Raw genomic sequence first — 57,671 nt, forward strand, 5'->3', positions numbered from 1 at the left:
CGCACCGATATGCGTGTTTGTAACCTCAGCTACCTGCAAACCGACTGGTATGTTGACCAAATGAAACGTCAGGCTTACGACTCGGAACCATTGCCAATTAAATTCACCCACGACCAATATGTACAGGGAACCCGCGATGTGATTTATCTGATGAGCGATCCGCGCATTAAAGGGCCGGTTGAACTTTCGAAAGCACTCGACTTTGTGCGCGACGAAGATCCAAGAACGAAACTGGCTCAGGCCGACAACGCCTCGTATATTCCATCGAAAAAGCTGTTTATAAAAGTCGACAAAGAAGCCGTGATCCGCAACAAAGTGGTTCCACCATCATTGTACGACCAAATTGTAGATACCATTTTCATCGACTTCGGCAGCAAAAACTACATTGTAAAAGATGAGTTGATGGTGCTCGACATGCTGGCCAACTCGAACTGGGAACGCCCGCTGTATTTCGCCATCACGGTTGGCCGCGACAAGTACATGGGACTTCAGGATTATTTCCAGCTCGAAGGTTTTGCCTACCGGTTTACACCGGTAAAAACCAACTCGGAAGGCATGCAGCTCGGAACCGTAAACACCGACGAAATGTATCAGAAAATGATGCAGAAATTTAAGTGGGGCAATATGAACGATCCAAAGGTTTATATTGACGAGAACAACCAGCGAATGATGATTAACATCCGGAACAACTTTAACCGCCTGGCCGAAAGCCTTGTAAACGAAGGCAAGAAAGACTCGGCCATTCAGGTTCTGGACAAACAACTGGAATTGATTCCGAATACCATTGTACCTTATAACTATTTCTCGCAACAAACGGCCGACATTTATTTAGCTGCCGGAGCCACCGAAAAGGGCTTAAGCTTGCTGCGGAACATTGTGGATACGTATAGCACCGAGATGGATTATTTCCTGAGCCTCGACTCTGACAAACAAATCATGGTTGATGAGGAAATGCAGCGCATTTTATATTTTATGCGCGAAATGGGAATGATTGCTGCCAAACACCAACAAACGGAATTGGCCGAAGAAATAACCGTTTCATTTAATAATTATCTGACCCAATACGGTAGCCAACGCTAATGCCATTCGTGAATCCACAGATCCGGCTTCCCTATTTGCTCACCCTGTTGTTTCCGGGTGCGGTTTTCAGGGTTGCAACCAATCGGAAGGAAGTTTTTCTGACTTTCGACGATGGGCCGGTTCCGGAAGTTACGCCTTGGGTGCTCGATTATTTGAAGTCGGAAGGACTGAAAGCCGCCTTCTTTTGTGTTGGCGAAAATGTACAACGCCATCCGGAATTATTTCAACGGATTTTGGCTGAAGGACATCAGGTGGGCAACCACACCTTCAACCACATGCAGGGACTGAAAAACGAAGACAGCGCATATTACGAAAATATTGAAAAAGCAGCAGCTCTAATCCCGGGGACCCTGTTTCGTCCACCCCACGGGCTGCTTCGGATTCGGCAATTTAAAAAGCTGAAAACGGCTTACCGGGTTATTATGTGGGATATCATCAGCCGCGATTTCGACAAGCGGTTGAGCCCTGAACAGGTTAGCCAAAACGTTCTGAAACATGCCCGGGAGGGTTCAGTCATTATTTTTCACGACTCCATTAAGGCTCGTGAAAATATGACACTGGCTTTGCCCCTCGTTATTCGCGAACTACGTAAACGGGGTTTTAGCTTTGGCGATCCAAAGGCCTTGTTGCAGAACCATTTGAAACATTAAAAGTTGAACTAGCAAAAACGATTGATATCATGTTGAATATTCTTGTTGTGGGTTCAGGCGGAAGAGAACACGCCATGAGCTGGAAAATCAAACAGTCGGAGAAAGTAAACCAGTTATTCATTGCTCCCGGCAATGCCGGAACTGCCGAATTGGGCGAAAACATCCCGGTTGGCGTGAGCGACTTCGGAGGACTGAAAAAAGTCATTCTCGAGAAAAAGATCGACCTGGTTGTGATTGGCCCGGAAGTGCCGCTGGTTGAAGGTTTGCACGATTTCATTCTGGCCGATCCGGAACTGAAACAAGTAAAGGTTGTTGGTCCGCAACAAGAAGGCGCCAAGCTTGAAGGTAGTAAAGACTACGCCAAAGCGTTTATGCAACGGCATGCCATTCCAACCGCCAAATACCTAACCGTAACTGCCAACAACCTACCCGAAGGAATTGCCTTTTTGGAAACCATGAAAGCGCCTTACGTATTGAAAGCCGATGGATTGGCTGCCGGAAAAGGGGTGCTGATTATTGCTGATTTAGCCGAAGCGCAAGCCTCGCTGAAAGAGATGCTCGATGGTCAGTTTGGCGCTGCCAGCAGTAAAGTGGTGATTGAAGAGTTTTTGGCCGGAGTTGAATTGTCGGTATTTGCCATTACCGATGGGAAAGACTACCAAATACTACCCGAAGCGAAGGACTACAAACGAATTGGCGAAGGCGACACTGGCCTGAACACCGGTGGCATGGGAGCCATCAGTCCGGTTCCGTTTGCCGACAAAGCGTTTATGCAAAAAATTGAAGAGCGTATCGTGAAACCAACTGTTGAAGGGCTGAAGAAAGACAACATTCCTTACAACGGATTCATCTTCTTCGGCTTGATTAATGTTGACGGAGAACCGATGGTTATTGAATACAACGTTCGGATGGGAGACCCGGAAACCGAAGCGGTGATGTTGCGCATTAAATCTGACTTTGTGGATTTACTGGTGGCTGCCGCCGAAGGAACAATGGCTCAACAACAAATTGAGATCGATGAACGTGCCGCGGCTGCAGTAATGCTGGTTTCGGGTGGCTACCCGGGCGATTACACCAAAGGCATTCCGATGAGCGGATTTGCCGATACCACCAACAGCCTCCTGTTTCATGCCGGAACCAAACAAAAAGGAGCCGATGTGGTGACTGACGGTGGTCGGGTGCTGGCAATCAGCTCCTATGGCGCCACAATGAACGAAGCGCTGGCTCAATCGTATGCCAATGCGGAGAAAATTCAATTTGAAGGAAAATATTACCGGAAAGATTTAGGGTTCGATTTGTAAGAACCCACTTCTTCCCCTTCCGGGGGAACTTTAGCAGATTTAAGAATGATTTTACGGTACATAAAAACCAATCAGGCTCATCATTTCATCACGATCCCTCTGGTCGTTTTGATCTTGTGGTTTCGGGCTTATCTAAAACCCGAAATCTTTCCGTTTTTTATCGGCGAAGATCAGATGTTACTGTACCGCCCGTTTGCAGCGCTGAGCAGCTACTCGGCGCTGGCCGGCAACTTGTTGACCATTGCCTTGGTGCTGATCCTGGCACTAATCATTCTGCGCCTAAATTCGGCCTATTCTTTTATTCGTATCCGAACCTTTCTGCCCACGAATATTTTCGTACTCATTGTGAGTGCTTCGATCAGCCTGCACAATTTGCACCCGGTGTATTTTGCCGCCGCGTTTTTACTGCTCGCTGTCAACCGTATATTTGGAGCCTACGCCCTTAAAGCCGTAAATTCCAACGCCTTCGACGCCGGATTTCTGATCGGGATTGGCTCCCTGTTTTATTTCAACCTGATCTTCTATTTTCCCATTGTATGGATCGGTTTTATCCTGATTCGTAAAAACCCAAACTGGCGAAATTTCCTTCTCCCTATTGTGGGGCTTTCCATACCTTGGCTGTACGCGTTTTCCTATTATTTTTTCACCGACTCACTGCCGGTACTCGGCCAAACCATCCGGCAAAATTTCCTCACCCCAAATCACTTCCTTCAGGGAAATATCAACTTTCAGATCTACCTGGGCCTATTGGTACTTTTATCCCTGCTCGGCAGCTTTTTCCTGATTTCTCAGTTGGATGAAAAGAAAATCAGTTCCCGGAAATACTTCCAAATGTTCTTTGTGATTTTCGTAATATCGATCGTGCTGCTGCTGTTGGTTCCTTCTGTTTCGCAGGAAATTCTGATCATTATTGCGCTCCCGCTGACTTTCCTGATCTCAAACTACCTCATTTTTATGCGCTCGAAATTCTGGGCCAACTTCTTTGTCTATCTCCTTATCGCGATGGTTATTTACATGCAGGTAGCATAGCGGTTTCCACCATTTGCACCAACGATTATTACCCTTGGCGAAGCAACCGCCCCGGCCTGCATTAGACTGAATAACCTATTATCTTAGGTTGATTACCATTCATCGTCACCAATCAACCTCCCAACGAATATCACCTCGTATCAACTGTCCTGCTCCTAATTTTGAAGAAAAATTAAGCTCAAGGAAGTCTATTGTATTTGTTTCGATCCTTTTTTAACCAAATGCTCCTCCAGCAAACGGAGCAACACATGGTGATCAACTGGCTTGGAAAGATAATCGTTGCATCCGGCTTCGATCGCTTTCTTTTTATCCCGCACAAACCCGTAGGCTGTTTGAGCAATGATTGGAATGGTAGAGTTGAACTGCCTGATTTGTCGCGTTGCTTCAAAACCATCGAGAACCGGCATTTTTATATCCATCAATATCAGCGCAATGCCGGGATTCTCTTTCATAATCCGAACAGCTTGTTCGCCGTCGGAAGCGCGCACAATCTGATAGCCCTCTTTCATCAACAAAAACTTGTAGTATAAGAAATTGGCTTCGTCATCTTCAGCCAGTAATATTTGAATGCCATTGCCATCCCAATGTTTCACGATTTCCCGCGGCTGTTCTTTTTTTACCGGACGATAGGGAATGGCAAAATAGAAGGTACTCCCTTTACGTTTCTCCGACTCGACCCAGATCTCACCATTCAGGGCCTCCACATACGCTTTGGCAATGCTTAAACCTAAACCGGCTCCTTCATAATTACGGATCAGTTGATCTTCTGCTTGCCTGAATCGGTCGAAAATCGCCTCAAAGTGTTCTCGCGCTATTCCAATTCCGGTATCGCGAACATAAAAAACAAGCCGGTCGCCTTCAATATAATTTCCGAGCGCAATCTCCCCTTTATCGGTGTATTTAACCGCATTATTAATGAAATTTAAAAGAATACCATCCAGTTTGATCCGATCGGTTTGAATGACTGCCTGCTGCCCGCGAACATGCCTGTCATCCAGACTCAGCTCAATTCCTTTTTTACTTGCCTGCGGTTGAAAGAAGCTCTCGTAATAAGTTAGAACCTCCTGGGTGTTTACAACTGAATATTTAACTTCCTGACTACCGGTCTCAATCCTCGATATCTCAATAATGTCATTCACCGTTTTCATGAGCCTTTCACCACTTTGGGTGATAATCCGGATAAATTCGTCCCGTGTTTCACCCTCCAGGTCCGATTCCTGAAGCAATTGAATAAAACCAAGGATCCCATTCATCGGTGTTCGAATCTCGTGAGAGATATTTTGGAGAAACGCTGTCTTCAACCGGTCACCTTCCTCGGCCTTTTCTTTCGAAATCAATAATGCCTGATTGCTCAGCCGAAGCGACTTGGTTTTCATGTTTACCTGATATCTGGCCACTGCTAATGTGATCAGCACAACAATCAACAGCAGAACCAGAATAATGATCAGATTCTTCAGATAGGCCGGGATGTAGGGTTCAAAATAATTCCGCAGCCAGCGGTCGAGCGATTTAAAGTACACAGAGCCGGGCGTATTCCGGAGAGTCGAAATTTGCTTATCAAATCGAAAGCCGAGCTGCTCACCATGCTGGCCTTTGGGAAACGCAAAGTGCAGATTAAAAGGCAGAAAAGTACCAGCGCCTGAGATTTTACTTTCCTCGAATATTTTCGAATAACGAAAGAAACGGTCGGCCAGAAACGCGTCAACCCTTCCGCTGTTTAAAGCGCCATACATGCTGCTTACATCCGGAAACTCGAGAATCTCAATGGCCAGATCTTCCTGATGCAACAGATAGCCGTTTAAGTGCTGATGCTCAATGGAATTTTTCATCACCGCCAACCGGCGATGGTTCAAATCGTCCAACGTTTGAATGGAACTGCCGATATGCGAATAGATTTCAATCCAGGAGGTAAGCAAGGGCATTTCGCTAAGGGTATAGATTGAATCGCGGACAACCGTGTAAGCAATATCGGGCAACACATCAATTTCCCCGGTTTTCAGCTTTTCCAAAAGTACGGGCCAGTCATCGCTGACATATTCAATTTGGAGATCTTCGTGATCTGCAATACACTTCAGCACATCGATAAAAATGCCTTTTGGTTCATTCGCTGAATCAAAGAAATTCAGCGGCGGATTGTCGTATATGCCCACCCGAAGAAGCGCTCCACTCTCACCGATTTTAGGCGGCGCTTCGGCTGCATACCCCAAATTAAAAACACTTGAAAATAACCAGATCGAAAAAATTAAACTTGTCATGAACCCACTTCCCCGAACGCTCTCTCTTCTTTGGTTTTCTGCAAGATTAGCCTGTTTTAGATACATCATTCGAATAAATTTTATGCGCAACCGACACAGAGATAGAATGAAATCGCGTCGACCTGTTTTACTGATCGGGGAACCACCCTGGCTTCCCGACCAATTTACTTATGATTCGTATTTTTATAATTGTTTAATAACAGCAACTTCCGCTTTCTCCAGCTGACTTTTAAGTATTTTCACCAAAATATCCCGATGTACCGGGTTGGTGATAATCGTGTCGCAACCGGCTTCAAAAGCCCGTTGACGATCTTTGCTCATTGAATGAGCCGTGAGCACCGCAATCGGGACTTTGGGGCAGATAGAACGAATATGCAAGGTTGCCTCAATCCCATTCATGACCGGCATCACAAGATCCATTAGGATGAAATCGGGCACTCGCTCTTTAACCAGATCAACCGCTTCTTTTCCATTTCGACCGTAAATCAAATTGATGTCAAATTTAGATAACATCTTTCGGATCAATTCATAGATAAAATGGTTGTCATCAACAATGAGAATGGTTTTACCGTTTATAATCGAAAATTCTTCATCCCCACACAGGCAGTGCTCAAAACCAGCTTCTTCGCGAATATTAATCGCTGCCGGTAGTTCAAGACAGATGGTTGTTCCAACGCCCTCCTGCGATTCAACAGCAATATCGCCATCCATAATTTCGCTCAGTGTTTTTGCAATCGCCAACCCAATTCCTAAACCTCCGTATTCGCGGGTATGGCTATCGTCGAGCTGCCTGAATTCGTCGAAAATAACAGCGATCAGTTCTTCCTTCATTCCAATACCTGTATCGCTGACAGCAAACCGAACGCCTTCCGGATTTTGCAGTACTTCGATCTTAAATTCAATTCGTCCGTGCTCAGTATATTTAACCGCGTTATTAAACAGAATCGCGAGTATTTGAAGAACTTTGCCCTGATCGAGTCGAAGCTCGTAACAAAGGTTCAACGTGAGATCGTCGAAAACAATCTCAATACGGTCGGTCTTTCCAACATTCTCCAGCGCTTCTTCCAGATAAGCACGCGCCAGGCTGTACAAATCGACCAAAAGCACAGGTTGTGGATTGTTTTTAATATTTTGACCTTTGTGGAAGGAGAGATCAAATAAATCTTCGACAAGACTTAGCATTTCTTTCCCCGCATGATTGATAAGCTGAGAAAATTCCTGCACCATAGCATCTTCGCTTTCCTCAAGCAACAGGCTGCTGAAACCGATGATTGGATTGAGCGGTGTCCTCAACTCATGCGACATGGTTGCCAGAAAAGAAGACTTCAACCGGTCGGATTCCTTCGATTTCTCCAGCGCCTTCTTTAGTTCCTCAACATGCGTTTTCCGCTCAAACGCCAGACTGATTTGCGGAGCAACATACTCCAGCAACTTGAGATCGTCGGCGTTCAGCATCGGTTCGCCTTCATACGATTGAAGCACCAGTACGCCAAGCACTTTTTCGTCGGCGAACAACGGAACACCAATCCAGGCCAATGATGGAGGACCCACTCGCTCTACTTCGCCACGTTTCACCATATTGTCGAAACATTCAACATCCACAAACAATGGCTTTTTGCCGCGAACAACCAATCCCGTCAGAGTTTTGTCGACGGAGAATTCCTGAAGTTCTTTCTCCCGTTCGTCGGTAATGAACGGAACCGTAGCGCGCTGCCTTTTTTCATCGTACAACGCGACAAAGAAATTTGGAGTTGTAGTAAGTTCGGCAAGAGCCGAGAATACCATATTAAAGAACGTTTCCAGGTCGTCAGTCTGAAGAACCGCGTTCGAAATATCGACTAAAATTTCGCGGATTTTCTCTGTCCGCTTGCGCTCCGAAATATCGATTATTACTCCGCGTACCAATACTAATTCGCCATCTTCAAAAACCGGCTCAACATGTTCTTCAACCCAAATAACTTGTTCGTCGGGCAAAACCATCCTGAACTCGAGAGCCAGCGGTGACCGACTTTCGGTAAAACCAACTCTATTGTCTTCAAAGAAATGGAGGTCATCCGGGTGAACCAAACTTTTATAGAAATCAAACGGCAAATCTGTTTGAGTGACATCAACCTTCAACAATTGATACAAGTTTTGTGACCATTTTCCGATATTCGAAACCGGATCAAACTCCCAGCTTCCCATGTTGGCAATCACCTGTGCCTGGTGGATGGAATCACTGCTTTTCTCAATGGCAAGCTCCTGAATTTTCCGCTGCGTGATATCGATACAGATGCCTCGTAACTTAGCCAAACGATCGTTGTCGAAAACAGGCTCGACCGTACTTTTCACCCAGGCAATATCGAGTCCGATATTTAGCCGCAACTCAAACTCCAACACCTGGGGCTCACGAAACATGGTTTCAATAGCTTGATCAAGGATCGTTTGATCCTCCGCATACACTTTTTGTCTGAACTGTTCAAACGATGGCTCCACCTCGCCTTTATTAACTTGAAGTATTCGGAAGAAGTTCGAGGACCATCTGGTCGTTTTTCGTTGGATATCATACTCCCAACTTCCCATGTTGGCAATTCGCTGAGCCAGCCTGTTGAATGTTCTGTTTTCCAGCAAGGTTAATTCAACCTTTTTTTGCCTGGTAATATCAATACTTACTCCTTTTAATTTAACCAATTCACCATTGGCATCAGTTTCAGGCTCAATATAATTTTGAAACCAACGATCCTCTTTCCCAACAAACAAGAAGCGAAGCTCGAACTCGATCTTCCGTTTTGTTTCCAACATGTTCACATAACGCCTATTCATCCCTTCCCGATCATCGGGATGCACTCTTGCAATAAAATTGGCAAACAGCGGTTCAACAGATCCCGGCTCGTAATGCAACAGACGATATAAGTTATCGGACCATTTGCCGCGCTTGTTTACAAAGTCCCACTCCCAACTTCCCATGTTGGCAATTTCCTCCGCCTGGCTAATAAAAGCCTCATTTTCGCGCAAAGCCCGGGTCGTTTTTTCCTTCTCAGTGACATCGATCAACAATGCGTGGCGCGCTGCCCGGCCCTTATAATCGATTACATGCGAGGCAGACTCAATAATTCGACGCTCTCCGGCTTTAGTAATTATTTCCCAAAGCTTCCCTTCGCTTAAGGTTGATTCATTTTTCGAGACAAACTCCAGAAACTGCTCATGACGCTCTAAGGCCACCAAATCGGTTCCTTTCATCTTTAAAAGCTCCTCGCGACTGTAGCCATATAGATTACTGGCTGCCTGATTCACCTCCAGAATCGACATGTCATCAATCGCATAAATCCCCATCGCCTGGGGATTGAAATCAAACATCGCCTTGAAATTCGACCGCTCTTCTCCCAATCGCAATTCCTTCTTTTTTAACTCATTAATATCGACCACCGAGGCCAATATGGTATATTTATCGCTTCGGAGCTCATCGGGAACAAGGCTAACAAACAGATCGCCCCAAAGCACCTTTCCCGACTGATGCAAATAGCGTTTCTGCATACGATATTCGCCAATTTCGCCAGTCACCAGACGCTGAAACTGACATACATCCTTCTCAATATCGTCAGGATGGGTGATTTCGGTAAATTGCTTCGACTTAATTTCCGCGCTAGAATAGCCCAGAAAATCACAAAGGGCCGGATTGGCATAGACGATTTCTCGACTACTTTCTACCAGGGCGAAACAAATCGGAGACTTATCAAGCAAATGTTTTGAATTCATAGTTCTAAAAAAATGAGAATCACACGAACAAATTCCGAGGCAAAAATATCATTTTTAACTGCTTCATCTCACTCAAACGCCATTACATCGATATTTATGTGCTTTTTGTCGATACCACAGTAACAATTTATTTACACAACATCGTTGATGATAATTAGCATACCGATTAGAATTTACATTGTATTCGGACAAAACCAATTTTGTTGCACGAATTCGTTCAATAAATTCAGTAACCAAACAACCGGCTTCCAGACAAACCTGAGACCAAAACGATTACATTATTCTAAATATAAGTCTCTTACTTAGCTCTTATCAGATCATATGTTTATAATAAATTAAGTTGTATAACATTATGAGAGATAAGAAAAAGAAGCTTGCAGGTATTTGCAAACTTCTTGTGAAATAGAAAGAGGAAGAGACTAAAACATTGTAAACGAAAGCTGCGTGAACGTCTCCAACAGGACGACGGATGAGAAACGCTATTCGTTGGCGTGGGTTTTTATGCGATTCGGTTGTCGTGTAATTGTTTCCGCCTTTTGCCATTTGTTGTTAACACGTGTTGCAGGCGGATATTAAAGTCACTTAGAATATTCATATAATTGACGAATGCGTCAAAGGGACTATCGAACGAACCACAACTGCAGCGATCCGGATATTCGGACAACATGCGGGTACACATGAACGAAAAATGATCACTGGTCTGTAAATACGCCCAATCTTTCTTAAGGTCAGCATCATCCGTTTGATTGACCATGGCAGTTAACGCATACAGTATTTCAACCGCTTCACGCTGCAGGTCATTCCCCAGCCATGCCGATAAATCGGTTTTTGCACCATCCAGTCGTATTGTTTCAGGCACTTTTAATTCGGAAACAGGTTGATGACTCTCCACAACTTCTGAAGGCATGAGAAATTTAAAGTCGGTGCTCTTAAAAATTAGGGAAGGCAATCTCTTTAGAAAGTCGAAAATACCGTTGTTCTTGTTCTTTCGACCTCCAAAATTCTCATAATCCAGGATCAGGTTAACATTCCCATCGCCTGCGGGAAGCGCTTTCAGACCAGCTACAAAGTCACTTGCGATTAACGGAACACCACACGCTTGCGGTCCGGTAAACCAACGGGCAATATCGTCGCTCATAGCAGTATTTGCAGGCAACAAGCTCAACGGGCCCCGATCGCTACTTTGGAACACACAATTCGGATTCTTTTGATCGACTGAATACGAATTTATCAGGGCCGCCTTGTACCCCATGCCAGCAACCATACGCCCAACCTCATCGGTATAAATTAGTTTCGTGTTTGCAAATACTGTCGGCCGCTTTCCAAACGAGCTCTCCAGCTCATCGGCATGTTTGGCTACCTGCCTTATAAATTCACCACCATCCATCACCGATGCGTACGAGTGCGCATAAGGTTGCGCCACAAATTCGACACAGCCGGTGGCCGCAAGTTTTTGAAAACTCGTAAGGACTTCAGGCGTGTATCGCTTAAACAAATCGATTGCAGTACCAGAGATTGAAAAGGCTACCTTAAACCTATTCGGATACTTCTGAATGAGTTGATAAATCAAGTCGTTCGCTCGCAAATAGCAACTATCAGCCAGCCGTTTAGCCTCCGTTTCATTATGATAATCGTCGTAATAATAGTCCGAATTACCGATATCATAAAACCTCATGCGGCGCAACCTAACAGGCTGATGGACATTAAAAAGCAAACAAATCGATTTCATTTTCTATCTATTTTTGAGTTTATTTTCAGCTATACTAACCTGGAATTTAGCCACAGCAAATCGGGTCATCCATGATGACAGAACATGACAGCATCCTACGAATTGATCGAACAAGGGGTCTAAATCAAAATCGTCGCTTAGTATGGTAGGCTGGCCGGGGTTTGCTATTGCCAGTTGGATTTATCTGATGGTCCGAATCGTGAATTTGCCAATCAACAACAAATGAACTCCCGGTATTAAATCCACCAGACAGGGGTCGTTTTGGAGATGAAACAGGTAAAACAGACTTGTTGGAGTCAACAACTTCGATCTCGCGCCGTCCGAATGTACGTTTCTTGTTGGAGTGTTTTGCAGCTTTCATATTCATACTCATTTGCCCGTTTAGGTTATAAATTACAAATTCAGATTGCCTGGTATTAACGATTTTTGCAAGCTACACAGATTTAAATTCAATTAATTGAAATCATCTGTTCATTTCCTGTTCATTTTGTTCATCCCGTTTTTTACCTTATTCATCGATGTTTTTCTCGCCAATATCCCTGAATTGCATTAATTTTATTTTCTGAATGCTTTTATTAGAAATTGTGCGCCTATGAGTAAAGAGCCTGACTTTTTATTGATTCAACTAAAACAGGAAATCCAAAACAGGTTTGGAACGGATATTTTATACGATGCCGATTGCCAGCGACTATCTGAACTTTTGCTTGTCAAAACAAAACGTAAAATCAGCGTTTCTACCTTAAAACGCTTTTTTGGACTCGTCAAGTCACCCAATCGTCCGTCGAAATACACGCTTGACACGCTAGCCCAATTTCTCCAGTTTACCGATTGGCTCGATTTCTTAAACCGCTTCGAAAAAGAAGAGCATCCTTATGCCGGGCAGGATTCATGGGATAGCCTGAAAGAACGAAGCAAGCTTGTTACCGAAAAAAGCATCCAATCCATTCATCGGAAAATAGGAAATGAACTCACAATTCAACCACTTCGCAAATTTGCCCGAAAAAAAATCAACCGATTCCTTGAGTCCTCCGCTGTTGCAACTGCATTCATTGGCTCGAATGGTGCCGGCAAATCGAGCATCGCACTTCGAAGCACCGAATTCTTTTTCTCGGGAGAGACGGCCAAATATCCGAACGATATTGTATGCCTGATCGACGGGTGCATTTTCTACAACCTGCTGTCTGTACACAAAAAAATCAATCGCCTTAATAATCTCATTGAATTTGATCCGCATAAAAGCTTCAGCCAAGTCTTCAATGAAAGACCGGATCTCGTAAAAGGTAGGTTCGTATTGATTATTGACGGTATCGACGATATCTTCCCCGATTACAACAAAACCGATGAGTTCGTCCAAAGCCTGACAAACATTGTATCGTTTTATGCCCATATCCCCTGGTTTAAGCTGATTATTACCTGCCGACCGATCACCTGGCGATTTTTTGTTAACAGAATGCAAGGCAACCTGACACTAAAATCGCTCTGGTTCGATGAAACGTTCCACGGTGCTGACTACGAATTCGTCAACATACCAAAACTAACCGCAAGCGAAATCAAGTCGACCCTTAGAAATAACGAGTTTAAGGTAGCCCTTAATCAACTGCGGTTTAACCACCCCGATATTCTGGAGTGCATCGCAAATCCATACCAATTACACCTTTTTATAAAGGCGTATAAGGACAAGGGGGAAATCTATGAAATAGACCTGCTCAATCAATACATCAGCAATACCATCTTGTCGGAACCTTTTTCATATGACAAATTCCAACTAATTAAATCGTTTTTTGAACTGTGCGACATGGGAAAGAAAGGGCAGGAAGTGAAAAAGGAAGACCTCCAGCTTTCATCATCCAGACTGCTGGCATACAACGAAATAAGCAATAGCGAAATTTTCTACGAATACTCCATTCAGGACAGCTATTTGTCATTAAACACCTTTGTTCGGTTCAAGCAGAACGTCGTGTTTGTGTACTACCTTCTCAACACCCTAATTAGAGAAAACGGCCTCAGCATCGAACTTCTAAAAGAAATTAACACTCAGTACCGGAATTTACCGCAACTGCGGTGCTCGTTGCTGAAATATGCGATTAAAATTCTGGTCAAAGAAAATCAGATAACGATTTTGAAGGACATCTTCTCAATTATTTCTGAAACAAACACCACGGATGATACCACACCTAACAATTTAAGCCAATGCATGCTAACCAATACGCTGGCTTCAGAAATCCGAACCAACACAAAACTAAGAGAAACACTTATCCCCCATTTTGCCCAATCGGAAACGGCGCGAAAGCTATTCTTTGAAAACTTTTTTGACATGGATAGCCTTGTACTTTTTTCGGGCAACAACCTCGATTATTACCTGAAATACAACCAATCGGATGAAGCCAGAAGCTATGTCTGCTTCATGAAGTTTATGCAGTATTTTCTGGCATCAGACGAGGAAAAGTGCACCGAACAATACCAACACAATAAAAACCTCCAGGCTCCATCGGTGGACAATCCGTTAAATTTGGCGTTCTACTATATTCCCAGGGTCATCTACCAATCTGTATTTAATGACCGCCTTGACAACTCCTTCTTTGCGGAAATTCGCCGGATCTCGTCTGAATTTGCAACCAAAGCAAAGTTGGGCGAAATTGAAAGTCCACAATTTGAATTCGCTATCATTTTTGCCTTGAACTATAGCCAATACGATCAGGAAATTATCGAACTATCCGAATTCATTTTTGAAAACTACGAGTTGTCGCATTTGAGACCGACAGGCTTCTACCAGTTCTTTATGTTGATTTACGCGAAAGCACTCCTGCACAGCAATCAAACGGAAAAAGCGAAAGAAATCTATCGGGAGGTAAAGGTAAACCAAACCGTTTTTCCTGAACACCTGAAGCGCTATATGAAAATCAGAATCCTACTCATTCAATCGGAATTCAGGGTTGTTTTTGGAAAAACCGGGAAAGCGATCAAAAAGCTGGATGAAGTGATATCAATCGCAAAACTGCTCAAATTCAACTACTTTTACGACAAAGCAATCCAGGCAAAACGCTATTTGCAACCTCAGTGCCCCTAAAACTCCGCTTCCGCCCTTCTTTGCCTACACCTGCACTAAAGTTTCACTACCCGATAGGGAGCTTAGAACCAACCGCCAACAACAAACCAGGCTGATAGACGCTAAAACTACCTGAAAAAGAAGTCCGTAGCCATTGGAATTGTTCAAAAACCGGTCGCAGATGGATAGAATCAATCTAAACTGTGCTGATTTGAATTTTTCTTTCCTTCACCAATTTCCAAAAGCACTAAGTGGATGGCATTCTACCAATTGAGATGGCCAAACACCTTACGTGCTGACTTTCAACTAGATAAAAACCCACGATTTTCCTTTTAAACTTAATTTCAGGCTGTTAGCCTCCGGAAACAAGTCCAGATAATTGCCGCTTAAGGAAATACGCGACCGCAAATTTTCAGATCTGTATTAACTTTTGTAAACATTTTTTTTCATAAATTACAGAGTGGAATAAGAGTGAATGTTCAATATCTAAGAGAGATATACTAATAACTGGTTTAGATGGTAAGACGTTTATTTCGCATTCAGAACATACCGAAAATTGCGATCAGGATACTTGTATTCCTTTTCATCTCCATAACTGCAACAAATTTCTGTTATTCCCAAAATATGCCTGTTCCTGAAAATATTCAGGCAGCCCTTCTTCCAAAAGTCTTAAAATTCAGCACAACCCTACCTCAGAACTCCAAACTGCGAATGCTGATTGTATACAACAATAATTCGGCGACCAGTAAAGATGACTTAATTCGTGGACTAGGTTCGGCCATGGAAGTAAAAGCAGTCCAGTCTGGAGAGCTCGCGGCTAACATAACTAAATACGACCTGGTTTATTTTATGCCGGGAGTGGACGACATGGCATCGCTGTGTAAAATTCACAAAATACTGTCTGTTTCAGGAATCTCGCAATATGTTGAAGATGGCCAGATTTCGATCGCATTCGGACTACAGAACAACAAACCAAAAATTTTCATCAACCTGACCAGTCTGGCGAAAGAAGGACAATCGCTGTCGTCGGAAATTTTACGAATAGCAAAAGTCTACAATTGAGACATATGAAAAATATACTTAAAATATTATTCTCGTTTCTGCCCGGATTCTTCCTGAACACTCAGGTTGCCGGTCAGGAGAATAAGGTATATAGCAATATGTCGCTGGACGAACTTTTAAATATCGAGGTTGTTGTTACGGCCTCCAAACAACCGGAGGATTTATTTGAAGCGCCACTCTCGGTTACCATTATCAATAAGGATGAAATTAATAAATCGGGAGCAACAAGTATTCCGGAAGCTTTAAGGCTGTCGCCGGGACTAATTGTGCGTGAAATTACACCGGGTAATTACGACGTACAGATCAGAGGGTATGATGACATTACCAAGAACATATACATCCCGCTGCCATATAACACCACAACTTTGGTGATGATCGACAACCGTATTGTTTACAGCTACTTCAGTGGTGGAACATTTTGGGAATCGTTTCCGATTGACATCAACGATATCGAACGAATTGAAGTTGTAAGAGGCCCGGCTTCAGCGCTATATGGCCCGAATGCTGTTTCAGGGGTAATAAACATCATCACGTCACATTCCAATAATAAGGGACTAAACGCTTCGGTCAATGGCACAGCTGGAACACAAAATGCAAAAAATGCCACCGCAAACATCGGCTATAACTGGAACGACCGGACAAAAATTTCGTTCTCAGGCAACTTCACCGAACGTTACCGCTACAATGAACTATACTTCGATTTTAACAAAAAAGGCTATTTCCCGATCGATCAGCTTGAAATGTTTATAAACCCAATTAAAGATGAAACAACTAAAGATCCCTGGAGCTTCGAAGACTATCAGGAAGAAGTAGGCGCCTACTATGATTCGGACCTTAGCTTAAGAAAAATCGGAGGGAATCTATTCCTGAACCACAATTTTTCGGAACAAACAAGCATTGATATTGCTCTTGGAGCGCAGAAATCACAGAGTCAGAAAATTGGTTTCATTAATATGGTAACACCCATTTCACAAAATGAATCAAAGAGTTTTTATTTTGATACACGTTTAAAGTATAAAAACTTCAATGGCCAGTTCAACATCAATTCGGGTCATGATTATAGCAACTACAGCTTCAATTCCTATAAATTCACCAATACCGAAGCAAGCCTGGAGTACCACAAGCAGTTTGGCAAAGTACGAGTCAGGCCAGGTTTGAACTACAAGCATTTATCGTACAACAGTCCGCTCACCTACGACGAATCAATGAACATGAACACATTTGAATATCAGTTTAAAGGTGAACCAAGAAAAGCCAGCACTTACTCAGCCTATTTGCTTTCGGAATGGCGTCCAACGGCGAAACTGAGATTTATCGGTGCAATCCGCATGGATAAATTCGACATCAATAAAAACTATTTCGTTAATTATGAGATTGCGTCGACTTTTCGTTTGAATAAAAACAATTTATTGCGCTATGTCTATTCGGTCGCTAACAAATCGCCGTTCTTTTTAGATACCTATCTGAATACCGACATGGAGACAACAATTAACTATTATGATGAAAACACGAACACAATAGCTCCAATTCCGGCATACATCTCCATTCAGGGGCAGGAAGACCTTAAGTACCCTACCATCAGCAATCATGAGCTCTGCTGGAGAACTAAGTTTAACTCAAATACAAGTCTTGATCTAGAGCTGTTCTATTCGAAAGTCAGAAATTTTGTCAATGCAAATCTATACCGGCAATATGAAGTCATTCAACAGTTGAACCCGGAAAGTGGCACGGACTCTCTGATCTCGATTGATGTTGACGGACAGGTACTATTCGAAAATTACGACTTGACAGCGAACCAATTTGGTGTCGGATTCACCTTCAACTATGATTTCAGCAATAAGTTAAATGCAAAACTGTATGGCACTTATCAAACAACCAAAATATCGGGGAGAAAAGACATTGACTTTGTTACTACCGGTATTCAATTGAGTCCGGTCACTAGTGATAATATCCTGAAGGTAAAGGTAAATACAACCATGAATCCAACACAATGGAACGAAGCACTAACCCCTTCTTTTTACGGTGGATTTTTACTGAATTACAGACCCGGAAAAAACTGGAATCTGAGTACCGATGGCTACTTCTATTCGGACCAAAAATTCACCTACTACAATTATTACAAACTAGGAAATGAATCCAGTATTGAAAATGCAAAAGTCCAAGCCAACATCAATACCAATATTATATTGAACGCTAAAGCAAGCTATAAAATCAGCAGCAATTTAAGCTCGTACATCACACTAAGAAACACATTAGGAAAACATTATGAATATGGTTTTGCCGATCAACTAGGTTCATTGGTTCTAATCGGAATTCAATGGGGGCTATAGGGCACGAATATGATGCAACAAGCCGGATAATAAACGACAGGAAACACAAGATCGCATGACGAACAAATTTAAAATACGACTATTCTTCGCCATTTTGGGACTGATTCCATCAGTTTCAACTGGACAGGTTAACAGTGTGTATGAAAATATGTCGTTGGATGAGATTCTGAATGTCGATGTTGTTGTTACAGCCTCCAAGCAGCCTGAAGATTTGTTTGAAACACCACTGTCGGTTACCATTATCAAAAAGGAAGACATCTACCGCTCGGGTGCCACAAGCATCATGGAAGCTTTGAGGTTATCACCCGGTTTAATTGTACGGGAAGTTACTCCCGGCAACTTCGATGTTCAGATTCGTGGATTCGACGATATGACCAAAAATTCGTACATCATTCTGCCCTACAATACAACCATTTTGGTAATGATTGACAACCGGATCGTTTACAGCTATTTTTCAGGTGGAACGTTCTGGGAAACTTTACCCATTGACCTCAATGATATAGAACGAATTGAAGTAGTTCGGGGGCCCGCATCAGCCCTTTACGGACCAAACGCGGCAACTGGCGTTATTAACATTATAACCTCGCATTCGGATGAAAAAGGGGTGAACGCATTCGCCTCGGGGACAATTGGAGCGGATAAAACAAAAATAGTAAATACTAATTTCGGGTATAACTGGAACAATAAGACCAAACTTAGTTTCTCCGCCAATTTTTCAGAACGTCAACGTATCGATGACGAATACTACAATTGGCACACCAAAGAATACACAACTTTGGACAGTATGAGTATGATGATGGATCTTGAAAAAGATAAAACGACGCACGAACACTGGAATTATCAGGACTTCAGCGATTCGTTGCAAACGGACTACGATGTTAATCTGAGCTTGCAAAAAATGGGCGCGAATGTGTTCTTCGACCATCAGTTTAACGAACAATCCAATCTTAATCTGGCCTTTGGAGTACAAAAATCACAATGCCAAAAACCCGGGTTTCTGAATTTTGCGACACCGATTTCACAAAATAATTCAACCAGCTATTACTTCGACAGTAAACTTAGGGTTCGGAATATTTTCGGCCATTTCAATTTTTCGGCAGGAAAAGATTTAAATAGCCAGCGAGCCAATTCATATAAATACCTCAATACCGACGCGAACTTTGAATACCTGCTTCAGTGGTCAAAATTCAGCCTGAGACCCGGAGTTAGTTTTAAACATTGCGAATACAATAGTCCAATCACTTACGATGAACCATTTGATTTTGCACTTTTAAACTACCAGTTCAAAGACGAACCACGAATTATGAATTCGGTGGCTACATCCATTCTTGCCGACTGGAAGCCGTTTCCCAAATTAAGAATCATAGGCGGTGGCCGAATTGACAAATTTAATATCAATAGCAATTATTTCACTAATTATGAGATCGGTGCAACCTATCGGTTAAATAAAAGCAATCTGATTCGTGGCGTACTTTCGCATGCTTCCCGCTCGCCGTTCATATTTGACACCTATTTGAACGCCACAATGAATATGAATTACCAATATCAGGTTGAGACCAACGAAGCGACTGTAAATATGCCAGTCGAGCAAAAATTTCTGGCCAGAAAAGACCAAAAATACCCGACCATAAATAGTGTTGAACTGAGCTGGCGAAACAACATCAGTGATAAGGTTAGTTTCGATGTTGAGCTATTCGCTCAGAGAATATATAACCTCGAAATATCGAATTTCTACCGCGAACTACAAACGTTATATCAACTTACACCGGACAATCAGATTGATTCGCTTATCTCGGGATCAGGATCTATGGAGGTCTACTTCGAGAATTTTGACATTGGAGCAAATCAGTATGGAATGAGTTTTATGCTTCAACTAACACCGAATCCGAAGTTAAACATGAAGTTTTACGGAACACTTCAAAAAACAGTACTTACCGGTATTACCGATGTCAGGTTCAACACAACTGATACACAGATAGAGATAAACGAAGAACTGAATACCATGAATGTGATTACGTATTCGAATACCAACCTGACACTTTGGAGCGAAAACCTCACTCCTGCTTTTTATGGAGGGTTTGTGCTAAACTACACGCCGATCCGTCGTTTTAACATCAACCTAAACAGCTACCTGTACAGCAAACAAACATTCGCGGGGGTTCCTTTCTACAACATCATTTCGGACTACACCGGCGAATTCTACGACAATTACATGACCATTAACCCGTATGCAATTGTCAATGCTAAAGCTTCCTATTCGATGAATAAAAATACGAAATTGTATGTCTCGCTGAAAAACATGCTGGGCAAACACCGCGAATTTGGATTTACCGACAATATTGGAAGTTCAATTCTTGTTGGATTTCAATGGAACTACTAAACCAAAAAACATGACACAATTAATTACAAAAACCAACCCCATGAAAAAATGGCTATTCTTTTCAACGCTGATCGTTTTAGGTGTTTTGGTGCTTTCTTGTGAAAAAGACGATGATGATGATAATTCAAGAAAAGCACTTTTAACCGGTGAAACCTGGATCGTAACAAGTAAACCAATCACACCTGCTGTTTCGTTAATGGGAACAACGATTAGTGATATCTCGATCCTTGATTCTGAAGAAGTCAGGAATTACACCTACAAATACAATGAAGATGGCACAATGATCCAATATGACAGTTCGAATCAGGAGATTTTTCAAACTACCTGGTCGTTTAATACAGACGAAACAATTCTGACGCATAACCCCGGCATCGTGTTTAATTACCCAATCGTTGGTGATATTAGTCTGACCCAAGCCACAATCGTTTCAATCACAGCCGACAATATGGTTATGTCAATCCCCTCTACCTATGACGGGGTAAATTATACAGTCACTCTAAATTTTGAAGCAAAATAACCGTTTGGCCAGACCAATCGCAAAGGAAAAACAACAGAGCTAACTCACTGATACAGAAATTATGAACTTATTCAAAAACCTGTCGATAAAACTGAAAATGATCCTGATTATCCAATTGGTTTCATTGCTGTCGCTATTGATTGGTTTTTCGTATATGATTGTGCGGAATATTTCGGATTACAAGCAAGACATGATAAGCAATGCCAACATCAATGCCAACCTGATTGGTGAGTTTAGCGCAGTTCCGCTGGCATTCGATGTCTCTGAAAACGCGAATGAAACGTTGGAAAAACTAAAAAGCATTCCGTCGATTGAAGTTGGAATCGTGTACAATAACAAAAACGAAATCTTCGCGGAATTCAATCCTCAAGAGAACAAAATCGACATTCATCCCAGTGACATCAAGAATTCCGGAAGCTATTTTAAAGACAATTATCTGCACATTTTTCAAACCATCAAATACGACAATGAATTTGCCGGAACCATTTATCTCCAGGTATCCACCGAGGAGCTAGGCGCTAAAATAACGAGCTACCTGTACACCATGCTGTATTTGCTTGCCGGACTGCTATTGGTTAATTACATCCTTGCTTTGGCGCTCCAGCGAATTCTGTCTGACCCGATCCTGAAACTAACCAATGCAACCAAAAAAATCACTGCGGAAGGCGACTACCAGCTTCGCGTTGAGAAGTATGGGAACGATGAAATCGGGATATTAGTGGATGAATACAACAACATGCTCGAACAAATCTACATCCGGGAGGAATCGCTAAAACTTAGGACTACTGAACTTTCGAATGCGCTCGATGACCTGACCAATACACAGCGAAAACTGATCGATGCTGAAAAAATGGCAGCGCTTGGCCAGTTGGTCGCTGGTATTGCACATGAAATAAACACACCTCTGGGCGCCATCCGTTCGTCAGTCGAAAACATCAAAAGTTCCCTAAATTTCCTGTTAAGGGATTATCCTGAATTTATTTCGCGCTTACCTGCCCCTCTTAAGGAATCGTTTTTTAACCTTACAAGGGACTCGCTGAATAATCAGGTCATGCTGACTTCAAAAGAAGAGCGAACCTATAAAAAAGCCATTATAAAAACACTCGAGGAACACCAGGTTAAAAACGCCTATTCCGTTGCCGACTCATTGGTTGACATGTTAATTTACACCAATGTGGAAAACTATCTCGACCTGCTAACAGCTGAACAAAGTGACGAAATTGTTGATATGGCTTACAAACTTTCAGGGCTTCAGCGAAGCAGAGGAAACATCGAGTTTGCAGCTGCCAAAGCTTCGAAAGTTGTATTTGCACTCAAAAATTTTGCCCGAATTGGGCACTCTGATGAAAAGATATATGCCAATGTAATTGATGGGATAGAAACGGTTCTGACCCTTTATTACAACCAAATTAAACAAGGTGTTGAAGTTACAAAAACCTTCGACGATATTCCTGAAATACTTTGCTACCCGGAAGAACTCCATCAGGTTTGGACCAACATTATTCACAATTCAATTTATGCGATGGAGCTTCAGGGAAAAATGGATATCAGAGTATATACCAAAGAAAAGGATATTGTTGTTTCTATTACCGACAGTGGAAAAGGAATCCCTCCGGAGATAAAGGATCAAATTTTCAAACCATTCTTTAGCACCAAGCCTTCAGGTGAGGGAAGCGGCATGGGGCTGGATATTGTAAAACGAATTATCGAGAAACATAATGGAAATATTGAAGTGGAAAGTAAACCGGGGGAAACTACATTCCTGGTATACCTCCCAATTGAAGTGAATGCTCAAACCCAATTAAATAGCGCGTCATGAGTAAAAATGTAATTCTTTGCGTGGATGATGAAAAAATAATTCTGGACTCCATCAAGGCTCAGCTGAAGGAATACTACGGAAATTCATTTTTATATGAAACAGCCGAAAGTGCAGCTGAAGCGCTGGAAATTATTGATGAAATAATGGTGGATAAGGACATTAAATTAGTCATCATTACAGACTGGTTTATGCCTGTTATAAAAGGGGATGAATTTTTGTACCTGGTGCATCAAAAATATCCGCTGACGTTAAACATCATGTTGACGGGTCATGCAGATCCGGAATCTGTTAAACGATCAAAAAAAGAAGGCAATTTGTTTCGGTGCATTAGAAAACCCTGGATTGAAAGTGAATTGATCTCGACCATCGATTCTTGTTTGGTGCATACTTAAAATGTGTTTACTATGAAAAAAAGAATAATTTTTTGTGTCGACGACGAGAAAATTGTCTTAAATGCGCTTAAATCTGAGTTGAAAAACTCTTTTGGTGATCAATATATTATCGAAACAGCGGAACATGCAGCTGAAGCACTGGAAACAATCGATGAGCTATTGGCATCTGGTTATGAGATTCCGATAATCATTTCGGACTATGCTATGCCTGGGATAAAAGGAGATGAATTCTTAGAACTAAGTCATAAAAAGAACCCACAAATACTAAACATCCTATTAACCGGACAGGCTACGATCGAAGGAGTCACAAACTCTATCAACAATGCAAACCTTTTCAGGTACATTCCGAAACCTTGGGAAAACCACGACCTGACACTCACGATTGAGCAAGCGATTAAAAGTTATGATCAGGAACTTACGCTGCAACGCCAAAACAAAGAATTGCGCGAATTGAGCCAATCACTGGAGAAAAAAGTTGAACAGCGAACCCAGGAACTGCAAAACATGAATTTATTGCTTCTTGAAAATCAACAAGAGATAAGCCTAAAAAATGAAGAACTTGAAAATCACCGGAATAATCTGGAGAAGCTCATCGAAATCAGAACCCATGAATTGAATATCGCAAAGCAAAAGGCCGAAGAAAGCGACCAACTTAAATCAGCTTTTATGGCCAATATCTCACACGAAATCAGAACTCCAATGAATGGAATTATCGGTTTTGTAGAACTCTTAAAAGCACCCGACACAGACGAATCATTGAAAGCGGAAGCAATGGAAATCATTGAAAAATGCAGCTTCCAACTGATGAATATTATCACCGATATTGTTGAAATATCGAAATTAGACTCCAAGCAAATTAAACCGGTATTATCAGGCTGTATGATTCATAAATTGCAGGCAAATCTGCACGCGATCTTCCTGCGAAATATGGCCAACAAAAACGATCTTAAATTTATTAAAACTGGATTCGACAAGGAGTTAACTTGTATCACGGACGAAGTAAAGTTAAATCAGATATTAACCAACCTGATCACTAATGCCATTAAAAATACGCCATCCGGTACTATTGAACTCGGATATTCATTGAGAAAAAACACCGACATCTTGTTTTATGTGCGCGATACCGGTATTGGCATACCAAAAGAGTTTCACGAACTCATCTTCGAGCGATTCCGGCAAGTGGACACCAAATTGAACAGAGAAAAAGGCGGCACCGGTCTCGGCTTAGCTATTTCGAAAGCCTACGTGGAGCTTTTGGGCGGAACGATGTGGGTGGAATCCAACCCCAATGAAGGATCAACTTTCTTCTTTACAATACCTTATAAACCGATAAATCAGGAGCCTTTAGTAGTTAAGAATGGATTTAGTTGCCACGACAAAAATTTTGCCGGCCTTACTATTCTTGTGGCTGAAGACATAGACACAAACTTTAAACTGATAGACTATGTTTTGAAGAAGGAGAAAATTAATGTTATCAGAGCCATAAATGGAGAAGAAGCGGTAAATATATGCAGAACCAAAACAGCGATTGACCTGGTATTAATGGATATGAAAATGCCAGTAATGGATGGAATTGAGGCAACAAAGAAAATTATGGAATTCCGCCACGATCTGCCAATTATCGCTCAAACAGCATATGCCTTTTCCGGTGACAAGGAAAAAGCCCTGGAATGCGGTTGTATTGATTACATTTCAAAACCAATAAAAAGTACGGAGTTATTTCAACTCATTTCCAAACATTTATCGCCCAAAATGGCCACGGGTTGAAACCGAATTATTGCCGGTTGTACCTTTTTGAAATTTCTATCCCATGCAGCTGTTGTCCAGCGTCTATAGCGTCTCGTTTTCAATGCTCTCAACAATGATTTGGTATGGTCAATCTCTTAACGCCAGTAAAAAATCCAAATCATCCATCCCACTTATGTCTGCCGGATTGCTTCCGTTCCTGAGAATTCAGGGTTTTCAATTCCTAATCTTTCTTTCGTCGCCCCCAATTTGCCGAATTCTGTGTTCAGTAGGCGTGAAAACAAAAAGCAGCTACAAAAACTAATTTGTAACTGCTCGATAATTAAGTGGGCCCACCTGGGCTTGAACCAGGGACCACCTGATTATGAGTCAGGTGCTCTAACCAACTGAGCTATAGGCCCTAAATATTTAAGAAAAATATTTTCTGCTAATTTCAATTTTATTTTCGACTCTCTGAACTGAGTCATCCCTTCAATCGAGACACGCATACTTCCGGCCTCTGAATTTCGGTCTGCAAGTTTACGACATTCGAACTAAAAACACAAGCAAAATTTCAAAATTCAGTTTCCCGGCCCAAAGCTTACTAGTCATTCGTTTCCGATGTACCTGACGATTCAGGTGCGCCTTCTTCATTCTCCTGGTCTAACCGGCTAAAAAGACGCCAATAGAAGAGAATAACGGAAAAGATACCAACGGTAATGGCTGAATCGGCAACATTGAAAACAGGTCGGAAAAATAAAAACTCCTGCCCGCCAATACCCGGAACCCACGAAGGGTAGTGTCCGGAAAACAGTGGGAAATAGAACATATCAACAACCTTGCCATGCAGAAAACTGGCATAGCCACCGCCATCGGGAAAAAGACTTGCTACTTGTCCGTAACTATCGCTAAAAATCATTCCATAGAAGATACTATCGATAATATTACCAACCGCTCCGGAAAATATTAGCGCAACACAGGCAATGAATCCCATCGGTATGTCGTCTCGCTTTACCAATTTCAGCATATACCAGGCGATTCCAACAACGGCAACAATGCGAAATAAACTAAGGAATATTTTCCCGTATTCTCCGGCAAACTCAAAGCCAAAAGCCATTCCGTTGTTTTCAACAAAATGAATGATGAACCAATTTCCGAAGACTGAAAACTCTTGCCCCAGAAACATATTGGTCTTGATCCAGAATTTTAAAATTTGGTCAATTAAAAGCACCGCGACGATGATCAGAACTGACTTTTGTAGTTTTGACATGTTCATTTGAATTCATAAAAAAAAGATTGGAAGAATGAATCTCCCAATCATATCTTGCTATTGCTTTCGATCTACTTCTGACTGTTTTTAGCTTCGATACTTAGGGTTGCATGAGGCACGGCGCGTAACCGTTCTTTTGAAATCAGCTTGCCGGTTTCGCGGCAAATTCCAAATGTTTTATTCTCAATGCGAATCAGTGCGGCTTGCAAATGTTGAATAAATTTCAATTGACGCTGTGCCAGTTTCCCGGCTTCTTCTTTTGACAATGTAGCAGCTCCTTCTTCCAAAACTTTAAACGTTGGTGAAGTATCCTGGGTGTCATTCCCATCGCTGAGCGTAATCGAATTCTTATACAACTCATAGTCTTTTTGAGCTTTCGCAAGCTTACCTAAAATGAGCTCTTTGAATTCTGCAAGTTCAGCATCCGAATATCTGGTCTTTTCTGCCATACCAAAAATTTTTTAGTTCGTTAGTTCCACCGAATGATCTTTCATTCGGTCTCTAAATTAAAAAATATATTTGACATCCGACCTCCGGTTTTGCTTGCCAGACGGTCAAATTATGCCTTTTTTTTAACAAAAATACGAGCCTCAACATCCTGATCAATTTCAACCAACTGGCCTTGACCATTTTCCATCTCATCGACCAATAAAAGCTCTGCTGATAAAGTTTGCGTACTGATGTACTCTTTATAGTTCATCAGGGCTTCAGTGTAATAATCATGTTTCAGGATCTTCAGAGAGATGCGATCGGTTACCTCAAAATTGCTGTCCTTACGGATATTTTGAATTTTGTTAATAAACTCGCGGGCAATCCCCTCTTGTTTTAGTTCCTCGTTGATATGAATATCTAAGGCGATAGTTAGCTCACCTTCGCTGGAAACCGTCCATCCTTCGATATCCTCGGTTGTAATATCAACATCTTCGGGTGACAAAACAACATCCTGCCCACCAATATTTAGATTGAAATGACCGGTTTTCTCCAAACTTGAAATGTCATCTTGGTTGAATTGTGCGACCGAAGCAGCAATTTGCTTCATAATTTTGCCATACTTGGGCCCAAGAGTTTTAAAGTTCGGCTTTATCTTCTTTTTTATGACCCCGGCGGTATCGGTCAGATATTCTACTTCCTTCACGTTCACTTCGGAAAGAATAATATCTTCAACTGCTTCAAACTGCTCTTTAAACCGGGCATTCAGCACTGGAACCATAATTTTTGCCAGCGGCTGACGCACTTTCAGTTTTTCCTTGCGACGCAATCCCAGGATCATGGATGAGGCCCGTTGCGCGATATCCATTTTCTGCTCCAGATCTTTGTCGATCAACGCCTCATTTGCAGTCGGGAATTCAGTCAGGTGTACACTTTGGTCAGTTTCTCTGCCTGTCAGCTTATTGAGATCGGTATACAACAAATCGGAATAGAAAGGAGCCAGCGGAGCCGACAGTTTAGCTACTGTTACCAAACAAGTGTACAGGGTTTGGTAGGCCGAAATTTTATCCTTGTCATATTCTCCACCCCAATAACGTTTACGGCTCAAGCGCACAAACCAATTGCTAAGGTTCTCGTTCACAAATTCAGAAATTGCACGTCCGGCGCGGGTTGGCTCATAGTTTTCGAGACTTTCGCCCACTTCCTTCACAAGCGTGTTCAACAACGAAATAACCCATCGGTCTAATTCCGGACGTTCCGCCACCGGAAGCTCATCTTCCTGGAAACGGAAACCATCGATATTTGCGTACAGGGCAAAGAAGTTATAAGTATTGTAAAGCGTTCCGAAGAATTTACGTCGGACTTCATCTACTCCGCCAACATCAAACTTAAGGTTATCCCAAGGCTGCGAATTGGTGAGCATATACCAGCGCAACGGATCGGAACCATATTTCTCAATGGTCTCAAACGGATCGACAGCATTACCCAGGCGTTTCGACATTTTATTCCCGTTTTTATCGAGCACCAACCCATTTGAGATGATGTTTCGGAAAGCAACCGATTCATCAATCATGGTAGCGATGGCATGCAGGGTAAAGAACCAACCACGAGTTTGGTCAACTCCCTCGGCGATAAAATCGGCCGGGAACACTCCACGCCCTTCTGACGGTTGGTATTTTTCTTTGTTTTCGAACGGATAATGGTTTTGCGCATAAGGCATTGCACCCGAATCGAACCAAACATCAATCAAATCTGGCTCGCGAAACATCTTCTCACCATTATCGGCAACCAGCACAATATCGTCGACATAAGGACGATGCAGGTCTATTTTGTCATAATTTGAATTCTCAAAATCACCGGGAACAAATCCTTCGTACGGATTTTTGGTCATCACTCCGGCTGCGACTGCTTTTTCAATTTCAGCATATAAATCCTCAACGGAGCCAAAACACTTGGTTTGCTCACCATCTTCTGTTCGCCAAATCGGAAGTGGAGTTCCCCAGAATCGAGAACGACTCAGATTCCAGTCGACCAAATTCTCAAGCCAGTTCCCAAAACGTCCTGTTCCGGTCGATTGTGGCTTCCAGTTGATGGTGTTATTCAAAGCGATCAGTTTATCTTTCACCGCCGTTGTGCGCACAAACCAGCTATCGAGCGGATAATAGAGCACCGGTTTATCGGTTCGCCAGCAATGCGGATAGCTGTGCTCGTGTTTTTCAACTTTGAACGCTTTGCTTTCTTTTTTTAGCATCACCGAGATGTCAACGTCAACGGTTGAGTAGCTTTCGTCGAGTGAATCGTCGTATTCATTCTTCACATAACGGCCGCTGAATTCCGCATAGCTTGCGGTATTTACCTGACTCGCCACAAAGGTCTCGTCCATCTTTTCAATGCGGAAGAAACGTCCGGTTCTATCCACCAGCGGCTGATTTTTTCCATCCTTATCAATCACCAACAACGGGGCAATGCCGTTTTGTTTGGCCACCCGGTCGTCATCGGCACCAAACGTTGGCGCAATATGTACGATACCGGTACCATCTTCAGTGGTCACAAAATCGCCGGTAATTACCCGAAAGGCATCGCCATTCGGTTTCACCCAGTTAATCAGCTGCTCATAATTTACGCCAGCCAATTCTTCACCGGTGTACTCGCCCATTACTTCGTAAGGAATTTTCTTGTCGCCAGGCTTGTAGTCTTCAAAATCGATGTCGGTATTCTTCGGATCGAAATGACTATACAGCAGATCTTTGGCCAGAATTACCGTCATTGGTTCTCCGGTATACGGGTTGAAGGATTTCACCTTCACATAGGTTATCCGGGGCCCAACACAAAGAGCGGTATTGGAAGGCAATGTCCATGGGGTAGTTGTCCAGGCCATGAAATAAAGAGGCGACTCCACTCCATCGTACAGGAATTCGGATTTAGCATCACGGATCACTGAAAACTGAGCAACAGCGGTTGTATCCTTCACATCGCGGTAGCAACCCGGTTGATTTAGCTCGTGAGAGCTCAAACCCGTTCCGGCAGCAGGCGAATAAGGTTGAATGGTATAGCCTTTGTAGAGCAAATTCTTGTCGAACAGTTGTTTCAACAACCACCAAACCGACTCAATGTAGCGATTATCGTAAGTGATATACGGATCGTCCATATTCACCCAATAGCCCATTTGACGTGTTAGTTGCTCCCATTCTTTGGTATATTTCATCACCTCGCGGCGACAAGCTGCATTGTATTCTTCAACGGTAATTTTAGTTCCGATATCCTCTTTGGTAATGCCAAGCGATTTTTCGACGCTCAGCTCAACAGGTAAGCCGTGGGTATCCCAGCCTGCTTTCCGGTGAACCCGAAAGCCTTTCATGGTTTTGTAGCGGCAAAATGTGTCCTTAATGGCGCGGGCCATCACATGGTGAATTCCCGGCATTCCGTTAGCCGATGGCGGCCCTTCGTAAAAAACGAATGTCGGGTTCCCTTCCCGGGTTGAAATACTTTTATGAAAGGTATCATCTTCCTCCCAGCTGTTCAGTACATCTTTATTGATCTGAGAGAGATCTAAATGCTTGTATTCGCGGAATTTATCGCTCATTAGAATCCTATTTTTACCTATTTTAAAAATCCCACAAATATAGGAATTTTTTAACTATCGTAACCCCAATCGATCAATCGATGAACGCATTTAACGCAGGGGAAATCTGCATCGGGAAAACCACACCAACAACCTCTCAATGTGCCTCTTAAATAAAAAGGTTGCCGAAATAAGCAACCTTTGGGAATAATAAAGCTTGGGAAGGGGAAGAATAATTTGTGAAAACACGACACTGTGCAGCGTGATTTCACGACAGGTCAACAAAAGTGATAAAGGCAACTGAACATTCGAAAAATAATCCTCCAATGCCGTTCTCTTTAGCAACTTGTTGATGGCTTAAAAGTAAGATGTTTCATCACACCAAACCTTATCTCTTGTTTATCAGACAATCAACCTTTTGTTAAATTTATTGTTGGCTATCTTAGTTCATTCTTAACACTGAATCGGCTAAATGTCATTTTTCGTAACTTATGGTTAAAATTCGACCCCATGAATGCGATAACTCATAGCTTCCAGCAATTCGTTGAACTCATTTTTCCGCGAAATTGTGTCGTTTGCGGACAAAAGCTCATTCAACACGAAGAATTCCTTTGTCTACAATGCCTTTTGCACCTCCCGAGAACCAATCACCATGCTGTTCGCGAAAACCCGATGGAACAACTCTTCTATGGGCGTGTTTCGGTTGATCGCGCATGTGCCTTTTTCGAATTTAAAAAGGGCAGCGAATACCAAAATATTCTACATGAACTAAAGTACCGGGGACAAAAAGAACTGGGCAGTTATATGGGTAAGCGCTTTGGAATGAGCCTAAAAAAAGACAACGACCTTCAGTCGGCAGATTATATCTGCCCCGTGCCGCTGCACCCTAAAAAGGAACGAAAACGGGGCTACAATCAGAGTTTCCACATTGCCCTGGGCCTATCTGAATCACTCGGCATTCCGCTCGACAATACCAACCTGATCCGAGCCACCCACACCTCCACCCAAACGCGCAAATCGCGCTGGGAGCGCTGGCAAAATGTCGATGGAATTTTCTGTCTGAGAGATCCGACAAAATTCGCTGACAAACATCTGATTTTGGTTGACGATGTAGTGACAACCGGCGCCACTCTTGAAGCCTGCGCGACCACTATTCACGGGCAATGCAAAGCCAGGATAAGTGTGTTGACACTGGCGATTGCCTGACCATTAGCGACATATATGATTTAATAATCTGGCAGCAGGTCTGGCCGTTATAAATTTGCCAACAGATCGATCAACTTTTGCATTCCGGCTCCAGCCTTTTCTTCAATAAATGTGACCCCTTTGACTTTCAAGGCCGGTCGTTCGGGATCGATGATAAAGACCGGGCAATTGGATGGTGTATAGTGAACCAGCCCTGCTGCGGGGTATACATTAAGCGAGGTACCAATGACGACAAAAATATCGGCCTGCGAAGTAATTTCAACAGCTTCATCCATCGCCGGAACAGCCTCGCCAAACCAAACAATATGCGGACGCAGCTGACTCCCTTTAGGGCATTTCGCACCTAATTTCAATTCCCATCCATCTAAATCAAAAATCAGCTCGGGATCAATTGAACTGCGGACTTTCTTCAACTCTCCGTGCAAATGAATCACCTTCCGACTTCCGGCACGTTCATGCAAATCATCGACATTCTGAGTGATGATCTGCACATCAAAATCCTCCTGTAGACCAGCTAAAAGCTGATGCCCCAAATTCGGTTCACAGTCCAGCAACTGCTTTCGACGATCGTTATAGAATCGATTCACCAATTCCGGATTCCGTTGCCATGCTTCGGGAGTTGCCACATCCATCACATCATACTCTTCCCACAATCCACCCATATCGCGAAAAGTACGCAAGCCACTCTCCTGACTCATTCCGGCGCCCGATAAAACGACTAATTTTTTCATTTACGATTCATTTTTGGCTAAAGTTAAAAAGTAAGGGCCGGAAAACCGGCCCTGTATCATCTCTTTTTACAAATCTTTGAAATCAACCTTCAAACATTTAGTTCGTCTACACGCTGATTAACAAACTTTTTAACAATCTCATGCGCTTCTTCTACATTTGAACTGGAAACGATCACTTTTACGGCCCCACTGGCTTCATGCCCGCTCCACCATAGATCTTTGTTTTCCACCGTATCATTTTTCAAGAAGGAATAAATCCGGGCATTATCCAGCATAATTTTCAACATGGATGCCTGAAGACTCGTACCTGTAAATACTTCGACAGGAATAATGGTTTGAACAGAATTTGTTGGTTTCATAATATCCTCCATCTTAAGTCTATAATATGGCTCTCAATATACCAATTATTAGTACATAAATATTGTTTCATAGATTGGCAATTTACCTGTTTTGAAACAGTCGGGTAAGCAAATAGAGATTTATGATCTCTACAAATCTAAAATCCGTTCAACACCTCATCACCCAACAAGAACCCCTCTCCCTGGAACTAGAATTCGCCGGGCAAATTCCAGTTCGATGATTCAATGGACGTTGACTTACAAAAAATAGCTTTTCCTGCAAACGGTCCGGCAACCACCAATTTCACCACGACAAAGCAGGCAACGACTGCAAAAAAAAGAGCCGGAAACCCGGCTCTTACTATTGTTCTTGTATGAATACTTGACTATCTCACTTCAACCATTCAGTTCGCTTGCATGTTTTTAACGAACTTATCTACAACTTCACGTGCATCATCCAAGTCTCTGTTGGCTACGATAACCTTTACAGCACCAACACCTCCGGAATCTGTCTGCCATGGGGTTAACGTCCCAGTTATTGGGTCTTTCAGGAAAGAATAAACTCCGGCATCATCCAACATACTTTTTAACATGGAAGCCTGTAGGTTGGTACCGGCAAAAACCTCGATTGGTAAAATCTCACGATCAGGATGTTTTGGTTTCATAGTACATGGGTTTAAAGTCTGTAATTACTTCCTAATTTATTTGTTTTAAAGCACTAAATGAATTAGTTATGTTCACAGAGCTACCTGTTCTTTAGCAGCCATTTTCACCTTCAAACCAAAAAACAGGTTCGCTAACCAAAGAAATTGCCCGAATCTCCGGGAATGGAAGTACAAAAAAACCTCATCCGGCAAGAGATGAGGTTTCAGTATGGTTATTTTTTTAAATTATTCTACAATGGTTGTCCAGCCATGGTGATCGGGCTCGTCGCCGTATTGAATTCCCTGCAACTTTTGAAACAATTTTGTACTCCATGGCCCCGGATCAAATCCGTACAGGTACTCTTTGTCCAGGTCTTCATCGTAAATCCGTTTGATTGGCGAAATAACGGCGGCTGTTCCGCAGGCACCCACCTCCTCAAACTCCTCGAGCTCTTCAACCGGAACTTTACGGCGCTCCACTTTTAATCCGATATCTTCAGCCAGCTGCATCAAACTCATATTAGTGATGGACGGTAGAACTGAATCGGAAAGTGGTGTCACATAGGTGTTGTTTTTTATCGCGAAGAAGTTGGCCGGTCCACATTCATCGATGTACTTTTTCTCGCGCGAATCGAGATACAGCACTGCTGAATAGTGCCCTTCTTTGGCTTTTTTCCCTGCAACTAAACTGGCGGCATAATTACCCCCCACTTTGTACTTACCGGTTCCCTGCGGCGCGGCGCGATCGTACTTACGCATAATAACCAGCTCGGTTGGTTTAAACCCTTCGGGGAAATAGGGTCCAACAGGCATTACAAATATCAGGAAAAGGTATTCAGCAGAAGGTTTCACACCAATTTCAGCTCCGGTGCCAATCAGCAACGGACGAATATAGAGTGCAGCTCCCGACCCATAGGGAGGCACAAATTCAAGGTTCTTTTTAACCGCCAGCTTAACCGCCTCGCAAAATAAATCGACAGGCACATGAGCCATCAAAATACCATCGCTTGACGATTGCATCCGACGGGCATTGTCTTCCATCCGGAAAATCCGAACTTTACCGTCGTTACCGGTGAAAGCCTTCAGTCCTTCAAAAGCCTCTTGCCCGTAATGCAGACAAGTAGACGCCATGTGCAAATTCAGGTATTCCGAGTCACTAACTTCCAAAGGACCCCATTGACCGTTTTTATACCAGCAACGGATATTATAATTGGTTTTTCGGTAGCCAAAACCTATATTTTTCCAGTCAAGATTTTCCATAGTTAAAATCAAATTAGACAGCCTTATTCAAAGGTCAAATTAACGAAAAAAAACGCGGAGAATAAAAGACGTATGCTGTTATTCCGGGGAAATTTTAATGTTCTACAAACAGATTCAGAAACAAGCATTTACAAAACTCACACCCGCTCTCCTCAATTAAATCCCGCCAAAAATGTACTGTTACGAGTGAGTTGTCAGACGTAAAAAGTAGCCGTTATGTTTTCGAATGTTCAATACGCGATCCTGATCCAGAATTAAATATTGCCCTTTTATCCCTTTCAATTCACCCTCAATAACCGACTGTTTATCAAAAGAAAGACTATTTAACTTCATCGGATACTCCAAAACAGGATAGTTTAGGCTAACAACATCATTGTTCGCAGAACGGTACTGCCGTAACTCGGATGGCAAAAGCGAAAGCAGCTTTTCTTTTTCCTCCGGAAGGTTGAAATGTTCGGCTACGTTATTCTTCAACATATCGCGCCAGTTGGTTTTATCGGTGAAATATTTCTTCAGGAAAACCTCCATCACTCCGGCGATGTGACGATTGGGCGTTTGTGCCACCCGAATAGCGAACGAAGCTCCTTGATCAATCCAACGGGTTGGTACTTGGTGGTGGCGCGTAACCCCAACTTTCAATTCACTCGAAACTGCCAAATACACGATATGGTCAATCAGGTCGTGTTCTTTGGCCCATTCCATATCGCGGGCGATCCCCAAATGCGATTTCGACAATTCCGGACGCATGACTGTTTCACTCGCCTCGGGAGCTGTTTGAAGGCAGGAGTAACAAAACCCCTGGCTAAAGGAGGTCTTTGTGCGCTTGCCACAGCTGATACAGTTAATCTGTCCGTCGAACTGCATACGAATTTGCATCCCAATCAATTCATTCATTGGCACTTCCTGATCGCCAATTCGAAAATAATACTGGACGGTATCGGCCAGTTCGGAGCGCATTTTTAAAATATTTCCCTGGTATTCCATGTATTTATTAAGTAAAAAAAGACAACTAGAAAAAGATTTCGGGACCAAGCTAGAAAGGTTTCATTACCGGATTGCCGGGTCAACTAAATAAGTCCAGAACATCATGAATTTGTTTCAGTTCAAAAAATCGATCGCTTTTGATGTCTTCCGGATTCATTTGCTCGAACAGCCAAGTTGTGTGATACGGAATATGAGCTGCATATCCCCCCAGCTCGATTACCGGCAACACATCCGATTTCAATGAGTTGCCAACCATCAACAATTGCTCGGCCGGTATATCCAGATGGTTCAGCAACTCCAGGTAATTCTCCTGTTTTTTATGGGTCATTATTTCAATATGGTGGAAATACTTCAACAAACCCGACTTTTTTAGTTTCCGCTCCTGATCGAGCAAATCACCTTTGGTTGCCACCACCAACCGGTACTTTCCGTAGAGCTTATCTAGCAGATCGACAATACTATCGAGCAAAACGACATCTTCCTCCAGCATTTCTTTCCCGATCGCCACAATGGCTTCAATTTGCTCCGGTCTAACTTTCCGATCCGATACCTTCAGTGCTGTTTCGATGAGCGACAAAATGAAGGCTTTCACTCCGTAACCGTACAATTCCAGATTCTGGATTTCGACTTTGAACAGCTCCATCATCAGATTATCATAGCTCTCGTATTCGCTCATCACCCTGCAAAACTCGCGTTCCGCATCCCGAAAAAAGTTTTCATTTTCCCACAAGGTATCATCGGCATCAAATGCGATCACTTTCACATCATTCAAACTCATGTCAATCATTTTTTTTACCTATTCCAAAAATTTGGAACCGGATCTGCAAAGCCAAATGTACAAAGATCATCAGGAATGAAACAGGATCGGAAGGGAAAGTTTCAGTTGGATAACTTTTAGTAATTTTGCGGGCACCCGAAATCGAATTCGACTTATGCAAAAGAACTTTTGGAAAGCCTTGGGCCCTGGTATTATATGGGCAGCTGCAGCCATTGGCGTGTCGCACCTTGTACAGAGCACCCGTGCCGGTGCCGATTACGGGTTTCAATTGGTTGGGGTTGTCATTCTTGCTAATTTCCTGAAATACCCTTTTTTTCAGTATGGTTCGCGTTATGCCATTGCTACGGGCGAAAGCTTAATTGACGGCTACCGGCGTATGGGCAAATGGGTGGTTGCTCTTTTTCTTCTGTTAACAGTGGGCACAATGTTCACAATTCAGGCGGCAGTAACATCGGTTACAGTTGGGCTGCTTAGTTCTGTTTTGCAACCTTCGCTCAGCTATATTCAAACAACCGTTCTGCTGTTGGTTATTTGTGGCGTGATTGTTTTAATCGGTCATTTCAAGACACTCGATCGGGTTATCAAAATCGTCGTTGTTATTCTCTCGCTATCAACCCTCACAGCATTAGTGGCAGCATTCTCAAAAACTGATATTCAAACGATTACCCACAACCAGGTTCCATTTGAATTTTCGGTGGGCAATGTGGCTTTTTTAATCGCGCTCGTTGGATGGATGCCCAGCGCCATCGATATTTCCGTTTGGAGTTCGCTTTGGACCCTGGCCAAAATAAAAGCGAGTGGCTACCGGCCAAGCCTAAAAGAGTCGCTGATGGATTTCAACATTGGATACATTGGCACTACCTTGCTTTCGCTGGCTTTTTTGGGCCTGGGAGCTCTGGTAATGTTTCATTCGGGTGAAAGCTTTGCGAATGGCGGAGTACAATTTTCGAACCAGTTGCTTTCGCTGTACACCCGATCTATTGGCGAGTGGTCGTACCCAATTTTGGCCATAGCAGCCATAGCAACCATGTTCAGCACGACCCTGACGGTACTGGATGCCTATCCACGGGTGCTGACTCCCGTTTTTGAAGTTTTCACCCATAAAGTTGAAGGACAAAAGAACCAACAGCGACTACAGTTGCTCTGGATTGCTATTTTAATTTCAGGCGCGGTGGCGCTGATCTCATTTTTTGCGGAGCAAATGAAATTACTGGTCGACATTGCCACAACACTATCGTTTATTACGGCTCCGGTTTTAGCCGTTTTAAACCTGAAAGCGGTGACCTCACCTCATGTTCCCGACGAATTTAAACCGAGTAAATTTCTTCGTCTGTTTTCCTGGTTTGGCATTGTCATTTTAACTGCATTTGCCGGATATTTCTTGTGGATGAAAACTGCCCTTTAATAACCGTTGGCTATAGAACCATCACTCGAATTGCGCAATTGGTATCAAATATTCCATCTCCGTGAAAATAAAAAACGTGCACCATTTTAGCGGTTTGTTACTATTTTCAGTTCGCATGTGAAACTGAGAAAAAGCCCATGAATAAAGGCAAATGTAAAAATAACATTTAGCTAAGACTGAGACTGGTCATATTCGTTACATTTGCAGCCTTTACCAGTTTATTTTATGACGAAAAAATTCCTGATTTCGCGGGAAAACCGCTTTTTCATTGCTCAAATAACCTTTCTGTTAGCCTTACTAAGTTCGCTTTCGCCCTTTGCAACCGATACCTATATACCAGCTTTGCCAACCATGGCCAAGTTTTTCGGTGAGCCGATTAATATGATCGAGATTTCACTAACGGTGTATTTCATCGGGGTTGCTGTTGGTCAGTTTTTTGGCGGACCTCTTTCTGACTCGTTTGGCCGGAAAACAATCGCGCTATCGGGTGTATTCCTGTTTTCAGTGAGTAGTTTTATGGCAATATTCATCAGCGATGTACACATACTCTGGGTGTTGCGTTTTTTCCAGGCTGTTGGCGGAGGAGGAGCTTCGGTGGTAAACATGGCCTTTGTACGCGATTGGTTTGAGGGGAAAGATGTGGCCCGAATTTCGTCGTTGATTGGAATGATTATGATGCTGGCACCGCTGGTTGCTCCTGTCATTGGGTCATTTTTGCTCATCGCTCTGGGGTGGAAATCGATTTTCGTGTTCATGTCGTCGGTTGCTGCCCTCACATTTATTCTGTTCACCTTTATCATGCCCGAGTCGAGACATCCGCAACACATTACCCGCAAGCTAACGGGCAAACAACTAGTTGGTGCCTACCGGAAAATATTCAGCTCGCGCAAAGCCGTTTTTCTGGTGCTGGCCAATAGTTTTGCTGTTGCCGGAATGTTTACTTTTTTAACCGGCTCTTCGTTTCTGTATATCGAATATTTTAAGATCGACGTAGGTTTGTTCCCGTTCTACTTTGGAGCCAACGTAGCGATGAACGTAGCGCTAACCTTTCTGAACTACCGGCTGGTAAAACACATTGAGCCGGCCAAAATTTTACATGTGGGCCTGATTATTCAGCTTATTTCAGGTGTCGTGTTATGGTTCGCGGTTAGCCAAACCGAACCAAGTTTATGGATCGTGTTCAGCATGATCGTACTCTTTATCGGAAGCTTGGGATTAATTTTCTCCAATATTGTGGCTTTAATTCTGAACCAGTTCCCCGAGATTTCCGGTTCGGCAAATGCCGTAATTGGAGTTATCCGATTTGCCTTCAGTGGAGCAGTTGGTTCACTTTTAGCTTTGTTTCACACCGGAAACATCGTCCCGATCGGAACGATTATGGGATCGTGCACGGTTTTGGCCTACCTGTTTTTCACCGGGTCGCGGTTAGCCAAGCACTAAAATATAAATTGAAGACTTCATTTAAACAACAAGCAGCGGGAGCCCCAAACAGACCTTCCTCTGCTTGTTCGTATTCTCGTTTTACTTACATCATACGCGAATTCAGCGTGTACATCACCCACATGGTTCCCCCAATAAAAATGAAGACCAGCAGGGCTGTAAAAGCCAGCAACACCAAGTTCCATCGCTGTGCCGATGAGGTATCGAGATGCAAAAAGTAACGCAAATGTACAAGCATTTGCAGCAGCGCGGCAACAGATAAACCAACTACAGCAACCCCTTTTGGAACCGCCTCCAAAATCACCATTGAAAAGGAGATGAGTGTGAAAAAGACGGCTAAGGCGAACCCGACAAGGTATGATCTATAACCGGAATGGGCTGAGCCCATTTGTTCGTTAGGTGTATGATTTGACGACATATCTTTCAACTTAAAAATTAAAAACAGACAATCTTTTTTTGCGACTAAAGAATTTGAAGCAGGTATACGAATGAGAAAACTCCCACCCACACAATATCTAAAAAGTGCCAGAACAAACTCAAGCGCATCAGTCGCGATTTAACACCGGCTGTAAATCCCATTTGCGCCACTTGCACCATCATAATGATCAGCCAAATTGCTCCCGAAGCCACGTGTAACCCGTGAAAGCCTACCAAAGTAAAAAAGGCCGACAAAAAGCCACTGCGATCCGGACCGGCACCTATGCCAATCATATGAGCAAACTCATAAATTTCCATTCCCAAAAAACTCAAACCCAGTACCAATGTTACAGCCATACTCCAAAGCATTTGCTTTTTGTTGCCTTTATTCATCGCAATCATTGCAAAGCCGAAGGTGACACTGCTCACCAGCAAAAGCATGGTTTCAATAAACAGAAAAGGAACCTCGAACAAATCGGCAGCACCCGGTCCGCCGGCATAATTTCGACTCAGCACGGCAAAAGTCGCGAAGATGGTCGAAAACAGAATCAAGTCGGTCATCAGGTAAACCCAAAAGCCGAAGGTCTTTAACTCGGCGTGGTCGCCATGATCATGCTCGTGTGCATGTCCAATATCATTACTAATTACGCTCGTACTCATATCCTTTTTTCTTTTTACTGTTTTGTTGATTTTCGTTTTCTTCTTCGTCTACAAATTTCTCAGGGAACATCATCCGGTACCGATCATCCTCAGTCTTTTTCACTTCCGATGCCGGAATAATATAGCCGTCGTCATCGCTTGATCCGGCAATGACAATGGTCGCGATAATTCCGAACAGACTGCCAATAGCCAACCACCAGATATACCAAATCATGGCAAAACCAAAAGCCAGGGTCAACCCTCCAATTATCACTCCGTGAGGTTGGTTTTTAGGCATGTGAATATCAGTGTAAACATCATAATGCCTGAAGGCTTTTCCTTTTTCTTTCATATCCCAGAAAGCGTCGAGATCGGCAACAACCGGCACCACCGCAAAGTTATAATCAGGCGGAGGCGAAGCGGTTGACCACTCCAGCGTACGACCTTCCCAGGCATCGCCTGTTGTATCTTTCAGCTCTTCACGCTTGCGAATACTCACCACAATTTGAATGATCTGGCAGGCAATACCATAGCCTACGATTAAAGTACCAACAGCAGCAGTAATCATATAAGGTTGCCACTCCAGGTTATCGTAGTGTGCCACCCGTCGGGGCATTCCCATAAATCCGACCACATACAGCGGCATAAACGCCACAAGGAAACCAATCATCCAGCCCCAGAAGCCACGTTTACCCCATTTTTCATCGAGTTTGAAACCAAACATTTTCGGGAACCAGTAGCTAAAACCGGCAAAGTAGCCAAACAACGCGCCCGGTATCAACATGTTATGATAGTGAGCTACCAGAAAAGCCGAATTATGAACCACATAGTCAGCACCGGGAATCGCCATCAGCACTCCGGTCATTCCGCCAATTACAAACGATGTTAAGAAACCCAGCGTCCAATACATTGGTGTTGTAAATCGAATTCGTCCCCGGTACATGGTAAACAGCCAGTCGTAAACCTTCACCCCCGTAGGGATGGCAATCAACATGGTTGTAATTCCGAAGAACGCGTTCACATTCACTGTATTTCCCATTGTGAAAAAGTGGTGAAGCCAAACGGTGAAGGACAAAATCATGATCACCGCCGTAGCATACACCAGCGAGCTGTAGCCAAAAAGTCGTTTACTGGAGAAGGTTGAAACGATTTCGGAGAAAATACCAAAAGCCGGTAAAATGACAATGTAGACTTCGGGGTGTCCCCACATCCAAAACAGGTTGTTCCACATCATCATGTTTCCACCCATATCATTTGTAAAGAAGTGCATATCCAGGTAACGATCGAGCGTCAGCATTGTTAACGCGCCGGTAATCACCGGAAAAGAAAAGATAATCAGCACACAAGCCGTCAGTGAAGTCCAGGTGAACAGTGGCATTTTCATCAGACTCATTCCCGGAGCACGCATTTTCAGGATGGTTACCACAAAGTTGATTCCACCCAGAAGCGTCCCAAGGCCGGCAATCTGAAAGGCCCAAACCCAGTAATCGACACCAACGCCCGGATTAAATTCTTTTTCGAACAAAGGCGCCAGTCCAGTCCATCCGGTATTGGCAAATTCACCTACTCCCAACGAAATCATCATCAACCCGGCACCGGCAACGGTTAGCCAAAAGCTCACGGAGTTCATCAGCGGAAAGGCTACATCGCGGGCTCCGATCTGAAGAGGCAAAATAATATTCATTAGCCCCACAATGAACGGCATTGCCACAAAAATAATCATGATCGTACCGTGTGCGCCAAAGATCTGATCGTAGTGATGAGAGGTCAGATACCCCTCATTCGCGCCGGCAGCTATGGCCTGTTGCGCCCGCATCATTACCGCGTCGGCAAATCCGCGAAGCATCATAACACCAGCTAAAATAATATACATGATGCCAATCTTTTTATGATCGACACTTGTCAGCCACTCAGACCACAAGTAGCCCCATTTTTTGTAATAAGTTAATAAGCCCAGGATCACCATTGCTCCGATTGTTGAGCTACCGATGGCACCCATAATAATAGGATCGTGAAATGGTATATCCGACAAGGTTAATTTTCCAAACATATATTTATTCCTCCAATTTTATCGGTGTTATTTTTAGTGCATTGTACCTCTTCCGTGCATGTGCATACGACCGCCTGGCTCATCGTATTCCTCCATATTTCGGTGGTTCTCCGGAGATCCCATCCAGTGCATATTCTCCATCATAATTTTATCGAAGAGATCGGGTTCGACAAAGGAAAAGCTGCTCACCGGATGGTTTTGATTGATCATCAGGTTGATCATTTTAAATCGATCGATGCTCAGGCTGTCGGGTGATTCCTTCAGGCCTTTCATCCAGTTTTCAAACCCGTCAGCGGTTGTTGAAATTGCTTTAAAGTGCATTCCAGCATAACCATTCCCGCTATACTCCATGTTTTGCCCCCGAAACACACCAACTTCGGTTGCCATTAAATGCAACTTGGTTTGCATGCCAGCCATCGCGTACATCTGGCTCCCTAGTGCCGGAATAAAAAACGAAGTCATCACCGAGCCCGAAGTCAAGCGAAAATTCAACGGCGTATTTACCGGAAACACGAACTGATTGATCGATGCGACCCCCAATTCGGGATACACAAAAAGCCAGTCGCTATCCGTCGAAATGACATCTATTTTCAGAGGTTCCACATCTGCTTCCAACGGTTTGTAAGGATTTAGCTCGTGCGTACTTTTCCAGGTTACGTAGCCCAACACTGCGATAATGGCTACCGGAACACCCCAAACAACAGCTTCAATCGCATTGGAGTGGGTCCACTTGGGTTTGTACGTTGCTTTGGTATTCGATGCCCGATAGCGAATCGAAAACCAGATCACCATCACAAAAACCGGCAAAACGACGATCAACATCAGCACAAAAGCCAGCTTAATCAGAAAAGCCTGCTCGGCACCAACTGTCCCTTTCGATTCAAGAACGACCATCTTTTCGCAGCCACCCAAAGCAATTGTCGCCAGAAACAGTCCTACCGGCTTCAAAATCTTCATCCCTTTTTTCTTGTCTAACAAATTCATAAAATTGAAATTATTCATATTCGAATTCGGTTATTTCCTTCGTCGCTGCCGGATTTCCGTATTTCATCGGTCACTCAAAAAACACTAAAGGATCCTCCACCGGATCAGTATTTCGATCCATCAGTCAATCAGAATCCGACTCAGGCAAGCCAGCCGCCTCAGTCTTGGTTTAGTCCAATAGGTTTTGTGATTTGGACCTTTAAGTCCGTTCGATTTACGTCATTCAATATTTTTTCCGGCACAACAGCAAACTCCAACAAATTTGAACCGAAAAAGTTATTCGATCAAATACGATTTAATAATCTTTTTATCTTATCTCGAAAACAAATTTTGAGAACCTACTATTTTTCAAAAGCTTACAACTTCCGATGGCTTCGTAAAATCTTTTTCAACTCCGAATGACTTTCGCTCCGACTAAAAACGAAAAAAGTTCTGTAGCGTCACACCACTACGTTCAACTTAAAATCCTGCAAAATTTAGCGCGCGTCCGGACTAGTTCGAGCTTAAGCCTCCTGGAAATTCGTTCGAGTTTTTACGTCAGGTTAATTGACTGCGGCAGATCAAACATTTAAGCAAAGTCTCTTAATGTTTTTCAACAGAAAAATGTACTTTTGTTTTTCATTAAAAAAATCAAAGCATAACCTGCAAACAGACAGTACCGTATGAAACGACTGAAAATTAAAGAAGTATTGACTGGCGGACAAATTGGCCAGCAAGTGTTGGTGAAAGGATGGGTTCGAACCAAACGTGGAAGTAAGAATGTGAATTTTATTGCCCTGAACGATGGTTCTACCATTAATAATTTGCAGGTTGTTGCCGAAGTTGAACGTTTTGGCGAAGAACTGTTGAAAGATATCAACACCAGTGCTTCGCTTGCAATTACAGGCGAATTGGTTGAATCGCAAGGAAGCGGACAGAACGTTGAGCTGAATGCAACCGAAATTATTATTTACGGAAAAGCTGATCCGGACAAATACCCCATTCAACCTAAAAAACACAGCCTCGAGTTTTTGCGCGAAAATGCACACTTACGTTTCCGCACGGCAACGTTTAGCGCAGTATTCCGCATTCGTCACGCCATGGCTTTTGCCATTCATAACTATTTCAACAGCAAAGGATTTGTTTATCTGCATACACCAATCGTTACCGCATCGGATGCGGAGGGAGCCGGACAAATGTTCCGGGTTTCGACCCTACCTGCGGTGAATCCACCAATGACCCCGGAAGGTGAAATTGATTATGCACAGGATTTCTTCGGAAGACCGACAAACCTAACCGTTTCCGGACAGCTGGAAGGCGAACTCGGAGCTACAGCGCTGGGTGAAGTTTATACGTTTGGGCCCACTTTCCGCGCCGAAAACTCAAACACAACCCGCCACTTGGCCGAGTTTTGGATGATTGAACCGGAAATGGCTTTCTACGAACTGAAAGACAACATGGATCTGGCTGAGGAATTCCTGAAATATCTCATCAAATACGCTTTGGACAATTGCATGGACGACCTCAAATTTTTGAGCAACCGCCTGCAACAAGAGGAAAAAGACAAACCGGCTGATCAACGTTCGATGGAGCTGATTGAAAAACTACAATTCGTTCTGGCCAACGATTTTATCCGCTGTACTTACACCGAAGCGATCGACATATTGAAGAACTCGAAACCATACAAAAAAGGGAAATTCCAGTTCCCGGTTGAATGGGGAGTGGATCTGCAGAGCGAACACGAACGTTATCTGGTGGAGAAACATTTCCAAAAACCGGTGATTTTGATCGACTACCCGAAGGATATTAAAGCCTTCTATATGAAGCAAAATCCGGATGGCAAAACCGTAGCTGCGATGGACGTGTTGTTCCCACAAATTGGAGAGATCATTGGCGGATCGCAGCGCGAAGAAGATTACGATAAACTGGTTGCCCGCATGGAAGAAATGGGAATTCCGGCTGAGGAAATGTGGTGGTACCTGGATACGCGCCGTTTTGGAACCGTTCCGCATGCCGGATTTGGTTTGGGTTTTGAACGATTCATCCTTTTTGCAACCGGCATGGGCAACATCCGCGACGTGATCGCATTTCCAAGAACACCTAAAAACGCCGAATTCTAGACATCGATTCCGGTTTATAAAAAGCCAATGTCCGATAAATAGCTTGTCTTAAAATCGATTGAGCTTTTTTTTAATTATATTTGTTTAACCTCTTCGTTTTTACTGTAGCTAACAGTATCCGGGGAGGTTAATCTTTTTGCAACGATAGCCACCATGCAAATAAAAAAAAGACCTAAGCCCAAGAATCGAGAAATGTCATTCACCCTGGTTCGAATTTCATTCCTCCTCTTAATGCTTCAATTTTGCCCCACCCGGCAAATCGTTGCTCAATCGAATATCGTATTTTACCACACCGAAAATTTCTATAATGCCGCAGCCTACAATCCGGCAGCACTCGTTCACCAAAAAGACTTCACCCTAAACGTATTCCCGCTATCCGGAACCGGAATCAGTTTTAACAACCGGGATGCCATTGACAAGCTAGTACAAATTACGTTTACCGATAAATACACCGACAAAACGCAGGAAGTATTCCGCAGCATTATAAAAAAAGATCTGTCGTACAATCATGTTGAATTTGATCTCCTCAATTTCGGAATTAATACGCCTAACGGATCGTTCAACTTCCACGTAAAAGAAAAAGCCTATGCATTCATGCGGTATGGAAGCCAGTTCTCCCGCTTTCTGGCCGATACAGTCCAGTCGGAAACCCTGGCGCTGAATCAGGAACAAAGCTTTCCGACTGAGGCAGCTCACCTGAGAGAATACTCGGTTGGCTATGCCAGCGAACTCGTCAAGAATAAACTAACCTTTGGAGTTCGCGCTAAATTATACCTTGGCAAATCATTTCTATCGTCGTCCGCTTCCGGAATGATGATTGAGCAAGAGGGCAATTTCTTTGCAAAATCGTACGGCGATGTCTTCCTCTCCGTACCAGCAACCGATGATTCGCAGAATGGCACAATCAGCGAAATCAATGTCATGAACGGGAAATCCATTGCGGACTATGTCCTGAACACCGGGAATACAGGGGTAGGCCTCGATTTGGGGATTACTTACAAAATAAACCCTCAAGTTGAATTTACAGCCAGCATTTTAGACTTGGGTAGCATAAAGTGGAAAAAATATCTGTACCAGCTGAATTTCGATGACGGTCTGTACCAAATTGAAAATGTGCATCTTGATCCAAATACAAATGAGCTGATAAAAGAAACCAGTGAAGTAAATCTGATCGACGATATCGCGGCTTTGTACACCATTTCAAATACCAAAACTTCACACCAAACGCAGCTCCCGACCACCTTGCTTGCCGGACTGAACTACAAGTTTTCGCCCGAATGGAGTATTGGCGTCGTAAACCGAACGCTTCTGATTAAAAATATGGGGTACAACAGTTTTGCCGCATTAGCAAATTACAGAAAGTCGGAGAATCTGACCCTAATTGGTGGAATCGGATTCTATGACAGTACTCTCAAAAACATCCCGCTTGGTTTGACCTACCAGTGGCGGGCAGCTCAATTCTTTTTGGGAACCGATAACTTCCTTTCGTTTTTCGCCCCCAAATTCTCCGACTACACGAGCATCAACGTTGGGATCGATTTCAACCTGTTCGGCCCAAAACTGAAATATGAAGAGGTCGATTATCTCCCATTTTTCCGCAAGAAAAAACAACGACGCGTACGTCCGAATGGCCTACTGTTTAAAGGCATAAACTAACCGGGTTCTAAAACCGGCTTTATTTTTGCTCCAAATGTAAAAGAAAAGCCGACTTCACGGGCTTTTTAACCGTCATCGTAGTTTGTACGCATAAATATTTTAATTTTGGGATGAGAAGATTTTGTACCTTCTGAGCAACATTGGCCGATTTTACAACCGGTCTTCTGAATAATTAATACTTGATTTTAGTTTCATTACGATATTAGCGGTATGCCATCTCAAAAACTAAGTTTACAGCAAAAATTACTGCAAAAGCTATCACCACAACAAATACAGGTGATTAAGCTTTTGGAGATTCCTACCGTGCAGTTGGAACAACGTATAAAGAAAGAGCTGGAGGAAAATCCGGTATTGGAGATGCAAAACGACACGCCCGATGAAGAAGGCGATATGAGAGATGACGAGAACTCAACCGATAAGGATAACGAAGAGTTTTCGCTGGAAGATTACATGGACGAGGATGATATTCCGGATTACAAGCTCTCGGCAAACAATTACTCCAAGGACGATAAACAAATGGACATTCCATATTCAGCAGGAACCAGCTTTCACGAGTCGATGCACGAGCAACTTGGTCTAACCGATTTAGATGACGAAAAGCGGAAACTGGCTGAATATGTTATTGGCAACATTGACGACGACGGTTACCTGCGTCGCGATTTGTTGTCGATCAGCGACGATCTGGCTTTCAACATGAATATGAATGTCAGCGAACAGGAATTGGAGGAACTATTGGAGATCATCCAGGAATTTGATCCGGCAGGTGTTGGAGCACGCGATTTGCGCGAGTGCCTATTGCTCCAGATTCAACGTAGAAAGGCCAATCCGTCGACGATGCTGGCTGAAAAAATAATTTCTGATAACTTCGAAGAGTTCACCAAAAAGCACTACGATAAAATCCTTCGGAAGTATGAAATTTCGGAAAACGAATTGAAAGATGCTATCGCGGAGATTCTGAAGCTCAATCCAAAGCCGGGAGGTTCGTACAGCAATCCGCTCAGCAAATCGAACCAGGTTATTGTTCCCGATTTCATCCTAGAGAATCATGATGGCGAACTACAACTGTCGCTCAATCAGCGAAATGTCCCCGATCTGCGAATGAATGCCCATTATATGGAAATGCTGAAAGGGTACAGCGAAAACCGTAAAAATATTTCGCGCGATCAGAAAGACGCAATGTTGTTTGTGAAACAGAAACTCGACTCGGCCAAATGGTTTATCGACGCCATCCGTCAGCGCCATCAAACCCTGTTGGTAACGATGTCGGAGATTATCGATTTCCAGAAAGAATACTTCCAGGACGGCGACGAAACAAAGCTAAAGCCGATGATTTTAAAGGACATAGCTGATCGCACAGGATTGGATATCTCGACTATTTCGCGCGTTTCGAACAGCAAGTATATTCAAACCAACTTTGGTATTTTTGCCTTAAAATATTTCTTCTCTGAAGGAATGCAGAAGGACACCGGCGAAGAAGTTTCAACCCGGGAAATTAAGAAGATTTTGGAAGACTGCATATCGGCCGAAGACAAACGGAAACCACTGACTGACGACCGACTGGCCCAAATCCTAAAAGAAAAATCATATCCGATTGCTCGCCGAACGGTTGCCAAATATCGCGAACAACTGGGCATTCCGGTAGCTCGGATGCGAAAAGAACTTTAACCAATTAAAAAATGCCCCCCATGCAAGAAAGACTAGCGAAAGCAGTTTCCTATATTTTCCATCCCCTACTCATGCCTACTTTTGGATTTCTGCTGCTAATGAACACGGGGTTTTATTTCGCCCTTATTTCGTTTGAAGCCAAACAGTTTATCCTGCTCACAGTGTTTGCCTTCACGTTTGTTCTTCCGCTAATCAGTATTGGTTTAATGGTTATTAATTCGCGATTAAAACTGGATTTGAATAAAAGTTCGGATCGGATTTTACCGATGTTGACGACGACCATCTTCTATTGCATCGCCTATTATTATCTGGGCCGAATGCCGATTTACCCCATCTACCGGGTTGTACTGATCTCAAGCGCTCTGACGATCGCCATTTTATTACTGGTTTCATTCAAATGGAAAATCAGCGCTCATTTAGCCGGAATCGGAGGATTGGTTGGTGCATTTATGGCGCTTTCCTTTCGATTAAATTTTAATGGCTCAACCCTCTTGGTCGCTTTGATCTTGGTTGCGGGCTTAATCGGCAGTTCCAGGCTAATACTCGAGAAGCACACCCCCATGCAGATCTATGCCGGCTTTTTTACAGGTTTTGCCGTCAACTACCTGTTCATCAATTTTATCTGATTAAAGCCGCGTCACACGTTCAGCACCAAACTGTGAATGGCGTTTTCTAAAGCAAAAAAAAGCACGACTGATGAGGTCATGCTTTTAATATCTTTCTATTGTCTTATTCAACAAATTTATAACCAATACCTTTCAAGGTTTTTATGTGGTCGTTGCCGATCTTTTCGCGTAGCTTCCGGATGTGAACATCGATTGTACGATCACCAACAACAACATTGTCTCCCCAAACAGAGTAGTATATCTCTTCGCGAGTGAATACTTTTCCGGGCTTCGAAACCAAAAGCGACAACAATTCAAATTCCTTTCTGGGTAGTACCATTTCCTCGCCGTTCATTTTAATCAGATAGCGCTCTTTATCGATGACCAAATCTCCGATGGCTACGGTATTGCTGTTTTCAACCGCAGCAACAGTTGCAGAACCACCACTACCGGTGCGTTTCAGCAAAGCTTTCACCCGACTGACCAATACTTTCGGTCGGATTGGCTTAGTGATATAATCGTCTGCCCCAGCCTCGAAACCTGCTATTTGCGAATAATCCTCACCGCGGGCAGTTAAGAAGGCAATAATACACGACTGTAAAGCCGGGATTTTGCGCAACTCTTCACAAGCAGCGATACCGTCCATTTCAGGCATCATCACATCCAAAATAATCAGGTTGGGAACTTTCTTCTCTGCAATTTTTATGGCTTCTAAACCATTTTGAGCAGTATAGACTTTAAAACCTTCTTTTTCAAGATTATAACTAATGAACTCCAAAATATCGACTTCATCGTCTACCAGTAGGATTGTGTAATTTTCTTCACTCATATCAGGTTTGTGTTATCAAGGACGAATGTATTGTGATCAGAACAAAAATCCAATTCGCTTTTTATCTGAATCAGCTGCACGAAAAGTACCAAAATCATTTGGCTTTTTCAAGTGTGAAAGTAAAAGTTGTTCCTTCGTCTACTTCTGATTTAACATTGATCGTTTGTTTATGTGCTTCAATAATATGTTTCACAATGGATAAACCCAAACCTGTGCCACCTTGTTCACGCGATCGGGATTTATCCACCCGATAAAAACGTTCGAAAATACGCGGCAGATCATTTTTATCAATTCCAATCCCATTGTCCATCACTTCGATCATTAAGTGATCCTTCAGGTCGTAGAATGTAATTTTCACAAAACCATTTCGCTTACCGTACTTAATTCCGTTGGCGACTAGGTTGGAGAGAACCTCCATCATTCGCTTCTTATCGGCTCGCACGAGGATGTCCTTATCCGGGCGATCGAAAATGAATTGGATTTCGCGCTCGTACGCCATCATCTGTTCCATATCGAACACTTCCTCCACCATTTTGCCGATGTCGAAACTCTCCAGTCTCAGTCGTAGAATACCCGACTCCAATCGGGTAATTGACTCAAGATCCTCGACGATAGAGATCATTCGATCGATGCTCTTTTCTGTTCTTCGGAGGTAGAGTTTATTGATCTTCGGATCATCCAGCCCACCTTCCAACAAAGTCAAAATATATCCCTGAATATTGAAAATGGGAGTCTTTAGTTCGTGCGACACATTGCCAACAAACTCCTTTCGATAACGCTCAAGATCTTTCAAACGGGTAATCTCCTGCGTTTGATTTTTTGCCCATTGTTCAACCTCTTTATGAACATCGGCTATTTCGTTGGTATGGTGAGGGGGCTGTTTTACAGTTGAACCATGAATTGGAATTTCGCGGATAACCTTATAAATCGGTTCGATTTTATGATTGATATAGTGGGTTAGCAAATAAACAATCCAAAAATAAACTCCTCCCAGCATCAAAAGAACCAGCAACAAGCTTAACCAAACAGGTAGCGAAACCCCAACCAAAATAACTCCTTCAACAAAACACAACACCGCAATGATTACCACTAAATAGAAGGCCAATAGCCGAATTGGATACGTTTTCATACCACACAAAATTTTCAGTAATATTAATTTTACAAAAGGGCTCAAGCTAAACAAAAAGACCGAAATTTCAAATTAAGTAGATTCAACAAATCATCTTACCCAAACCATAAGCAGGTTGCCCTCAAACATTTCGCAGAAATACGCTATTGTATTAAAAATTAGAATAAAAATCACTTACTTCGAACTTGACTATTTCTTAATGGTTTGTTAATGGTTATTTAATTTTTTATTTCTCCCTGCTGCGGGTGTAGAGGTTATTTTTGCCCGCGACTATAACGAAAATTCTAAAATGGAAAATTTTTATCTCATCCTGGTGGTAGTGTTATTTGCATTAGCCATTTCTGATTTGGTGGTTGGAGTGAGTAACGATGCAGTAAACTTCCTAAACTCTGCAATTGGTTCGAAAGCAGCTCCAAAGTGGCTTATTTTTGGCGTTGCCAGTTTAGGTGTTCTAGCCGGTTCGGTGTTTTCGAGTGGAATGATGGAAGTTGCCCGAAAAGGAATCTTTCATCCTGACATGTTTATGTTCTCAGAGATCATGATCATTTTTATGGCGGTAATGATTACCGATGTGATTCTTCTGGACATGTTTAACACCTTCGGATTACCCACATCAACAACCGTTTCAATTGTATTCGAGTTGTTGGGAGCAGCTGTTGCCGTTGCGGTTGTGAAAGTTCAAAGGGCCGGCGAAAGTATCGGACAACTGTCCGAATACATCAACAGTGAAAAGGCATTGGCGATCATCTCCGGGATTTTGATTTCGGTAATTGTCGCATTCCTTGTCGGAGCAATCATTCAGTATATTGCCCGCCTGGTTTTTTCATTCCGCCAACACCGCACCCTAAAATATTACGGAGCAATTTTCGGAGGTCTCTCCATTGCTGCCATGACCTATTTCATGATCATTAAAGGATCAAAAGGAGCGACCTTCATCTCTGACGAAATGCTGGAATACATGACCAACAACATGTCTAACATTCTTCTGGTAAGCTTCTTAGGTTGGACCATCGTCTTACAACTACTATTTTGGATTTTTAAGATTGATATACCTAAAATCATCGTTCTGGTCGGTACGTTTGGTTTAGCAATGGCTTTTGCCGGAAACGACCTGGTGAACTTCATCGGTGTTCCACTGGCAGGTTTTCAATCGTTTAAAGCCTGGATCGCCGGCGGCGGTGTTCCGGCAGATTCGTTCTCCATGGAGATGTTGAAAGGTAAAGTGGCCACCCCTTCGTACATGTTGCTGGTTTCAGGTTTCGTGATGATCGTCACCTTAATCACATCCAAAAAAGCACGAAATGTTGTAGCTACAACGGTTGATTTATCTCGGCAGGGAGAAGGAAATGAACGCTTCGGCTCGTCTTTATTGTCGCGTGTTTTGGTTCGCAAAACAATCCAAATCAACAACAATATACGCAAAGTACTTCCCAATAGCGTCAATCGTTTTATTGATTCTCGTTTCGAGCACCCAAAAAATGAGCCAATTGTTTCTAAAGAAGAAAAAGCGGCATTCGATAAAATCCGGGCAGCAATCAACCTGATTGTTTCCGGTATCCTAATCTCTATCGGAACATCATTGAAACTACCTCTTTCAACCACTTACGTTACCTTTATGGTCGCCATGGGCACATCACTTTCTGACCGTGCCTGGGGCCGCGAAAGTGCTGTCTATCGTATTTCCGGAGTATTTGCAGTGGTTGGTGGTTGGTTCCTTACCGCTTTGGTTGCTTTCACCGTTGCCTGCGTTATTGCCTTGATTATTTCGGTGAGCGGTAACTTCATGATCTTCCTCTTCATTGGCCTGGCAGCGTTCACCGTAATCCGGACACACACGGTACTTCGAAAGCGAACTGCTAATCGGGAAAATGAAGACGAAGAAAGTATTGTAGAAACCGATGCAACCGACAAGGTGATCGACAAAACAAAAAAGCAAGTCATCAATGCTGTTTTGACAATTAATCAAATTTATTCGATTGCCATTGAAAACTTCTTGAGTGAAAATCGGGGAAGCCTTCGCGATGCTGTTGAAATGAAGTCCAGTTTCGACAAGAAAACCAAAAAGATGAAAAACAAGGTGTCTGATGTTGTCGAAAAGCTACAACAAAGCGACTCTCTCGACTTGGGTCACTTCTACGTACAACTTGTTGATTACATGCGAGAAGTATCACACTCGGTAACCTACCTGGTGGATCCGCTACACGAGCATCTTCAGAACAACCATAAGCCATTTACGGAGACTCAAATAAAAGAATTGAGTGATTTCCTTGCTGATACGACCAATTTTGTGAATTTAACACTTCAGGTTGTAAAAGAGGACCAATTCGATGAACTTCCGAATATTATTAAGCAGCGCGACGATTTGATCATTAAACTGGCCGAACTAGAGAAAGCTCAAATCAAGCGAATCAAGAACAAAGAAGTCAACACCCGAAATTCCGTGTTATTCTTCAACATTGTTTCTGAAACGAAGAACTTGCTTATGCACTATATCAACTTGATAAAAGCACAACGAGATTTCTTCTCCAATGCAAAAAAATAAGCTTTCGAAGTTTAAATTATAAAAAGAAATCCCGACCTAAAATGGCCGGGATTTCTTTTTATAGTGGTTCGCCCAATCGTTTCAACCTGACGGTGAAATGCCGCATAATTGAAGTCTCCCTCTCAATCCGGAAGCCCCGCCGAATTAAGTTTTTTCGTTCGAAGATATTGATGAGCGCAGCAACCACGACATCCATGTGGTTATTTGTATAGGTCCGGCGTGGTACCGACAATCGTAGGAACTCGTTTTCAGGATAGCGGTTTTCATGGGTCTTCGGGTCCCGATCGGCGAGCAACGTGCCAACCTCAACACCCCGAACTCCGGCTTCGAGATACAGTTCAACAGCCAGCGTTTGTGCAACATATTCCTCAACTGGAACAAAGGGCAAAAAGCGTCGGGCATCAACAAACACGGCATGGCCACCAATGGGCTGCTGAATAGGAATCCCGGCATCAATTAATTGAGATCCAAGATATTCCACCTGCTTTATCCGAGTCTCCAGATAATTGGCTTCAGTAGCCTCGTCTAAGCCCACAGCCAAAGCGTTCATGTCGCGTCCTGCCATTCCGCCATAGGTTATAAAACCTTCGTACATGATATTGAAAACAGTCGCCTGTTCGAACCAATCTTTTCGTCGCATAGCAAGCAATCCGCCAATATTGACAATCCCATCTTTTTTGCTGCTCATCGTCATCGCATCAGCATAGGTGTACATCTCCCGGACAATTTCCTTAATGGTCGTCTCCGCATACCCTTCCTCGCGCTGCTGAATAAACCAGGCATTTTCGGCGAACCGGGCCGAATCAAACACAACCGGAATACCGTAAGAATCAGCCAGCTTTTTCACTTCACGCAAATTTTCCATCGATACCGGTTGACCTCCGGTGCTATTGCAGGTTAGTGTAACAACAATCATCGGAATCTGTTCTTTAGGATGACTCTCCAAAATCATCCGCAGTTTTCCCAAGTCAATATTTCCTTTAAACGGATGGTCGACCGAAATATCAAAAGCTTCAGCAATTGTGCAGTCGACAGCCATCGCCTTCCGAAACTCGATATGCCCTTTTGTGGTATCGAAATGCGCATTCCCCGGAACAATATGCCCCTCTTTAACCAGCACCGAAAACAACACATTCTCAGCAGCTCGCCCTTGATGAACAGGAAGAAAATAGTCAAACCCAAACAACTGCCGGACACGGTCTCTGAGCTTGTAAAATGAGGCCGAACCAGCATAGCTTTCATCACCGGTCATTATTGCAGCCCACTGACGATCGCTCATCGCACCGGTGCCACTGTCAGTCAACAAATCAATGTACACCTGCTCGCTGCGTAGATTAAACAAGTTGTAATCTGCCTCGCGGATCCATTTTTCACGTTCAACACGAGTACTCCGATAAATCGGTTCGACCATTTTTATTCGGTAATTTTCTGCAAAAGGAATTTCCATTTCCAATCGTTTTAAGTAGGTTCTAATCAATTTAAACTAAAAAGCTTAACCTTGCCAATGCTTTGTAGCAGGCGCACATGTAGTCACCTTCAAAATGAGCCACAAAAAGACAGGCCGATTAGATTGAAAAGGAATCGCGACGTTTGATATTTAGAAACGGGTGAATTACAAGGTCAATTCTTGTTTCGAGGTTCATAACAAACAAATTTGAATGAAAATTAAGGCTATTCCCGAACAAATGAAATGTGATATGTCAGACTTCAGTCTAATTATCAGGACTCAGGAACCAGTAAAAACGTTTTTTGGCCGGACGGCAGAACGCCTGCCGGATGGCACGCAGCAGCGCCAAAAAGAAGAGGGACAAATAAATTTCGCAGAAAAAAGTTTGTTAATGCACCGAAAGGCTTTCTCTCGGTTAAAAAGCTCACTTGAAGCCAATGCTTTCGATCGATTTTCGAAGAAAATCCCGTGTATAAAAATCGTCGTCGACGACTATTCCGTTCCAGACAACCAGATCCAGATCCATCGTTCGCGGGCCAAACTTTGGCAGTGACCGATCGCGCCCCAACTTGTTCTCAACCGATTTTAGATATTTCTGTAGTTGAACCTGATCGAGCTCTGTTTCGAATACCACAGCACCATTCACAAAATCCGCTTGATCTTCAATACCAATTGGTTTGGTCTTCACAAATTCCGACACTCGAATTTCCCCAAAATCCTGTGTCAGTATTTCAAGCAACTGCCGGATATTTTCCTGTGGATGAATATTCGAACCAATAGAAACGTAGACCTGATTCAACGCCGCGCCTCCATTTCAAATGAAACCGATTCGGCAAACCGCAAGGCGTGGGGTTTGTCAACTTCAACTTTTGCGTAGCTTACCCGATCGTCCTCTAAAATCATCGACAACAAACTGGACGTTAGAACTTCCAACAATTTAAAATGACCATCCTGAACGAACGCGATCACCTTTTTAGTAATCACCTTATAATCGTAAATACCATCAGGTTCATCTTCTTGCAATGCCTCCTCGGACACCTCAACCTCAATTTCCAGATTAATGATTACATCCTGCTTGTTGACTAACTCATCCGGGTTAAATCCGATGTAGGTCCTGAGCAGCAAATTTTTTACTCTAATTTTTGCCATAGTTCTCGTTTGGATCTTTTCCTTTTTAATATCAGCCTTCTGTTGAGCTTTTCATCCATAACATGAGCCCGTACAAATTGTTTCCCCAATTAGAATGTTTGCCCCAGGTTTTCTCCCCCATCGCAAAATAAAAGCTGCCCGGTCAGGTGATCATTTTCCAAAATATAATCCAGACTTTTTAGGATCGGGTCTATGCCGCTTGGTTTCTGCATAGGTGTTTTCTTGGCGATCAACCACAAATAGGATTCATCTTTATCTTCGGGCGGCAAGGTTGCTCCGGGAGCAATCGCATTGACTCTGATATACGGCGCAAACTCCAATGCTGCCATCTTGCTAAGCTCCCATAACGCTTTCTTCGATAAGCTGTAGGCTGCATAATCCGACTTACTACTGGTTATTCGGGTATCGACAAAGTTTACAACCACCCCCTTACCAACATGCCTTGCCAGATCACGAATGAGCATGAATGGTGCTCGGTAATTAATCATCATCACCCGATCAAGAAAGTCAAAGTGGGTTTCAAAAATCGATGCTCCTTCAAAAACGGAAGCATTATTGACCAACAAATCCAACTGACCGAATACCTTTAGTACCTCCGGTATCAAGCTTTCAACCGCGAACGGATTTTGCATATTCGACTGAAAAAGAACAAATTTTTGTTCCGGGTATTTCTTCTGAAGTTCGGTGATCAATTTATTTGCTGCTTTTTCAGACGAATTGTAATGCAAAGCAATATCCCATCCCTTCGAGGCTAAGTGAAGCGCAACTTCACGACCTACACGTTTAGCCGATCCTGTAATTAATGCTGTTTGACTCATTTTCTGAAATTCTGTGGATTTTCGTATTCCGGAACGAATTTAGCAGAACCTAGTGAATTCTGCTTCGGGTAGGTACTCAAAACCCGATGATTATTCATTCTAATTAACAATCAGAAAAAAAGATAACCATTTTCAACAAATAAGTATATACTTAAACCGAAGTAATTCACCTAAATTTAAATGCGGCGGTTTCATAACTTAAAATACATTTAAGCTATGAAACAGCTTTACTATTGAAACCAAAGGCTAAGTAAATTCGGTATATATAAATATCAGTGTTATTCATTTAATCCTTTGAGCTATGGAAGAAAAGCTAATTACAATTGCCCTTCTCCCCTATTCCAAAGCTGAAATCTTACGTTCACTATTGGAGTCAGAAGGGATAGAATGCCAACTTGAAAACATAAACCTCATACAAGGAGCTGTTGCTTCGGGAGTAAAAGTAAGAATTTACGAAAAAGACGTTAAGCAAGCCTGGCCAATTCTCGATGAACTACTCGGAAAAGATAATTCCGAGAAAATCGCGGCAGAGAACACCGTTCTAA

Annotated in this window: 43 protein-coding genes and 1 tRNA gene (1 of these 44 running past the window's edge); 21 read left to right on the forward strand and 23 right to left on the reverse strand. The window is 43.0% G+C overall.

The window, feature by feature from the left end; genetic code table 11:
• The 4 genes from ABZD21_RS08500 to ABZD21_RS08515 all read left to right on the forward strand — a co-directional run.
• Positions 1 to 1,080, forward strand: a 1,080-nt coding sequence (locus ABZD21_RS08500) for a tetratricopeptide repeat protein (RefSeq protein ID WP_372774379.1), incomplete at its 5' end; no start/stop codon positions are given.
• The gene (locus ABZD21_RS08505; RefSeq protein ID WP_372774381.1) at positions 1,080 to 1,730 is read left to right on the forward strand and encodes a polysaccharide deacetylase family protein; all 651 of its coding nucleotides are present in this window, start codon (positions 1,080 to 1,082) and stop codon (positions 1,728 to 1,730) included. The genes ABZD21_RS08500 and ABZD21_RS08505, both read left to right, overlap by 1 nt.
• A 29-nt stretch (positions 1,731 to 1,759) precedes the next feature.
• Positions 1,760 to 3,031 carry a phosphoribosylamine--glycine ligase gene (purD, locus tag ABZD21_RS08510; RefSeq protein WP_372774382.1) on the forward strand — a complete coding sequence of 424 codons (1,272 nt, stop codon included), beginning with the start codon at positions 1,760 to 1,762 and terminating at the stop codon, positions 3,029 to 3,031.
• A gap of 45 nt (positions 3,032 to 3,076) precedes the next feature.
• The gene (locus ABZD21_RS08515) at positions 3,077 to 4,060 is read left to right on the forward strand and encodes a DUF6427 family protein (RefSeq protein WP_372774384.1); all 984 of its coding nucleotides are present in this window, start codon (positions 3,077 to 3,079) and stop codon (positions 4,058 to 4,060) included.
• Positions 4,061 to 4,248: 188 nt separating this feature from the next.
• Here the strand turns inward: ABZD21_RS08515 and ABZD21_RS08520 are convergent, their stop codons facing one another.
• From ABZD21_RS08520 to ABZD21_RS08530, 3 genes are all read right to left on the reverse strand, one after another.
• Positions 4,249 to 6,384 (reverse strand): response regulator, encoded by a 2,136-nt coding sequence (locus tag ABZD21_RS08520; RefSeq protein WP_372774386.1) that lies wholly within the window; start codon positions 6,382 to 6,384, stop codon positions 4,249 to 4,251.
• A gap of 114 nt (positions 6,385 to 6,498) precedes the next feature.
• Positions 6,499 to 10,050, reverse strand: a complete 3,552-nt coding sequence (locus tag ABZD21_RS08525; RefSeq protein ID WP_372774387.1) for a PAS domain-containing protein — start codon at positions 10,048 to 10,050, stop codon at positions 6,499 to 6,501.
• A gap of 499 nt (positions 10,051 to 10,549) precedes the next feature.
• The gene (locus ABZD21_RS08530; protein WP_372774389.1) at positions 10,550 to 11,779 is read right to left on the reverse strand and encodes a glycoside hydrolase family 57 protein; all 1,230 of its coding nucleotides are present in this window, start codon (positions 11,777 to 11,779) and stop codon (positions 10,550 to 10,552) included.
• A gap of 592 nt (positions 11,780 to 12,371) precedes the next feature.
• Here ABZD21_RS08530 and ABZD21_RS08535 point away from each other — a divergent pair.
• The 8 genes from ABZD21_RS08535 (at position 12,372) to ABZD21_RS08570 (ending at position 25,092) form a co-directional block, all read left to right on the forward strand.
• Positions 12,372 to 14,846 carry a hypothetical protein gene (locus ABZD21_RS08535; RefSeq protein WP_372774391.1) on the forward strand — a complete coding sequence of 825 codons (2,475 nt, stop codon included), beginning with the start codon at positions 12,372 to 12,374 and terminating at the stop codon, positions 14,844 to 14,846.
• Between the two features lie 603 nt (positions 14,847 to 15,449).
• Positions 15,450 to 15,887, forward strand: a complete 438-nt coding sequence (locus ABZD21_RS08540; protein ID WP_372774393.1) for a YfiR family protein — start codon at positions 15,450 to 15,452, stop codon at positions 15,885 to 15,887.
• 5 nt (positions 15,888 to 15,892) lie between these two features.
• Positions 15,893 to 18,217: a TonB-dependent receptor plug domain-containing protein gene (locus tag ABZD21_RS08545; protein WP_372774394.1), complete on the forward strand. Its 2,325-nt coding sequence runs from the start codon at positions 15,893 to 15,895 to the stop codon at positions 18,215 to 18,217.
• Between the two features lie 55 nt (positions 18,218 to 18,272).
• Entirely contained in the window at positions 18,273 to 20,597 is a 2,325-nt protein-coding gene (locus tag ABZD21_RS08550; RefSeq protein WP_372774396.1) for a TonB-dependent receptor plug domain-containing protein, read from the forward strand.
• 10 nt (positions 20,598 to 20,607) lie between these two features.
• On the forward strand, positions 20,608 to 21,114 hold the full coding sequence (locus tag ABZD21_RS08555) for a hypothetical protein (protein ID WP_372774398.1): 507 nt from the start codon (positions 20,608 to 20,610) through the stop codon (positions 21,112 to 21,114).
• Positions 21,115 to 21,175: 61 nt separating this feature from the next.
• Entirely contained in the window at positions 21,176 to 22,933 is a 1,758-nt protein-coding gene (locus ABZD21_RS08560) for an ATP-binding protein (RefSeq protein WP_372774400.1), read from the forward strand.
• Positions 22,930 to 23,325, forward strand: coding sequence for a response regulator (locus ABZD21_RS08565; protein ID WP_372774401.1), 396 nt, complete (start codon positions 22,930 to 22,932; stop codon positions 23,323 to 23,325). The genes ABZD21_RS08560 and ABZD21_RS08565 overlap by 4 nt, the downstream gene beginning before the upstream one ends.
• 12 nt (positions 23,326 to 23,337) lie before the next feature.
• Positions 23,338 to 25,092: a response regulator gene (locus ABZD21_RS08570; protein ID WP_372774402.1), complete on the forward strand. Its 1,755-nt coding sequence runs from the start codon at positions 23,338 to 23,340 to the stop codon at positions 25,090 to 25,092.
• Between the two features lie 306 nt (positions 25,093 to 25,398).
• Here ABZD21_RS08570 and ABZD21_RS08575 read toward each other — a convergent pair.
• From ABZD21_RS08575 to ileS, 4 genes are all read right to left on the reverse strand, one after another.
• Positions 25,399 to 25,472: transfer RNA gene (locus tag ABZD21_RS08575), tRNA-Ile, on the reverse strand.
• A gap of 182 nt (positions 25,473 to 25,654) precedes the next feature.
• A complete protein-coding gene (locus tag ABZD21_RS08580; protein ID WP_372774404.1) occupies positions 25,655 to 26,320 on the reverse strand; it encodes a lipoprotein signal peptidase in 666 nt (221 codons plus the stop codon).
• A 71-nt stretch (positions 26,321 to 26,391) separates the two neighbouring features.
• Positions 26,392 to 26,769 (reverse strand): TraR/DksA family transcriptional regulator, encoded by a 378-nt coding sequence (locus ABZD21_RS08585; RefSeq protein WP_372774406.1) that lies wholly within the window; start codon positions 26,767 to 26,769, stop codon positions 26,392 to 26,394.
• A gap of 110 nt (positions 26,770 to 26,879) precedes the next feature.
• Positions 26,880 to 30,332, reverse strand: a complete 3,453-nt coding sequence (gene ileS / locus ABZD21_RS08590) for an isoleucine--tRNA ligase (RefSeq protein WP_372774407.1) — start codon at positions 30,330 to 30,332, stop codon at positions 26,880 to 26,882.
• 489 nt (positions 30,333 to 30,821) lie between these two features.
• On the opposite strand from ileS, the gene ABZD21_RS08595 reads away from it, so the two are divergent.
• A complete protein-coding gene (locus ABZD21_RS08595; protein ID WP_372774409.1) occupies positions 30,822 to 31,517 on the forward strand; it encodes a ComF family protein in 696 nt (231 codons plus the stop codon).
• A 47-nt stretch (positions 31,518 to 31,564) separates the two neighbouring features.
• Here ABZD21_RS08595 and ABZD21_RS08600 read toward each other — a convergent pair whose 3' ends face one another.
• The 6 genes from ABZD21_RS08600 to ABZD21_RS08625 all read right to left on the reverse strand — a co-directional run bounded on the left by ABZD21_RS08600 (position 31,565) and on the right by ABZD21_RS08625 (position 36,252).
• Positions 31,565 to 32,248, reverse strand: a complete 684-nt coding sequence (locus ABZD21_RS08600) for an NAD-dependent deacetylase (protein WP_372774410.1) — start codon at positions 32,246 to 32,248, stop codon at positions 31,565 to 31,567.
• Between the two features lie 89 nt (positions 32,249 to 32,337).
• Entirely contained in the window at positions 32,338 to 32,607 is a 270-nt protein-coding gene (locus ABZD21_RS08605) for a hypothetical protein (RefSeq protein WP_372774411.1), read from the reverse strand.
• Between the two features lie 383 nt (positions 32,608 to 32,990).
• Positions 32,991 to 33,251: a DUF2007 domain-containing protein gene (locus tag ABZD21_RS08610; protein ID WP_372774413.1), complete on the reverse strand. Its 261-nt coding sequence runs from the start codon at positions 33,249 to 33,251 to the stop codon at positions 32,991 to 32,993.
• 225 nt (positions 33,252 to 33,476) lie between these two features.
• Entirely contained in the window at positions 33,477 to 34,490 is a 1,014-nt protein-coding gene (locus ABZD21_RS08615) for a branched-chain amino acid aminotransferase (RefSeq protein WP_372774415.1), read from the reverse strand.
• Positions 34,491 to 34,670: 180 nt separating this feature from the next.
• Positions 34,671 to 35,474, reverse strand: a complete 804-nt coding sequence (locus ABZD21_RS08620; protein WP_372774416.1) for a DUF2797 domain-containing protein — start codon at positions 35,472 to 35,474, stop codon at positions 34,671 to 34,673.
• Positions 35,475 to 35,553: 79 nt separating this feature from the next.
• Complete coding sequence (locus ABZD21_RS08625; RefSeq protein WP_372774417.1) at positions 35,554 to 36,252, reverse strand: HAD family hydrolase; 699 nt, start codon at positions 36,250 to 36,252, stop codon at positions 35,554 to 35,556.
• Positions 36,253 to 36,406: 154 nt separating this feature from the next.
• Here ABZD21_RS08625 and ABZD21_RS08630 point away from each other — a divergent pair, with 154 nt between their 5' ends.
• Together ABZD21_RS08630 and ABZD21_RS08635 are read left to right on the forward strand one after the other, a co-directional pair.
• Positions 36,407 to 37,657, forward strand: a complete 1,251-nt coding sequence (locus ABZD21_RS08630; protein ID WP_372774418.1) for an Nramp family divalent metal transporter — start codon at positions 36,407 to 36,409, stop codon at positions 37,655 to 37,657.
• A gap of 225 nt (positions 37,658 to 37,882) precedes the next feature.
• On the forward strand, positions 37,883 to 39,097 hold the full coding sequence (locus ABZD21_RS08635; RefSeq protein WP_372774419.1) for a Bcr/CflA family multidrug efflux MFS transporter: 1,215 nt from the start codon (positions 37,883 to 37,885) through the stop codon (positions 39,095 to 39,097).
• Between the two features lie 85 nt (positions 39,098 to 39,182).
• Here the strand turns inward: ABZD21_RS08635 and cyoD are convergent, their stop codons facing one another.
• Genes cyoD through cyoA form a run of 4 tightly spaced genes read right to left on the reverse strand, consistent with a single transcriptional unit; the run spans position 39,183 to position 43,187 of the window.
• Positions 39,183 to 39,515, reverse strand: a complete 333-nt coding sequence (cyoD, locus tag ABZD21_RS08640) for a cytochrome o ubiquinol oxidase subunit IV (protein ID WP_372774420.1) — start codon at positions 39,513 to 39,515, stop codon at positions 39,183 to 39,185.
• 44 nt (positions 39,516 to 39,559) lie between these two features.
• The gene (cyoC, locus tag ABZD21_RS08645; protein WP_372774421.1) at positions 39,560 to 40,174 is read right to left on the reverse strand and encodes a cytochrome o ubiquinol oxidase subunit III; all 615 of its coding nucleotides are present in this window, start codon (positions 40,172 to 40,174) and stop codon (positions 39,560 to 39,562) included.
• On the reverse strand, positions 40,155 to 42,203 hold the full coding sequence (gene cyoB, locus ABZD21_RS08650) for a cytochrome o ubiquinol oxidase subunit I (RefSeq protein WP_372774422.1): 2,049 nt from the start codon (positions 42,201 to 42,203) through the stop codon (positions 40,155 to 40,157). The genes cyoC and cyoB overlap by 20 nt, the downstream gene beginning before the upstream one ends.
• Before the next feature lie 33 nt (positions 42,204 to 42,236).
• The gene (cyoA, locus tag ABZD21_RS08655) at positions 42,237 to 43,187 is read right to left on the reverse strand and encodes a ubiquinol oxidase subunit II (protein ID WP_372774424.1); all 951 of its coding nucleotides are present in this window, start codon (positions 43,185 to 43,187) and stop codon (positions 42,237 to 42,239) included.
• 662 nt (positions 43,188 to 43,849) lie between these two features.
• On the opposite strand from cyoA, the gene asnS reads away from it, so the two are divergent.
• The 4 genes from asnS (at position 43,850) to ABZD21_RS08675 (ending at position 49,233) form a co-directional block, all read left to right on the forward strand.
• The gene (gene asnS / locus ABZD21_RS08660; RefSeq protein ID WP_372774426.1) at positions 43,850 to 45,286 is read left to right on the forward strand and encodes an asparagine--tRNA ligase; all 1,437 of its coding nucleotides are present in this window, start codon (positions 43,850 to 43,852) and stop codon (positions 45,284 to 45,286) included.
• Between the two features lie 231 nt (positions 45,287 to 45,517).
• On the forward strand, positions 45,518 to 46,942 hold the full coding sequence (locus tag ABZD21_RS08665) for a DUF5723 family protein (RefSeq protein WP_372774428.1): 1,425 nt from the start codon (positions 45,518 to 45,520) through the stop codon (positions 46,940 to 46,942).
• A gap of 210 nt (positions 46,943 to 47,152) precedes the next feature.
• Positions 47,153 to 48,607, forward strand: coding sequence for an RNA polymerase factor sigma-54 (rpoN, locus tag ABZD21_RS08670; protein WP_372774429.1), 1,455 nt, complete (start codon positions 47,153 to 47,155; stop codon positions 48,605 to 48,607).
• A 20-nt stretch (positions 48,608 to 48,627) separates the two neighbouring features.
• On the forward strand, positions 48,628 to 49,233 hold the full coding sequence (locus ABZD21_RS08675) for a phosphatase PAP2 family protein (RefSeq protein ID WP_372774431.1): 606 nt from the start codon (positions 48,628 to 48,630) through the stop codon (positions 49,231 to 49,233).
• A gap of 103 nt (positions 49,234 to 49,336) precedes the next feature.
• On the opposite strand, the gene ABZD21_RS08680 is transcribed toward ABZD21_RS08675, so the two are convergent.
• Positions 49,337 to 50,041 carry a response regulator transcription factor gene (locus tag ABZD21_RS08680; protein ID WP_372774432.1) on the reverse strand — a complete coding sequence of 235 codons (705 nt, stop codon included), beginning with the start codon at positions 50,039 to 50,041 and terminating at the stop codon, positions 49,337 to 49,339.
• A 94-nt stretch (positions 50,042 to 50,135) separates the two neighbouring features.
• Complete coding sequence (locus tag ABZD21_RS08685; RefSeq protein WP_372774434.1) at positions 50,136 to 51,170, reverse strand: sensor histidine kinase; 1,035 nt, start codon at positions 51,168 to 51,170, stop codon at positions 50,136 to 50,138.
• 289 nt (positions 51,171 to 51,459) lie between these two features.
• Between ABZD21_RS08685 and ABZD21_RS08690 the strand changes: the two genes are divergently transcribed.
• A complete protein-coding gene (locus ABZD21_RS08690; protein ID WP_372774436.1) occupies positions 51,460 to 53,712 on the forward strand; it encodes an anion permease in 2,253 nt (750 codons plus the stop codon).
• 58 nt (positions 53,713 to 53,770) lie between these two features.
• Here the strand turns inward: ABZD21_RS08690 and ABZD21_RS08695 are convergent, their stop codons facing one another.
• From ABZD21_RS08695 to ABZD21_RS08710, 4 genes are all read right to left on the reverse strand, one after another.
• Positions 53,771 to 55,159 carry a tryptophanase gene (locus ABZD21_RS08695; RefSeq protein ID WP_372774438.1) on the reverse strand — a complete coding sequence of 463 codons (1,389 nt, stop codon included), beginning with the start codon at positions 55,157 to 55,159 and terminating at the stop codon, positions 53,771 to 53,773.
• Between the two features lie 424 nt (positions 55,160 to 55,583).
• Positions 55,584 to 55,958 carry a 2-amino-4-hydroxy-6-hydroxymethyldihydropteridine diphosphokinase gene (gene folK, locus ABZD21_RS08700; protein ID WP_372774440.1) on the reverse strand — a complete coding sequence of 125 codons (375 nt, stop codon included), beginning with the start codon at positions 55,956 to 55,958 and terminating at the stop codon, positions 55,584 to 55,586.
• The gene (locus tag ABZD21_RS08705) at positions 55,955 to 56,308 is read right to left on the reverse strand and encodes a dihydroneopterin aldolase (RefSeq protein ID WP_372774442.1); all 354 of its coding nucleotides are present in this window, start codon (positions 56,306 to 56,308) and stop codon (positions 55,955 to 55,957) included. The genes folK and ABZD21_RS08705 overlap by 4 nt, the downstream gene beginning before the upstream one ends.
• Before the next feature lie 89 nt (positions 56,309 to 56,397).
• On the reverse strand, positions 56,398 to 57,126 hold the full coding sequence (locus ABZD21_RS08710; RefSeq protein ID WP_372774444.1) for an SDR family NAD(P)-dependent oxidoreductase: 729 nt from the start codon (positions 57,124 to 57,126) through the stop codon (positions 56,398 to 56,400).
• A gap of 301 nt (positions 57,127 to 57,427) precedes the next feature.
• On the opposite strand from ABZD21_RS08710, the gene ABZD21_RS08715 reads away from it, so the two are divergent.
• Positions 57,428 to 57,671: the 5' portion of a universal stress protein gene (locus ABZD21_RS08715; RefSeq protein ID WP_372774445.1), read on the forward strand. It continues 857 nt past the right edge of the window; only the first 244 of its 1,101 coding nucleotides appear in the window; it begins with the start codon at positions 57,428 to 57,430; its stop codon lies off the right edge, out of view.

The organism is Mangrovibacterium sp. (genome assembly GCF_041596335.1).
Lineage (GTDB): Bacteria > Bacteroidota > Bacteroidia > Bacteroidales > Prolixibacteraceae > Mangrovibacterium.

Excerpts from the sequence above, each read along its gene's own strand:
- ABZD21_RS08705 (WP_372774442.1), bottom strand. The coding sequence starts at position 56,308 with ATGGCAAAAATTAGAGTAAAAAATTTGCTGCTCAGGACCTACATCGGA.
- ABZD21_RS08620 (WP_372774416.1), bottom strand. The coding sequence starts at position 35,474 with ATGGAATACCAGGGAAATATTTTAAAAATGCGCTCCGAACTGGCCGAT.
- ABZD21_RS08675 (WP_372774431.1), top strand. The coding sequence starts at position 48,628 with ATGCAAGAAAGACTAGCGAAAGCAGTTTCCTATATTTTCCATCCCCTA.
- ABZD21_RS08600 (WP_372774410.1), bottom strand. The coding sequence starts at position 32,248 with ATGAAAAAATTAGTCGTTTTATCGGGCGCCGGAATGAGTCAGGAGAGT.
- ABZD21_RS08695 (WP_372774438.1), bottom strand. The coding sequence starts at position 55,159 with ATGGAAATTCCTTTTGCAGAAAATTACCGAATAAAAATGGTCGAACCG.
- cyoC (WP_372774421.1), bottom strand. The coding sequence starts at position 40,174 with ATGAGTACGAGCGTAATTAGTAATGATATTGGACATGCACACGAGCAT.
- ABZD21_RS08635 (WP_372774419.1), top strand. The coding sequence starts at position 37,883 with ATGACGAAAAAATTCCTGATTTCGCGGGAAAACCGCTTTTTCATTGCT.
- ABZD21_RS08520 (WP_372774386.1), bottom strand. The coding sequence starts at position 6,384 with ATGATGTATCTAAAACAGGCTAATCTTGCAGAAAACCAAAGAAGAGAG.
- cyoD (WP_372774420.1), bottom strand. The coding sequence starts at position 39,515 with ATGTCGTCAAATCATACACCTAACGAACAAATGGGCTCAGCCCATTCC.
- ABZD21_RS08535 (WP_372774391.1), top strand. The coding sequence starts at position 12,372 with ATGAGTAAAGAGCCTGACTTTTTATTGATTCAACTAAAACAGGAAATC.
- ABZD21_RS08560 (WP_372774400.1), top strand. The coding sequence starts at position 21,176 with ATGAACTTATTCAAAAACCTGTCGATAAAACTGAAAATGATCCTGATT.
- ABZD21_RS08570 (WP_372774402.1), top strand. The coding sequence starts at position 23,338 with ATGAAAAAAAGAATAATTTTTTGTGTCGACGACGAGAAAATTGTCTTA.
- ABZD21_RS08610 (WP_372774413.1), bottom strand. The coding sequence starts at position 33,251 with ATGAAACCAAAACATCCTGATCGTGAGATTTTACCAATCGAGGTTTTT.
- ABZD21_RS08685 (WP_372774434.1), bottom strand. The coding sequence starts at position 51,170 with ATGAAAACGTATCCAATTCGGCTATTGGCCTTCTATTTAGTGGTAATC.
- ABZD21_RS08545 (WP_372774394.1), top strand. The coding sequence starts at position 15,893 with ATGAAAAATATACTTAAAATATTATTCTCGTTTCTGCCCGGATTCTTC.
- cyoB (WP_372774422.1), bottom strand. The coding sequence starts at position 42,203 with ATGTTTGGAAAATTAACCTTGTCGGATATACCATTTCACGATCCTATT.
- purD (WP_372774382.1), top strand. The coding sequence starts at position 1,760 with ATGTTGAATATTCTTGTTGTGGGTTCAGGCGGAAGAGAACACGCCATG.
- ABZD21_RS08595 (WP_372774409.1), top strand. The coding sequence starts at position 30,822 with ATGAATGCGATAACTCATAGCTTCCAGCAATTCGTTGAACTCATTTTT.
- ABZD21_RS08585 (WP_372774406.1), bottom strand. The coding sequence starts at position 26,769 with ATGGCAGAAAAGACCAGATATTCGGATGCTGAACTTGCAGAATTCAAA.
- ABZD21_RS08565 (WP_372774401.1), top strand. The coding sequence starts at position 22,930 with ATGAGTAAAAATGTAATTCTTTGCGTGGATGATGAAAAAATAATTCTG.
- ABZD21_RS08625 (WP_372774417.1), bottom strand. The coding sequence starts at position 36,252 with ATGAGTTTGAATGATGTGAAAGTGATCGCATTTGATGCCGATGATACC.
- ABZD21_RS08540 (WP_372774393.1), top strand. The coding sequence starts at position 15,450 with ATGCCTGTTCCTGAAAATATTCAGGCAGCCCTTCTTCCAAAAGTCTTA.
- ABZD21_RS08515 (WP_372774384.1), top strand. The coding sequence starts at position 3,077 with ATGATTTTACGGTACATAAAAACCAATCAGGCTCATCATTTCATCACG.
- ABZD21_RS08550 (WP_372774396.1), top strand. The coding sequence starts at position 18,273 with ATGACGAACAAATTTAAAATACGACTATTCTTCGCCATTTTGGGACTG.
- ABZD21_RS08630 (WP_372774418.1), top strand. The coding sequence starts at position 36,407 with ATGCAAAAGAACTTTTGGAAAGCCTTGGGCCCTGGTATTATATGGGCA.
- ABZD21_RS08665 (WP_372774428.1), top strand. The coding sequence starts at position 45,518 with ATGCTTCAATTTTGCCCCACCCGGCAAATCGTTGCTCAATCGAATATC.
- ABZD21_RS08680 (WP_372774432.1), bottom strand. The coding sequence starts at position 50,041 with ATGAGTGAAGAAAATTACACAATCCTACTGGTAGACGATGAAGTCGAT.
- cyoA (WP_372774424.1), bottom strand. The coding sequence starts at position 43,187 with ATGAATTTGTTAGACAAGAAAAAAGGGATGAAGATTTTGAAGCCGGTA.
- ABZD21_RS08580 (WP_372774404.1), bottom strand. The coding sequence starts at position 26,320 with ATGTCAAAACTACAAAAGTCAGTTCTGATCATCGTCGCGGTGCTTTTA.
- ileS (WP_372774407.1), bottom strand. The coding sequence starts at position 30,332 with ATGAGCGATAAATTCCGCGAATACAAGCATTTAGATCTCTCTCAGATC.
- ABZD21_RS08505 (WP_372774381.1), top strand. The coding sequence starts at position 1,080 with ATGCCATTCGTGAATCCACAGATCCGGCTTCCCTATTTGCTCACCCTG.
- ABZD21_RS08605 (WP_372774411.1), bottom strand. The coding sequence starts at position 32,607 with ATGAAACCAACAAATTCTGTTCAAACCATTATTCCTGTCGAAGTATTT.
- ABZD21_RS08555 (WP_372774398.1), top strand. The coding sequence starts at position 20,608 with ATGACACAATTAATTACAAAAACCAACCCCATGAAAAAATGGCTATTC.
- asnS (WP_372774426.1), top strand. The coding sequence starts at position 43,850 with ATGAAACGACTGAAAATTAAAGAAGTATTGACTGGCGGACAAATTGGC.
- ABZD21_RS08615 (WP_372774415.1), bottom strand. The coding sequence starts at position 34,490 with ATGGAAAATCTTGACTGGAAAAATATAGGTTTTGGCTACCGAAAAACC.
- ABZD21_RS08525 (WP_372774387.1), bottom strand. The coding sequence starts at position 10,050 with ATGAATTCAAAACATTTGCTTGATAAGTCTCCGATTTGTTTCGCCCTG.
- ABZD21_RS08530 (WP_372774389.1), bottom strand. The coding sequence starts at position 11,779 with ATGAAATCGATTTGTTTGCTTTTTAATGTCCATCAGCCTGTTAGGTTG.
- ABZD21_RS08690 (WP_372774436.1), top strand. The coding sequence starts at position 51,460 with ATGGAAAATTTTTATCTCATCCTGGTGGTAGTGTTATTTGCATTAGCC.
- rpoN (WP_372774429.1), top strand. The coding sequence starts at position 47,153 with ATGCCATCTCAAAAACTAAGTTTACAGCAAAAATTACTGCAAAAGCTA.
- ABZD21_RS08710 (WP_372774444.1), bottom strand. The coding sequence starts at position 57,126 with ATGAGTCAAACAGCATTAATTACAGGATCGGCTAAACGTGTAGGTCGT.